The sequence below is a fragment of the Parafannyhessea umbonata genome (genome assembly GCF_900111255.1).
Taxonomy (GTDB): domain Bacteria; phylum Actinomycetota; class Coriobacteriia; order Coriobacteriales; family Atopobiaceae; genus Olsenella_J; species Olsenella_J umbonata_A.
In genome coordinates, this window is record NZ_FOGP01000003.1 from 115343 (window position 1) to 173013 (window position 57671).

44 protein-coding genes and 1 riboswitch (2 of these 45 running past the window's edge) are annotated in these 57671 nt (G+C 64.2%); of the genes, 19 read left to right on the forward strand and 25 right to left on the reverse strand.

The genetic code is table 11. The features are described 5' to 3' along the window. Positions 1 to 240, reverse strand: the beginning of a protein-coding gene (locus BMY31_RS04870) for a LacI family DNA-binding transcriptional regulator (RefSeq protein WP_091008856.1). The gene continues 798 nt to the left of window position 1, outside the view; the window shows 240 of its 1038 coding nt (coding positions 1-240); it begins with the start codon at positions 238 to 240; its stop codon lies off the left edge, out of view. 242 nt (positions 241 to 482) lie between these two features. Here BMY31_RS04870 and BMY31_RS04875 point away from each other — a divergent pair, with 242 nt between their 5' ends. Next, positions 483 to 1691: an NADP-dependent isocitrate dehydrogenase gene (locus tag BMY31_RS04875; RefSeq protein ID WP_091008858.1), complete on the forward strand. Its 1209-nt coding sequence runs from the start codon at positions 483 to 485 to the stop codon at positions 1689 to 1691. A 24-nt stretch (positions 1692 to 1715) separates the two neighbouring features. Here BMY31_RS04875 and BMY31_RS04880 read toward each other — a convergent pair whose 3' ends face one another. Further along, positions 1716 to 2627: a glycerophosphodiester phosphodiesterase family protein gene (locus tag BMY31_RS04880; RefSeq protein WP_091008861.1), complete on the reverse strand. Its 912-nt coding sequence runs from the start codon at positions 2625 to 2627 to the stop codon at positions 1716 to 1718. 352 nt (positions 2628 to 2979) lie between these two features. On the opposite strand from BMY31_RS04880, the gene BMY31_RS04885 reads away from it, so the two are divergent. The 5 genes from BMY31_RS04885 to nrdG all read left to right on the forward strand — a co-directional run bounded on the left by BMY31_RS04885 (position 2980) and on the right by nrdG (position 8765). Continuing rightward, the gene (locus BMY31_RS04885; RefSeq protein WP_091008864.1) at positions 2980 to 3666 is read left to right on the forward strand and encodes a MarR family winged helix-turn-helix transcriptional regulator; all 687 of its coding nucleotides are present in this window, start codon (positions 2980 to 2982) and stop codon (positions 3664 to 3666) included. Between the two features lie 3 nt (positions 3667 to 3669). Further along, positions 3670 to 4239, forward strand: a complete 570-nt coding sequence (locus BMY31_RS04890; protein WP_091008868.1) for an HD domain-containing protein — start codon at positions 3670 to 3672, stop codon at positions 4237 to 4239. After that, positions 4229 to 5248, forward strand: coding sequence for a putative ABC transporter permease (locus BMY31_RS04895; protein ID WP_180371362.1), 1020 nt, complete (start codon positions 4229 to 4231; stop codon positions 5246 to 5248). Before BMY31_RS04890 ends, BMY31_RS04895 begins: the two co-directional genes overlap by 11 nt. 517 nt (positions 5249 to 5765) lie before the next feature. Next, the gene (nrdD, locus tag BMY31_RS04900) at positions 5766 to 7988 is read left to right on the forward strand and encodes an anaerobic ribonucleoside-triphosphate reductase (RefSeq protein ID WP_091008873.1); all 2223 of its coding nucleotides are present in this window, start codon (positions 5766 to 5768) and stop codon (positions 7986 to 7988) included. A gap of 210 nt (positions 7989 to 8198) precedes the next feature. After that, the gene (gene nrdG / locus BMY31_RS04905) at positions 8199 to 8765 is read left to right on the forward strand and encodes an anaerobic ribonucleoside-triphosphate reductase activating protein (protein WP_091008876.1); all 567 of its coding nucleotides are present in this window, start codon (positions 8199 to 8201) and stop codon (positions 8763 to 8765) included. A 107-nt stretch (positions 8766 to 8872) separates the two neighbouring features. Here the strand turns inward: nrdG and BMY31_RS04910 are convergent, their stop codons facing one another. After that, on the reverse strand, positions 8873 to 10075 hold the full coding sequence (locus BMY31_RS04910) for a pyridoxal phosphate-dependent aminotransferase (RefSeq protein ID WP_180371363.1): 1203 nt from the start codon (positions 10073 to 10075) through the stop codon (positions 8873 to 8875). A 219-nt stretch (positions 10076 to 10294) separates the two neighbouring features. Between BMY31_RS04910 and BMY31_RS04915 the strand changes: the two genes are divergently transcribed. Next, on the forward strand, positions 10295 to 11011 hold the full coding sequence (locus BMY31_RS04915; protein ID WP_078687532.1) for a nitroreductase family protein: 717 nt from the start codon (positions 10295 to 10297) through the stop codon (positions 11009 to 11011). Between the two features lie 44 nt (positions 11012 to 11055). Here the strand turns inward: BMY31_RS04915 and BMY31_RS04920 are convergent, their stop codons facing one another. From BMY31_RS04920 to BMY31_RS04930, 3 genes are read right to left on the reverse strand one after another with little or no spacing between them, the layout of a single operon-like run. Next, positions 11056 to 11580, reverse strand: a complete 525-nt coding sequence (locus tag BMY31_RS04920; protein ID WP_078687531.1) for a prolyl-tRNA synthetase associated domain-containing protein — start codon at positions 11578 to 11580, stop codon at positions 11056 to 11058. Between the two features lie 51 nt (positions 11581 to 11631). Continuing rightward, positions 11632 to 12429: a Cof-type HAD-IIB family hydrolase gene (locus BMY31_RS04925; RefSeq protein WP_078687530.1), complete on the reverse strand. Its 798-nt coding sequence runs from the start codon at positions 12427 to 12429 to the stop codon at positions 11632 to 11634. Between the two features lie 54 nt (positions 12430 to 12483). After that, positions 12484 to 13326 (reverse strand): type III pantothenate kinase, encoded by an 843-nt coding sequence (locus tag BMY31_RS04930; RefSeq protein ID WP_091008882.1) that lies wholly within the window; start codon positions 13324 to 13326, stop codon positions 12484 to 12486. A gap of 171 nt (positions 13327 to 13497) precedes the next feature. Between BMY31_RS04930 and BMY31_RS04935 the strand changes: the two genes are divergently transcribed. Then, positions 13498 to 15198 (forward strand): OPT/YSL family transporter, encoded by a 1701-nt coding sequence (locus BMY31_RS04935; RefSeq protein ID WP_091008885.1) that lies wholly within the window; start codon positions 13498 to 13500, stop codon positions 15196 to 15198. Positions 15199 to 15307: 109 nt separating this feature from the next. Here BMY31_RS04935 and BMY31_RS04940 read toward each other — a convergent pair whose 3' ends face one another. Further along, positions 15308 to 16171 (reverse strand): Cof-type HAD-IIB family hydrolase, encoded by an 864-nt coding sequence (locus BMY31_RS04940; RefSeq protein WP_091008887.1) that lies wholly within the window; start codon positions 16169 to 16171, stop codon positions 15308 to 15310. Positions 16172 to 16181: 10 nt separating this feature from the next. After that, the gene (locus BMY31_RS04945) at positions 16182 to 17648 is read right to left on the reverse strand and encodes an MBL fold metallo-hydrolase (protein WP_091008890.1); all 1467 of its coding nucleotides are present in this window, start codon (positions 17646 to 17648) and stop codon (positions 16182 to 16184) included. Between the two features lie 173 nt (positions 17649 to 17821). On the opposite strand from BMY31_RS04945, the gene BMY31_RS04950 reads away from it, so the two are divergent. Further along, positions 17822 to 18685, forward strand: coding sequence for a DegV family protein (locus BMY31_RS04950; RefSeq protein WP_091008893.1), 864 nt, complete (start codon positions 17822 to 17824; stop codon positions 18683 to 18685). Positions 18686 to 18706: 21 nt separating this feature from the next. Here the strand turns inward: BMY31_RS04950 and BMY31_RS04955 are convergent, their stop codons facing one another. From BMY31_RS04955 to xylB, 4 genes are read right to left on the reverse strand one after another with little or no spacing between them, the layout of a single operon-like run. Next, positions 18707 to 20236, reverse strand: coding sequence for a 2-isopropylmalate synthase (locus BMY31_RS04955; protein WP_091008896.1), 1530 nt, complete (start codon positions 20234 to 20236; stop codon positions 18707 to 18709). A 4-nt stretch (positions 20237 to 20240) separates the two neighbouring features. Beyond that, positions 20241 to 20912 (reverse strand): phosphoribosylanthranilate isomerase, encoded by a 672-nt coding sequence (locus tag BMY31_RS04960; RefSeq protein WP_078687523.1) that lies wholly within the window; start codon positions 20910 to 20912, stop codon positions 20241 to 20243. Between the two features lie 19 nt (positions 20913 to 20931). Next, the gene (nudC, locus tag BMY31_RS04965) at positions 20932 to 21858 is read right to left on the reverse strand and encodes an NAD(+) diphosphatase (RefSeq protein ID WP_091008899.1); all 927 of its coding nucleotides are present in this window, start codon (positions 21856 to 21858) and stop codon (positions 20932 to 20934) included. 12 nt (positions 21859 to 21870) lie between these two features. Beyond that, the gene (xylB, locus tag BMY31_RS04970; protein WP_091008902.1) at positions 21871 to 23349 is read right to left on the reverse strand and encodes a xylulokinase; all 1479 of its coding nucleotides are present in this window, start codon (positions 23347 to 23349) and stop codon (positions 21871 to 21873) included. Between the two features lie 260 nt (positions 23350 to 23609). Between xylB and BMY31_RS04975 the strand changes: the two genes are divergently transcribed. Beyond that, entirely contained in the window at positions 23610 to 24611 is a 1002-nt protein-coding gene (locus BMY31_RS04975) for a LacI family DNA-binding transcriptional regulator (protein ID WP_078687520.1), read from the forward strand. 209 nt (positions 24612 to 24820) lie between these two features. On the opposite strand, the gene BMY31_RS04980 is transcribed toward BMY31_RS04975, so the two are convergent. Further along, positions 24821 to 27328: a phosphoketolase family protein gene (locus BMY31_RS04980; RefSeq protein ID WP_078687519.1), complete on the reverse strand. Its 2508-nt coding sequence runs from the start codon at positions 27326 to 27328 to the stop codon at positions 24821 to 24823. A 430-nt stretch (positions 27329 to 27758) separates the two neighbouring features. On the opposite strand from BMY31_RS04980, the gene BMY31_RS04985 reads away from it, so the two are divergent. After that, on the forward strand, positions 27759 to 28781 hold the full coding sequence (locus tag BMY31_RS04985; RefSeq protein ID WP_091008905.1) for an aldose epimerase family protein: 1023 nt from the start codon (positions 27759 to 27761) through the stop codon (positions 28779 to 28781). Between the two features lie 128 nt (positions 28782 to 28909). On the opposite strand, the gene BMY31_RS04990 is transcribed toward BMY31_RS04985, so the two are convergent. The 7 genes from BMY31_RS04990 to BMY31_RS05020 all read right to left on the reverse strand — a co-directional run bounded on the left by BMY31_RS04990 (position 28910) and on the right by BMY31_RS05020 (position 37665). Further along, on the reverse strand, positions 28910 to 29623 hold the full coding sequence (locus tag BMY31_RS04990) for an L-ribulose-5-phosphate 4-epimerase (RefSeq protein WP_200802622.1): 714 nt from the start codon (positions 29621 to 29623) through the stop codon (positions 28910 to 28912). 4 nt (positions 29624 to 29627) lie between these two features. Further along, positions 29628 to 31238, reverse strand: coding sequence for a xylulokinase (locus tag BMY31_RS04995; protein WP_091008908.1), 1611 nt, complete (start codon positions 31236 to 31238; stop codon positions 29628 to 29630). A gap of 80 nt (positions 31239 to 31318) precedes the next feature. Further along, positions 31319 to 32815, reverse strand: a complete 1497-nt coding sequence (araA, locus tag BMY31_RS05000; RefSeq protein WP_078687516.1) for an L-arabinose isomerase — start codon at positions 32813 to 32815, stop codon at positions 31319 to 31321. Positions 32816 to 32897: 82 nt separating this feature from the next. Continuing rightward, positions 32898 to 33887 carry an ABC transporter permease gene (locus BMY31_RS05005; protein WP_091008913.1) on the reverse strand — a complete coding sequence of 330 codons (990 nt, stop codon included), beginning with the start codon at positions 33885 to 33887 and terminating at the stop codon, positions 32898 to 32900. A gap of 15 nt (positions 33888 to 33902) precedes the next feature. After that, positions 33903 to 35396 carry a sugar ABC transporter ATP-binding protein gene (locus tag BMY31_RS05010; protein WP_078687514.1) on the reverse strand — a complete coding sequence of 498 codons (1494 nt, stop codon included), beginning with the start codon at positions 35394 to 35396 and terminating at the stop codon, positions 33903 to 33905. 15 nt (positions 35397 to 35411) lie between these two features. Further along, positions 35412 to 36362 carry an ABC transporter permease gene (locus tag BMY31_RS05015; RefSeq protein ID WP_078687513.1) on the reverse strand — a complete coding sequence of 317 codons (951 nt, stop codon included), beginning with the start codon at positions 36360 to 36362 and terminating at the stop codon, positions 35412 to 35414. 109 nt (positions 36363 to 36471) lie between these two features. Then, entirely contained in the window at positions 36472 to 37665 is a 1194-nt protein-coding gene (locus BMY31_RS05020) for a sugar ABC transporter substrate-binding protein (protein WP_078687512.1), read from the reverse strand. A gap of 644 nt (positions 37666 to 38309) precedes the next feature. Between BMY31_RS05020 and BMY31_RS05025 the strand changes: the two genes are divergently transcribed. Beyond that, on the forward strand, positions 38310 to 39674 hold the full coding sequence (locus BMY31_RS05025; RefSeq protein WP_091008915.1) for a PFL family protein: 1365 nt from the start codon (positions 38310 to 38312) through the stop codon (positions 39672 to 39674). Positions 39675 to 39822: 148 nt separating this feature from the next. Here the strand turns inward: BMY31_RS05025 and murB are convergent, their stop codons facing one another. Continuing rightward, positions 39823 to 40749, reverse strand: coding sequence for a UDP-N-acetylmuramate dehydrogenase (gene murB, locus BMY31_RS05030; RefSeq protein ID WP_078687510.1), 927 nt, complete (start codon positions 40747 to 40749; stop codon positions 39823 to 39825). A gap of 200 nt (positions 40750 to 40949) precedes the next feature. Next, positions 40950 to 41097, forward strand: a riboswitch (FMN riboswitch). Positions 41098 to 41102: 5 nt separating this feature from the next. On the opposite strand from murB, the gene BMY31_RS05035 reads away from it, so the two are divergent. From BMY31_RS05035 to BMY31_RS05045, 3 genes are read left to right on the forward strand one after another with little or no spacing between them, the layout of a single operon-like run. Further along, the gene (locus tag BMY31_RS05035; RefSeq protein ID WP_078687509.1) at positions 41103 to 41684 is read left to right on the forward strand and encodes an ECF transporter S component; all 582 of its coding nucleotides are present in this window, start codon (positions 41103 to 41105) and stop codon (positions 41682 to 41684) included. A 10-nt stretch (positions 41685 to 41694) separates the two neighbouring features. Continuing rightward, positions 41695 to 43512: an ABC transporter ATP-binding protein gene (locus BMY31_RS05040; protein WP_257612376.1), complete on the forward strand. Its 1818-nt coding sequence runs from the start codon at positions 41695 to 41697 to the stop codon at positions 43510 to 43512. A gap of 1 nt (position 43513) precedes the next feature. Then, positions 43514 to 44314, forward strand: a complete 801-nt coding sequence (locus BMY31_RS05045; protein WP_091008918.1) for an energy-coupling factor transporter transmembrane component T family protein — start codon at positions 43514 to 43516, stop codon at positions 44312 to 44314. 32 nt (positions 44315 to 44346) lie between these two features. Here the strand turns inward: BMY31_RS05045 and BMY31_RS05050 are convergent, their stop codons facing one another. Next, entirely contained in the window at positions 44347 to 47622 is a 3276-nt protein-coding gene (locus BMY31_RS05050; RefSeq protein ID WP_091008921.1) for an AAA family ATPase, read from the reverse strand. A 1-nt stretch (position 47623) separates the two neighbouring features. Continuing rightward, positions 47624 to 48784 (reverse strand): exonuclease SbcCD subunit D, encoded by a 1161-nt coding sequence (locus tag BMY31_RS05055; protein ID WP_091008923.1) that lies wholly within the window; start codon positions 48782 to 48784, stop codon positions 47624 to 47626. A gap of 276 nt (positions 48785 to 49060) precedes the next feature. Here BMY31_RS05055 and BMY31_RS05060 point away from each other — a divergent pair, with 276 nt between their 5' ends. Beyond that, positions 49061 to 52792 carry a phosphoribosylformylglycinamidine synthase gene (locus BMY31_RS05060; RefSeq protein WP_091008926.1) on the forward strand — a complete coding sequence of 1244 codons (3732 nt, stop codon included), beginning with the start codon at positions 49061 to 49063 and terminating at the stop codon, positions 52790 to 52792. 103 nt (positions 52793 to 52895) lie between these two features. On the opposite strand, the gene BMY31_RS05065 is transcribed toward BMY31_RS05060, so the two are convergent. Beyond that, on the reverse strand, positions 52896 to 53564 hold the full coding sequence (locus BMY31_RS05065) for a TIGR00266 family protein (RefSeq protein WP_091008929.1): 669 nt from the start codon (positions 53562 to 53564) through the stop codon (positions 52896 to 52898). A gap of 226 nt (positions 53565 to 53790) precedes the next feature. On the opposite strand from BMY31_RS05065, the gene BMY31_RS05070 reads away from it, so the two are divergent. Together BMY31_RS05070 and BMY31_RS05075 are read left to right on the forward strand one after the other, a co-directional pair. Further along, complete coding sequence (locus BMY31_RS05070) at positions 53791 to 54870, forward strand: DMT family transporter (RefSeq protein WP_091008932.1); 1080 nt, start codon at positions 53791 to 53793, stop codon at positions 54868 to 54870. A gap of 53 nt (positions 54871 to 54923) precedes the next feature. Then, positions 54924 to 55169 (forward strand): hypothetical protein, encoded by a 246-nt coding sequence (locus tag BMY31_RS05075; protein ID WP_078687502.1) that lies wholly within the window; start codon positions 54924 to 54926, stop codon positions 55167 to 55169. Between the two features lie 33 nt (positions 55170 to 55202). Here BMY31_RS05075 and BMY31_RS05080 read toward each other — a convergent pair whose 3' ends face one another. Further along, positions 55203 to 56456 carry a U32 family peptidase gene (locus tag BMY31_RS05080; RefSeq protein WP_219334857.1) on the reverse strand — a complete coding sequence of 418 codons (1254 nt, stop codon included), beginning with the start codon at positions 56454 to 56456 and terminating at the stop codon, positions 55203 to 55205. A gap of 207 nt (positions 56457 to 56663) precedes the next feature. Between BMY31_RS05080 and BMY31_RS05085 the strand changes: the two genes are divergently transcribed. After that, positions 56664 to 57671, forward strand: the 5' portion of a protein-coding gene (locus tag BMY31_RS05085) for a serine hydrolase (protein ID WP_143802940.1). 120 nt of this gene lie beyond the right edge of the window; the window shows 1008 of its 1128 coding nt (coding positions 1-1008); its start codon is at positions 56664 to 56666; its stop codon lies off the right edge, out of view.

Here is a 57671-nt window from a genome sequence, read left to right on the forward strand (position 1 = left end):
CGTCGAGAAGAACTCGTTCGAGATGTTGGGAACGACCACGCCGATGGCGCTGGTGCGGTCTTGGCGAAGCCCCTTGGCCATCTGGTTGGGACGGTAGTCGAACTTCTTTATGGCCGCGCGCACACGCTGCTCCGTCGCCTTCGAGAAGCGGCCGTTCTGGTTGATGACGCGCGACACGGTGGCCACCGAGACGCCCGCCTCCCGCGCGATGTCGCGCACCGTCGCCCTCTTGCCAGCCATCGTGCCCCGCCCTTCTCACCCCATGGTCCCACGACCTCGTCCGATGCGGCAGCATGGTCGTGGGTAACGGTTACCCACAGAAGAGAATACCAGCAACGCGGCGCGCAGCTCCTCTCGTTAGCATTGCGCTACGAATTGTCCCAACCGTAGGCAAGTCGCGCCCACCCAGCTAAACTAGGGAACGTTTGGCACAATCGGGCTCGGCTCAGCCGACCGACCCAACGCTTGGGAGTTGATAGCGCATGGCAAAGATCCAGATGAAGACCCCGCTGGTCGAGATGGACGGCGACGAGATGACCCGCATCATCTGGCAGATGATCAAAGACGAGCTCATCTGCCCCTACATCGACCTTAAGAGCGAGTACTACGACCTGGGGCTCGAGAACCGCGAGGCCACCAAGGACCAGGTGACCGCCGACTCCGCCGAGGCCACCAAGAAGTACGGCGTGGCCGTCAAGTGCGCGACCATCACCCCCAACGCGCAGCGCGTCGAGGAGTACAACCTGAGCCAGATGTGGAAGAGCCCCAACGGCACCATCCGCGCCATGCTCGACGGCACCGTCTTCCGCGCGCCCATCGTGGTCAAGGGCATCGACCCCGTCGTCCGCAACTGGACCAAGCCCATCACCATCGCGCGTCACGCCTACGGCGACGTCTACAAGAACGCCGAGATCCGCGTGCCGGGCGCCGGCAAGGCCGAACTTGTCTTCACAGCAGAGGACGGCACCGAAACCCGCGAGCTCATCCACGACTTCACGGGCGCCGGCGTCATCCAGGGAATGCACAACCTGGACGATTCCATCGAGAGCTTCGCGCGCAGCTGCTTCGAGTACGCGCTCGCGACCAAGCAGGACCTGTGGTTCGCCACCAAGGACACCATCAGCAAGAAGTACGACCACCGCTTCAAGGACGTCTTCGCCGAGGTGTTCGAGGCTGACTACAAGGCGCGCTTCGACGAGGCGGGCATCGAGTACTTCTACACGCTGATCGACGACGCCGTCGCGCGCGTCATGAAGTCCTCGGGCGGCTTCATCTGGGCCTGCAAGAACTACGACGGCGACGTGATGAGCGACATGCTCTCGTCCGCCTTCGGCAGCCTGGCAATGATGACCTCCGTGCTCGTCTCGCCCCACGGCTACTACGAGTACGAGGCCGCCCACGGCACCGTCCAGCGCCACTACTACAAGCACCTCAGGGGAGAAGAGACTTCCACCAACTCGGTCGCGACGATCTTCGCGTGGACGGGTGCCCTGCGCAAGCGCGGCGAGCTGGACGGGACTCCCGAGCTCTGCGCGTTTGCGGACCGTCTGGAGAAGGCGACCGTCGCCACGATCGAGTCCGGAAAGATGACCGGAGACCTGGCGCGCATCACCTCGCTGGAGAACCCCACCAAGCTCAACACGCGTGACTTCATTCTTGCCATCCGCGAGACCATGGACCAGCTGGTCTAGCCGCCAGTTGGCGGCGGCAGCTCGCTAGCAAGTCGGGTCGGGGAGGAAGCCCTCGAAGATGGCGACTCCTCCCTCGGCCTCGCACTCACGCAGGTCTGCCTCGGTCCGGATGGTCCAATAGACCGGCTTCGCTCCCATGGGGCCGACGACCATTCGGACAACGGGCAGCTTGCGGTCCTCAAAGCGATACGCGATGAAGTCCGGGCGCGCGGCATGGTTGCCCGTGAGCATGGTCCGGACGAAGCGGACGGGCAGGGCCAGGGCCTTCCCGTGGCGGACGTCGTAGGCAAGGCGCCCGCGAATGACCTCCGGGCGATGCCAGCGCAGGCGCGAGAGCACGTAGAGGTCAAAGCTCTGAATGCAGAACGACACGCAGTGGCGGTCAAGCGTCTCCATCACAAGGTCCGTCAGACGCTTGAAGTTGCCGTTTGCGGTCTTGATCTCGACTATCACCGGAGTGGCAACGCCGCTTCCGTCGACGTCGAGCTCATCCAGCTCGTTCTTGGGCCCCTCGTAGTCGAAGACCGAGATGGCCTCCTCGAAGGTGGGGATGCGCTCGTCGGTCCCACCAAGGCGCAGCGCGCGAACCTGGTCGAGCGTCATGTCCTCGATGGCCCCCGAGACGCCGCACATGCGTGTGGTGTCCGCGTCATGAAAGACCACGAGCCGATCGTCCTTGGTGAGGCGCACGTCCATCTCGGCGCCGAAGCCGTTGTCGCGCGCGCGCTCGAAGGCCGCCAGGGAGTTCTCGGGCACGCCCGTCACGCGGCCGTGAAGGCCCCTGTGCGCATAGCGATAGCGCTTCATCCGCGCCCAGCGGGCATCCACGTGGGAGTCGCCCACGCGCGGCGCGACAGCACCAAGGGTCGACGCCCCCAGCAGGGCGGCTCCGCCGATGACTGCAGCGACCGCAGCCGCGGTCCTCTTCTCGCCCATTATGGTCTCCCTACCCCAATCGAGCGCTCTCACGGTTGAGAGCGAAGGCCCCCTCGGGGGAAACTATCACAGGTATACCCTCTTTCCTCCTTCCCTTCCGACGGCAAGGCACGGGCAAGCCGCTCGTCCCTCTTTACGCATCGCTCGCCAGAGAAGACGCGTCCGTCTACGTGCCATTTGCTTCGTCATTAGTGACATATATCCGCGTAGTATTTATATGCTCCCCCACGTTGGCTCAAATGTAGGCAACTAGCTGGCAGATGATGGTATGATTGCGTTGCAAATCGCACGCGATTAGTACGCCCGCCGAGGCCACAGGCGTCGCGAAACTACACGAGGAGGGGAATCTGCCATGGCAGACTGGAAGGAAGCCCTGAGCCACTACCCCGGCTACAGCCCTGACGACCCGAGGGAGAACGGCGCCACGACGGATGCCGACGAGGCCGCTCCCGCGCCCCTGGACGAGCGCGCCGATGCAGGCCAGACTCCAGCAAGTCCGGCAGAGCCCGCCGGGGACCCGTTCGAGGTCAAGGCGCAAGGCATCTATACCGAGCCCGAGAGTGCCTGGCGTGAGGAGCCGGCAGAGGTCGCGCCGCGCCGCGACCTCTCCGGAGACCCCCTGGCGCTCCAGAACCAGATCTGTTTCCCGCTCTACGCGGCGTCAAAGGAGCTCACCCGCAGGTACAAGCCCTTCCTCGACCCCCTGGGCCTCACCTACACCCAATACGTCACCATGATGGCCCTCTGGGAGCAGGACCGCGTGAGCGTCAGCGCCCTGGGCAGGCAGCTCTTCCTCGACTCCGCAACCCTCACGCCGCTGCTCAAGCGGCTCGAGTCGCACGGCTACCTGACACGCGAGCGCTCCCGCCAGGACGAGCGCTCGGTCATCATCACCCTGACCCAGGCGGGGCGGGCCCTGCGCAACCGGGCGATCGACGTCCCGCGCTGCGTCTGCGACACCATCAACCTGGACCCTGAGGACCTCGCCCAGCTGAAGGCCCTTATCGACAAGCTCCTCATGTCCTTCTCGGAGGAATAATCAATGCACCAAGCCTCACGGCCCGCCGCCCGAAGGGAGGGCGATCGCCCGCTGCCGCGACGACGGATCGACGCGGCAGCGACGCCCAACCAGCTCATCGAGAAATACTGCTCTGACATCCTGACCTCCCCCGGCATGTCCATCGAGAGCCAATGCATCCAGCACGGCGACACCACGGTGCTCGAGCACTCTGCCGCGGTCACGGCCTGCTGCGCGCTCATCGCAAGGGCCCTGCGCGTCCCCGTGGACGAGCGGGCCCTGATGCGCGGCGCTCTTCTCCACGACTACTTCCTCTACGACTGGCACGTCTACGACCCCAGCCACAGGCTCCATGGCTTCACGCACCCCGGCCGCGCCTGCAAGAACGCGATCCGCGACTTCGGCGTGGGACGGCGCGAGCAGTCGATGATCAGGCATCACATGTTCCCCCTCACGCCCACGCCGCCCACCTGTCGCGAGGGTGCCATCCTGTGCGTCGCCGACAAGATCGTCGCCACCAGGGAGACCGTCCACGGCTTTGCCCTCAAGCTGCGCGCACGCCAAAGGCCGAGGGAGGAGAGAAGTGCCCGATAGCATTACGTCCGGAGCCATCGTCGTACGAGAGCTCCCGTTTGGCCCCGACGGGCTCGCCACGCTGTGGCTGCTCTTCTTCGGCTACTGCTTCCTGGGCTGGTGCGCGGAGTCGGCCTACTGCTCCGTCCTAGAGCGCAAGCTGGTCAACCGCGGCTTCCTCAATGGTCCCTACCTGCCCATCTATGGATCGGGCGCGCTCCTGGGACTCCTTCTTATGCAAGATGTCCAGAGCGTCGCCGTACTGTTCCTGGTCGGAGGCGCCCTTTCCTGCGCGCTCGAGTTCGCCACTTCGTGGGTCATGGAGAAGGCCTACCACGCCAGGTGGTGGGACTACTCGCATCTGCCGCTCAACCTCGACGGGCGCGTATGGGTCGGCGGCTTCTTCGAGTTTGGCGTCGGGGTCGTGCTGGTGGCCAAAGTCGCGCAGCCGCTGCTCTCGGTCCCCCTTCTGCTCATGTCGCAGCCCGCACGCGCCACGGTCGCGGCGCTCACCGCGCTCACGTTCTTCGCGGACCTAGCCGTCACGCACGTCGGCCTGAGCGGCTTCCGTTCCAAGATGGACGACCTGGTTGGCTCCATGCGCAGCCGCGCCTTCGCCCTTGGCCAGTGGGCGCCCGCCATACCGCACGTGCCCTCTCCCTCCGACGCGATGGACGCGTTGAGCGGCTACATCCCCTCGCGCTCCGACATCGCCTCACTGGTCGGCTGGGAGCACATCCGCGAGCTTTCGCTGGGCCGCCGACTGGGAGCCGCCCGTCGCAGCCTGAGCAGGCACATGCCCGACGTGTCGCTGCCGCAGATCAACATGCCCGTCCCCAAGATCGAGCTGTCCGCCCTCATCGACGCGGCCCGCAACGCCCAGGGCGAAGTGGCCGAGCACTTCTCGTCCGCCCTCAACGCGCAGGAGAAGCGCATCCTCGGCGCCTTTCCCAGTCTGAGGCCCTCTGAGTACCAGAGCATGATCGACGACCTCTACGACGCCTACAGGAAGCATGCCGGGCGCCAGTAGGACGCGTCGCCGAGCGGCCATGCGCGGCGTCTAATTTGAGGGTGATTTGTGCGCACGAATTTGGCGATGTGTCAGCGCGCATCGCATCTACCAGCGGCTTTGAAATGCCTGTTCAAAGGCACAATTCAACTACCTGCGCGTATGTCCAGAATATGGAATGGAACACATCTCTCCGGCGCTTGGCTATGGTCTACTAGGCGTTTTTCCGCTCACGGAAATGCCACCCAAATTTGTCAGATTATTTTTTCTGTCAGATTGCGCGACAGATATGCCACGTGTCGTTCTTGCTACCTGCGCCAATGCATGTGACAAATTCGCTTTTATGTAAAGATTTGAGAATGTCAAACAATATCTAGGGGTTTTCTCACAAGCAGACCACAAGAGATTGTGTCATATTCATATCGCACACTAAACGCAGCCAATCAGGAGCTAGGTCCCTGGCGTGCCATGCGGTGCGTCTTTTTTTGGCCAAACCCCGCCTGCGGCTGTAGGCAACAACCAACTGGAGGATCAGATCATGAAGATCATTAAGCGAAACGGCTCAGAGGCAACATTCGACCTGAACAAGATCGAGAACGCCATCAAGGCCGCCAATGCCGAGGTCCCCACCGAAGAGAAGCTGACCGACCGCGAGGTAACCTTCGCATCGCTCAACGTCGAGGATGCCTGCAAGGCCTCCGGCCACACGGTCACCGTCGAGGAGATCCAGGACCTCGTCGAGGATCAGCTGATGGCGCTCGATCGCTTCGAGGTTGCACGCAAGTACATCATCTACCGCTACGTCCAGAACCAGAAGCGCCAGAAGAACACCACCGACGACAAGATCCTCTCGCTCATCGAGTCCAACAACGAAGAGGTCAAGCAGGAGAACTCCAACAAGAACCCCACCGTCGTCTCGGTCCAGCGCGACTACATGGCCGGCGAGGTCTCCAAGGACCTCGCGATGCGCGAGCTGCTGCCTGCCGAGGTCGTCGACGCCCACAACGAGGGCATCATCCACTTCCACGACGCTGACTACTTCGCGCAGCACATGCACAACTGCGACCTCGTGAATCTCGAGGACATGCTGCAGAACGGCACAGTCATCTCGGGCACCATGATCGAGAAGCCCCACTCCTTCTCGACCGCGTGCAACATCGCCACACAGATCATCGCCCAGGTCGCGTCCTGCCAGTACGGCGGACAGTCCATCTCGCTCGCCCACCTCGCTCCCTTCGTAGACATCTCGCGCAAGAAGATCCGTCGCCAGGTCTTCGCAGAGATGGAGGAGATCGACGCCCACCCCGGCACCGAGAAGATCGACCAGATCGTCGAGAAGCGTCTGCGCGACGAGGTCTCCCGCGGCGTCCAGACCATCCAGTACCAGGTCGTCACTCTCATGACCACCAACGGTCAGGCGCCCTTCATCACCGTCTTCATGTACCTCAACGAGGCCAAGAACGAGCAGGAGAAGAAGGACCTCGCCCTCGTAATCGAGGAGATGCTCAAGCAGCGCTACCAGGGCGTCAAGAACGAGGCCGGCGTCTGGATCACGCCCGCCTTCCCGAAGCTCATCTACGTGCTCGAGGAGGACAACGTCAGCGCCGACTCCCCGTATTTCTACCTCACCAAGCTCGCCGCCAAGTGCACCGCCAAGCGCATGGTCCCGGACTACATCTCTGAGAAGAAGATGAAGGAGTACAAGCTCTCGAAGGGCGAGACCGAGGGCGCGGGCGACGTCTACACCTGCATGGGATGCCGCTCCTTCCTGACCCCCGACCGTTCCGGCAACGGCTTCGACAACGTCGCCAACGCAAAGAACTGGGAGCCAGGCAAGCCCAAGTACTACGGTCGCTTCAACCAGGGCGTCGTCACCATCAACCTGCCCGACGTCGCGCTGTCCGCCGACGGCAACTTCGACAAGTTTTGGCAGATCTTCGACGAGCGCCTCGAGCTCTGCCACAAGGCCCTGCGCTGCCGCCACGAGCGCCTTCTGGGCACCACCTCTGACGCTGCCCCGATTCTCTGGCAGTACGGCGCCCTCGCACGCCTCGAGAAGGGCGAGAAGATCGACAAGCTCCTCTACGGCGGCTACTCCACCATCAGCTTGGGCTACGCGGGCCTCTACGAGTGCGTCAAGGCCATGACCGGCCACAGCCACACCGACCCCGAGGCAACCGACTTCGCGCTCTCCGTCATGCAGCACATGAACGACATGTGCGCCAAGTGGAAGGAGGCCGAGAACATCGACTACTCCCTCTACGGCACGCCGCTGGAGTCCACCACCTACAAGTTCGCCAAGGCCCTCCAGCGCCGTTTCGGCATCATCAAGGGCATCACGGACAAGGGCTACATCACCAACAGCTACCACGTCCACGTGACCGAGAAGATCGACGCCTTCACCAAGCTGCAGTTCGAGAGCAAGTTCCAGCGTCTCTCCCCCGGCGGCGCAATCTCCTACGTCGAGGTCCCCAACATGCAGGACAACCTCGAGGCCGTCATCAAGGTCATGCAGTTCATCTACGACAACATCATGTACGCCGAGCTCAACACCAAGAGCGACTACTGCCAGGTGTGCGGCTACGACGGCGAAATCAGGATCGTCGAGGATGACGGCAAGCTGGTCTGGGAGTGTCCCAACTGCCACAACCGCGACCAGTCCAAGATGAACGTCGCACGACGCACCTGCGGCTACATCGGCACCCAGTTCTGGAACCAGGGCCGTACGCAGGAGATCAAGGACCGCGTCCTTCACCTGTAAGAGCCAACGCAGAGAGAGCCGAGCCCTTCCGTGCTAGGATTACTTGCACCGCAAGAACCCATGCGCGGGAGGGCTCGGCTTTTTTGCGACCGTTACGACCGTTGCGCACAATCCGGCGCCGGCAAGGCACCGAGACCGAGCGCAACGCCCTTCTCGCAGGCCAGCGTCTTGGCGGAGCGCCGTCGCGCAGGGGACCCAGGGAGGCAAGCCATGAACTACGCAACCATCAAGTACTGCGACATCGCAAACGGCACGGGTGTGCGCACCTCGCTCTTCGTCAGCGGCTGCCGCCTGCACTGCCCCGGCTGCTTCAACTACGAGGCCTGGGACTTCGACGCGGGCGAGGAGTTCACGCCCGCAGTCGAGGATCAGATCGTCGAGAGTCTGCGCCCCGTCTATATCGACGGCCTCACCATCCTGGGCGGCGAACCCTTCGAGCCCGAGAACCAGGCGGGCCTGGTCGACTTCGTCGAGCGCGTGCGCACGGAGTTTCCCGAGAAGAGCATCTGGATGTTCTCGGGACACACCTGGGATCAGCTGACCCAGGGCAAGTGGCACACGGACGTCACCGACCGCATCCTGTCATGCGTCGACGTGCTCGTTGACGGACCGTGGCAGCAGCAGAACTACGACATCACCCTGCGGTTCCGTGGATCCTCCAACCAGCGCCTGATAGACATCCCCAGCACCCTCGAGGCGCACGCGGCAGGCGAGCTTGGGGGCAACGAGGTGATCCTCTGGGAGGACGACCCCGTCTTCAGCACCCACACGATGTAGGCGGCGAGGCCCTGCGGCCACGGAGTCGGTGAATCCGCCAAGGTCTTCAGAGCCCACACAACGTAGGCAACGAGGCCCCACGGAGCGTCCGCGGGCCTCGACCCTTATTACCACTGGTAGCCACCATATGAGTCGTACAGACGCTTGAATGCGGGCAGGCTCGTGCGAATGCACTCGTCAGACACGCAGTAGCTCAGGCGGAAGTAGCCCTTTGCGGCGAAGTCGTCGGAGCCGACCACGTAGAGCCGCTCCTCGTTCGCCGCACGCTCCTGAAAGGCGTCGTCATCCGGTTCGAGCGCACGCACCCACAGGTAGAACGCACCGTCGGGATGTACCACCTCGTAGCCGATCTTGGTCAGTCCGTCGAAGAGCAGAGCTCTCTTGCGCGCGTACTCCTCTACGGGGGCCGGCAGGTCGACGCAGCGCTCGATCACGCGGCAGAACAGGCTGTTGCAGATGGAGTTGACCACGCGCTGCGCACCCAGGATGGCATCGTAGACGCGCCCCGCGTGCCTCACCGTGCTTGGCACCCAAACGTAGCCCACGCGCTCGCCGGCAAGCGAGAGCGACTTGGACCAGCTGTAGCACACGATGGTGTTCTCGTAGTACTGCGCCACCCACGGACACTGCTTGCCGTCATACACGACCTCGCGATAGGGCTCGTCGGAAAGCAGGTAGATGGTCTGCCCCAGCTCCTTCGACTTGCGACGCAGGAGCTCGCCCAACTTCTTGAGGGACTCCTCCGTGTAGATGGCGCCCGTCGGGTTGTTGGGCGTGTTGATGATTACCATGCGCGTGGTGGGAACGATGGCGCGCTCGATGGCGTCCAGGTCCAGCTGAAAGGTCTCAGGCAGCGTCGGCACCTCGACGCAGCGGCAGTTCCACGCCTGGATGTACATGCGGTACTCGGCAAAGTAGGGAACGGGGACGATGACGTCCTCGCCGGCCGTGGTGACCGCCGCGATGGTCGAGGTGATGGCCCCCGCGCAGCCGCCGGTCATAGCGATCTCGCTGGCGCGGGCATGCGCGTTGAAGCGACGGTTGAGGTTTGCGGCAACGGCCTGGCGCGTGGTCAGCCAGCCGTTGTTGGGCGGATAGCCATGCACGTCAATCGGGTCATACTCCTCAAGCACCTCGCGGATGGCCTCGTTCACCTCGGGCGGCGCCGAGACGTAGGGATTGCCGATGGAGTAGTCCCAGAAGTCGGTCACTCCCTGTTGGCGCAGTTCGGTCGTCTGCTCGTAGACCGTCCTGATCGCAGACTTGCCCGCACCGTAGTCATACATCCTCGAGTCGACACCGTCAGCCATCCTGTCCCCTTCCGTCGGTCCCATCGGTTCCCTCTTCCGGTAGACAGTGTGGCAATCCGGCGTTACGCGCCGAAATATAAGTTGTTTCCTCTACGGTGACGAAGCGTTTCTCGTCTGCGTCATCTGTCGCGACCCAGCGAGAGACGCGATTCCCGCAGCCCATACCAAATGGAAGGCGTAGACTCATCAAAAAGGTGTCTACGAGAAGGACGTGCCAACATGCCCCACAGCAGCATCCTGGACGAAAGCCGAATCGACGAGGCCATCGCCGCTCGCCACTCGGTAAGGCAGTTCACGAGCAAGCCCATCGAGGGCGCGGTGCGCGAGCGACTCGAGGGGGCCGTGGCGTCCGTCAACGAGCAGGGCGGCCTGAACATCCAGCTAGCCTGCGACGAAGCCGAGGCCTTCTCGTCCTTCCTGAGCCACTACGGCAAGTTCGACAACGTCCGGAACTACCTCGCGCTCGTGGCCCCCAAGGACGGCGACGGGGCCGAGCTCTGCGGCTACTACGGCGAGCAGCTGGTCCTCCTGGCACAGCAGCTCGGGCTCAACAGCTGCTGGGTGGGCGGCACCTTCAGCAAGCGCAAGACGCGGTGCGCGGTAGCCAAGGGCCAGAGGCTGCTAGGCACCATCGCGCTAGGCTACGGCATCTCGCAGGGCACCCCCAGCAAGTCTAAGGGCATATCGGAGCTGTGCGCCACCCACGGGTTCGCGATGCCCGACTGGTTCCAGCGCGGCATGGAGGCCGCACGCCTGGCGCCGACCGCCTTCAACCGGCAGAGGTTCGTGTTCACCCTAAGCAAGGACCAGACCGAGGTAACGGCCAGCTCCGCCGGCGCCATGGCCGCGGTCAACCTGGGAATCGCGGAGTGCCACTTCGAGCTCGCCTCGGGCCACAGCGTCTCGGGCTCGGCGATGGAGCGCCGCAAGGCCTAGTCGGCACTGGCGGCCGACCCATATGCCGGCGCTGGCCGTCGGCGTTACCTGCCGGCGCGGGGGCCGGCTTCCTCCGCGTCGTCGGGCCCTAGGTCAAGAAAGAGCACGCGCGTCCCGTGTTCTCTCTGAAGCGTCACGAGGTCGTCCATCTGGACGAACATCGTCGCGGTGTTGACAAGTGGGTGCGCATCGATGCGCCGCCCCTTCAGGTTTCTGTCGTAAATCATGGTAACGGTGCGACCCTCGTCGTTCAGCACGCCCCAGGGAGTCACGCTTCCCGCGACGAGGCCCAGCATGGATACGAGGTCCTTCTCGCTGGCAAACGAGAGGCGCCTGCTGGGAATGCGAGCGGCGAGCGCCTTGAGGTCGACCCTCTGGTCCTCGTGGGCCGTAACCAGGTAGTAGTTGCGCTTCTTGTCGTCGCGCAGGAAGAGGTTCTTGGTGTGGGTCCCCAGCTCGGGGATGCCCACGGCGTCACCCTCGGCGACCGTGAATATCGCCTTGTGATGATAGACCTCATAGGGCACGCCCCGCTCGTCAAGCATCTGGTAGAGATCGTCCTCGGTCATGCTTCCTCCTTGTTCGGGGCAGGCGGGCGCGATCGGACCCGGACGTCCGTCCTAGGCGTCGATCAGCCCCAGACGGACGCAGGCGTTATAGATGCCGTCGTGGTCGACGTCGTCCGTTACGAAGCTCGCCATCTCCTTCACCTCGGGGTTGGCGTTGCCCAGCGCGACGGAGGTGCCCACGGCGTCGAGCATGCCGATGTCGTTGCCGCCGTCGCCAAAGGCCACGGCCTCCTCGGGAGAAATGCCGTACATCTCGAGCACGCGGCGCACCGCGCGGGCCTTGCCGCCGGCACGCGGGAAGACGTCCACGAAGTCGGGGTTCCAGCGCGTAAGCTTCACGTTCCTGCAGGCGCTGGTGAGCACCTCGGTCTCGCCCGTCGCCAGGTAGGCGTTGAGCTGGAAGATGTCGTTGTGCAGGGCCTCGTTGACGTCGCCCTCGGCAAAGCGCAGTCCGACCTGCCGCTCGACGCGCAGGACGCGCTCGGAGTGGCGGTTTACGTAGCAGCGGCCAGCCTCCATGAAGAGGCAGTCATAGAGCCCCCGGTTGACCTGCTCGACGACAGCCGCGATGTCGCCGGGGTCCATGGCCTCACGATAGAGAACCTCGTCGCGATTCAGGATGAACTGGCCGTTGAACAGGATGAAGGCCTCGAGGCTCTCGATGGGGATCTCGTCCACCTGATAGGGAGGTCGGCCCGTGGCCAAGAAGCACTTGACGCCCCTGCGCTTGAGCTCGTTCAGGGCGATCTGCGCAGAGTCGGGGATGTGGTGCGTCTTGAACGACAGCAGCGTACCGTCGGCATCAAAGAAGGCCGCCTTGATGGGGCGTTCGACATTCCAAAGTGGCATTAAGCACCCTCACTTCCGTCCAATTGAGACCGCTAGCCACGCTAGGCCACGCGGCTAGCGCGACACGTTGACAAGGTAGATCTGATGGAGCCCGCGCAGGGTCAGGGCGCCATCCAAGGTCGTCCGATGGGCAAGAAGGGCGGCGACCCAGGCCGCGTCGTCTCCCGTCAGGACGACGGGCGCCTCCTGCCCCAGTTCATCAAAGACCCGGTCGAGGAGGCCGTCGATACGGGCGGCCGACCCCAACACCACGCCGGCGCACATGGCGTCGCGCGTGCTCCTCGCAATGACCGACGAGGGCGCCTTGAGCTCGATGGAGGGAAGACGTGCCGCCGTCTGGGCAAGCGTGCGAGCCTCCAAAGGCATGCCCGGCGCGATGATGCCGCCCGCAAAGGCGCCCCTGGCATCGACCACCTCAATGTTGGCCGTCGTTCCCAGGTCGATGACCACGACCGGAGCGCCGTAGCGCCCGCGGGCGGACAGGGCGTCCGCGATTCGGTCCGGGCCGACCTCGGAGGGGTCGTTGTAGCACAGCCTGAGCCCCGTCTTGAGGCCCGGCCCCACGACCAGGGGCCGCGTCTTGCAGGAGCTGGCGAGCGCCTGGGTCCACGGGGCGACGAGCGTCGGGACCACGCAAGAGAGGATGGCGCCCAGGGGAGGCCGCGCGAAGCCTCGCGACTCGTGCCCTGCGTCGCGGGCTGCCTCGAGGTCCTGGGCCAGAACGGAGAGCACCTGCATGACCTGCATGCGAGCCTCGTCGGAGGTCAGCGCCTTTGGCGTCGTGAGCTCCCAGGTCCCCAGGGGCTCCGCCTCCTTATCTCCGTCGGAAGAGAACAGCCCGAAGCGCGTCGTCGTGTTGCCCACGTCGACGGTCAGGCAGCATAGCGGTCTCGTCATAAGTGCCAGCTCCGTTTCCTTACGCACTTCTCCCCCCATTGGTCAAAGGAGAGGTAGCTATACTGTAGCAAGTCTGACGCTCGTCCAGCGCCAGACGCAGGTAACCCGACTTCTCGGCCGCGGCATGAGCCGCCGCGCCAGGGGGAAGCGGATATACGCAAAGGAGACCATATGGACAACAGGAACGGCCGCGCCTCCTGGCGCGGGCAGCTGACGTTGCGCGGATCGATCGTCGGCGTACTTGGCTGCATCATCATCACGGCATCTTCCGCCTATACGGCGCTCAAGCTTGGGGCCCTGCCGTGGCCCATCGTGTTTGCGGCCGTAGTGTCGCTGTTCTTCCTCAAGCTGATGGGCAACGCCTCGCTCAACGAGGCCAACGTCACCCACACCATCATGTCGGCGGGAGCCATGGTCGCAGGCGGCCTTGCGTTCACCATCCCCGGCGCCTGGATGCTGGGACTCGCCGACGAGTTCGGCTGGCAGCAGATCTTCCTCGTAGCGCTCTGCGGAACCGTCTTGGGCCTGCTCAGCACCGCGCTCATCCATCGCCACTTCATCGTCGACGCCAAGCTTGAGTTCCCCACCGGAACCGCGGCCGCCGAGACCCTTCGCGCGACCGAGGCGGGCGGCAAGACCGGCACCCAGCTGTTCGCGTCGATGGGCATCGCAGGGCTCTACAGCCTGCTTCGCGACGGCCTGGGCATCATACCGACCATGCTGTGCACGCTGCCCATCCCCGGCGTGGCCTTTGGCATCTACAACTCGCCCATGATGCTCTCCATCGGCTTCCTGGTCGGCACCGGTGCCATGCTCTTCTGGATTGGCGGCGCGGTGTGCGCCAACTTCGGACTGATCGTCGGTGGCAGCGCCGCGGGCCTGTGGGACGTCGCAACCGCCCAGGGCATCGTGGCCAGCCTGGGCATGGGGCTCATGATGGGCTCCGGCGTCGCAACCGTCCTGAAGGACATCCTGCCCCAGGTCGCCGGCATCGTCCGCGGCCTGAGGAGCAGCTCCTCCGAGCAGGGTGAGGACGCACGCTCGCTCATGAGCGGCAGCGTCAGGACCGATGCGGGAATCCTGGGCGTGGGCGTCGCCGCCTGTGCGCTGCTGGCCTGCTTCGGGCTGGGCCTCTCCCCCGTCGCCTCCGTCGTGGTCGTCGCGCTCAGCTTCGTCACCACCATCATGAGCGCGCAGTCCTGCGGCCAGACCGGCATCGACCCCATGGAGATCTTCGGCCTGATCGTTCTTCTGGCCATCGCCGCCCTGGGCGAGTCCTCCCAGGTGAAGCTGTTCTTCGTAGCCGGCGTCGTCGCCGTCGCCTGCGGCCTTGCCGGTGACGTCATGAACGACTTCCGCGCCGGTCACCTGCTGGGCACCGACCCGCGCGCGCAGTGGCTTGGCCAGGCCCTGGGCGGCCTGGTGGGCGCCGCCGTCGCCGCGGCCGTCATGGTCGCCCTCGTGAGCGCCTACGGTCCGGACGCCTTCGGTCCGGGCAAGGACTTCGTGGCAGCCCAGTCCTCGGTCGTCGCCACGATGATATCGGGCATCCCCAGCATCCCCTGGTTCGTCGGCGGACTCGTCGCAGGCATCGCCCTGTACTGGGCCAAGATTCCGTCCATGATGATTGGCCTCGGCGTCTACCTGCCCTTCTACATGTCGTTCTCGAGCTTCCTGGGCGTCATCGTCAAGCTTGTCTTCGACAAGGTCGTCGCCGCACGTCGCAGCAGCATGACCGAAGAGCAGAAGGCGGCGGCAGCCGAGAGGGACAACGAGGCCGGGCTGGTCGTGGCCTCCGGCACCCTGGGCGGAGAGTCCATCGTCGGCGTCATCATAGCGTTCGTGGCCGTGTTCGCGAGCCTGGCCGGCTAACATCGGCGCCATGCGCAAACGAGAGGACCGCCCCGGCGAGCCGGGGCGGTCCTTTTGTCGCTCGCTATGATGCGGCGGAAGTCGGGAATCGACCGAACGGCAGGCCTCGCTATGCGCCGAAGCGCTCCAGCCCGGGAATGTGGCGCGAGAGGGAGAGCGCGATGCCGTCCTCGTTGTTGGAGAGCGTCACCTCGTTGGCAACAGCCTTGGTCTGCTCGACCGCGTTGCCCATGGCAACGCCGCAGCCAACGAGCTCGAGCATGGAGGTGTCGTTCTGCGCGTCGCCGAAGGCCATGGCGTCGCGCAGGCCGATGCCCAGCCTCTCGAACGCGCACATGATGGCATTGGCCTTGTCTATGCCACGTGCCGTGAACTCGAAGAAGAACGGGGCCGTGAACATGGAGCTGAGCTTGCCCGAGAAGGGCGCGGCCATCTGCTCGTGATGGGCCTGGAGGTAGGTGGGCTCGCCGGCCACGAGAATCTTGCTGGTCTCAAAGTCCGCGAACGCGGCAAGGTCGCCCTTCTCGCAAAGCAGGTAGTTGTTGGAGCGGGCCTCGTACTCGATGATGTTGTAGTAGGGGTCGGGAACGAAGTCCCTTCCAAGCGCGCAGCCAAAGACGTCAGTGGTGTAGATGTAGTCGCCGTGATAGAGCACGGGCCACACGTCGAAGCCCTTCATGTGGTCGAGCACCGCCCTCACGTCCGCGGCACCCATCGGACGCGAGAAGTAGGTCTCGCCCGTGGCGCAGTCCATCACCTGGGCGCCGTTGTAGCAGATGAAGACTCCGTGGTTGCGATACATGTCGAGCTCCTCGGCATAGCGACGCAGGCCACCGGCCGGGCGGCCGCTTGCCAGCATGAGGCGGACGCCCTGCTCTTGGGCGGCCAGGAGCGCCTCGCGGGTCTTGGGCGTAATCTCCTTGCGGTCGTTCGTGAGGGTTCCGTCGATGTCCAGAAGTATTGCCTTGATCATATGGTGTGTCCTACTCCTTCTTTTCGTACTCGAGCAGCCCGCCGTGGCCGCCCATGACCTGCCAGGAACCCGGTCCCAACAGTGCGAAAAGGTACTTTCGCTCGGTTCGCTCGAGCTCGGGGGCCGAGTCGACCGAGGTCATCAGGAAGGGCGACAGCAGGTTGAAGGCCCGCTGCGGCTTGGTCTGGCCATGAATGTTGATGAAGACGTCCCCCGAGACGCAGATGCGCTGGCCGCGCTCGATCAGCACGGTCTCGCCCCTCACGTGGCCTCCAGCGCCCTCCCACACCTCGAAGTGGAGCGGCCCGACATCCAGCCAGGCAGGGTCTCCCGTCGTCGAGCTGATCACGCGCGCGATGGGCTCCTCGGCGTCCTTGGGACGACGTCCCAGGCAGTGGAAGCCGCTCATCCAGGGGGACTCGTACCCCGTGATCATGTTGGTGATGGCCACGTAGGGCGCGTGGCTCGGGTTGCGCTCGCGCCAGTCCGGCTCGCCAGCGTGCTGGAAGCGGAAGTTGTCCATCACGTCGCCGACCGCGTGGACGCGGTCGAACAGGTCACAGCAACCTGCGTGGTCCACGTCCCCATGGGTCAGGAAGAGCTCGCGGCGTCGCTCGTCCCAGTCGGGAAAGAGCTCGCGCAGGGTCGCCTCGAACTCCGCGCGGAAGCACGAGTAGCCCGAGTCGATCGCGAAGATGGTATCCCCGCAGTCGAAGAGCCAGGTATTGCTGCCGCAGGGAGGCTCGATGAGCACGGAGGGCACGCCGCCGGCAGTCGAGAAGTGCGTGACGCGCCCGTTCTTGCGATACGCCTCCCCATGGCTGCCGCAGATGGCGTCGGCGAACTCCCTGAGGTAGGCGAAGGGCTTGTAGGGGTTGTTGGTGGTTCGCTCGAGGTTCTGGACGATGCGGTTGCTGTTGATCATGATGCTGCGGCACTGCTCTGAGTCCAGATCGAACATGGAGCCGATCTCGAGGGCGAAGTCGACGTAGAAAAGGTTGTTGTCCAGCACGTCGACCGTCTTGTCGTACCTGCGAAGGACGGTGGGGCAGATGGCGTTGGCCTCGTCCATAAAGGCGACGAAGTCCTTCTCGCCCTCGACGTAGAGACCCATGAGAACCGACTGCTCGCCGCCGTGGTCGACGCGCGCGTTGATGTAGCTGATGTTGTAGCCGTAGCGGTCAACGAGCTCGAGCATGGGGACCATCGACCCGGGATGCGAGTCCATGCGCGACTCGATCAGCCTGACGTCACCAACCGAGGCCCGCTCGGGATGCAGGCCACGACGGCTGAGCTCGGCCTCTGCGGCCTCTATCGCGGCCTCGGTGCCCTCCGCCTCGAGAAAGAAGGTGTGGACGTCAACCACCTTGTTGTAGTTGACGCGCAAGATGTCGAGATCAAGATCGCGGAACACGCGCGAGACCCCGAGAAACGACCCCGCCTTGTCGGGCAGTACGATGGCAAAGTTCTTCTTCATGTGGCGCTCCTCGTGGCACGCAAGAGTCATCCTTGCCACTTTAGCAAGACACGACACGCGCTACGCGCACGGTGGTCCCAACCATGTCAAGTACATGGGACGACAACATCTGATAGCCTGTACGAGCTGGTAATGAATTGGCGCGCGGACGCCCTTTTTTGCTGGGAGCACACATGGTACGCTTCATCCTTGTCGCAGAGACCGGTTCGGACATCACCCCCGAGGTCGCGAAAGACTTGGGCATCGAGATCGTCCCCATGCACGTCAACTTTGGCGGCCACGACCTCGATGACGGCAGCTTCCCGCCCGAGGACCTCTACGAGAACTACCGTCGCACCAAGGAGCTCCCGCACACCAGCGGTTCCACCCCACAGGACTTCACGCGCGCCTTCAACCGCATCCACGCCGAGCATCCCGAGGCCCAGGTGGTATACCTTGCCTACTCCTCCGTCACGACGGTGAGCTATGCCTCGGCGCTGGCCGCCGCAGAGGGGCGCGACTACGTCACCGCCATCGACACCAAGAGCGTCAGCGCCGGTCAGGGCATGGTCGTCACCAACACGGCACGCTGGCTCAAGGCAAACCCCGAGGCGACCCTCGACGAGCTCAAGGCCTTCGTGGATGACCAGGTGGCGCGCATCCGCATGTCGTTCATCCCCGGCGACCTCGAGTACCTGCGCGCCGGAGGCCGCCTGTCAAACATCGCCTTCCTAGGTGCCACGCTGCTGCGCATCAAGCCCACGGTGGAGATCCAGGATGGCAGGCTAGTCGCCACCGACAAGCGTCGCGGGTCGCGCCTCAAGTGCATCGTCGCCCTGACGCGCCACTTCCTCGAGGCCGAGCCCCTGGACGCCGGACGCATCAGCTTCATCTACTCCGTGGGCGACGCACCCGACCCCACCGAGCGCGAGGCCGTCGAGCAGCTGGCCCACGAGCACGGCTTCGAGAGGATCGAGTGGGTCAAGACCGGCTGCGTCATCGCGTCGCACTCCGGCCCTGGCGCCTTCGGCATCGTCGCCATGGCAAAGGGCGCGTAGGCAGCGGGCGGCCGGGCAACGCTAGGCGTCTCCGCGCTCCGTCCTGATCAGGCGGTTGAGCGCATTCACATAGGCCTTGGCGGACGAGACCACGATGTCGGTGTCGGAGCCACGACCCGAATAGACCGCGCCGCCGCTCGCCACGATGCGCACGGTCACCTCTCCGATGGCGTCGATGCCGCGCGTGACAGCCTTGACTACGAACTCATGAAGGTCACCGTGAACGGCGACGACCTGGTCGATGGCCTTGTATGCCGCATCAACGGGACCGGCCCCGGTCGCCGCAGCGACATGCTCTTCTCCGTTTTCATCGGTGATGCGCACGGTCGCCGTGGGCGTCGCCACGTCTCCGCAGACCACCTGAACGGAAGAGAGCGTATAGACCGCGCTAACGTCTCGCTCGCGCTCCTGCGCAAGCGAGTCGAGGTCCTCGTCGAACACTTCCTTCTTCTGGTCGGCCACCTCGAGGAAGCGACGGTAGACGCCCTCGAACTCCGTCTGGGGAAAGCTGTAGCCGAGCTCTGCCAGGCGATGCCTGAGAGCAGCGCGGCCGCTGCGAGCCGACAGAATGAGCTCCGAGCCCTGAGCGCCGACCTCGTCGGGGTCGATGACCTCGTAGGTGTCGCGGGCCTTCAGCACACCGTCCTGGTGGATGCCCGACGAGTGCGCGAAGGCATTCGCGCCCACGATGGCCTTGTTCGCCTGGACCTGCATGCCCGTGACGCGGCTCACGAGTCGCGATGCCTTCGTGAGCTCGGACGCGACGACGTCGGTGTGGGCGTCGAGCGCGTCCTCGTGCATCCGGAGCGCCATGACCACCTCTTCGAGGGCGGCATTGCCCGCGCGCTCTCCCAGTCCATTGATGGTGCACTCAACCTGCGTGGCGCCCTCCCTCACGCCGGCAAGCGCCAGCGAGGTCGCCATGCCGAGGTCGTTGTGCGTGTGCACGGCGATGATCACGTCCTCGATGCCGCGAACGTGCTCGCGAAGCCCCCTGATGCGTGCGGCAAACTCCTCGGGCAGCTGGCAGCCCGTCGTGTCGGGAATGTTCACCACGGTCGCGCCCGCCTCGACGGCCGCCTGAACGACCCGCTCAAGGAAGGACTGGTCCGCACGACCGGCGTCCTCTGCGTAGAACTGGACGTCCTCGACGTAGCGCTTGGCATAGGCGACGCTGCGCCGTGCGCGCTCCACGCACTCGTCCTCGCTGATGCGCAGCTTCTCGCGCAGGTGCTGGGGAGAAACGCCCAGTCCCGTGTGGATGCGCGGGCGGCTTGCGCCCCGCAGCGCCTCGGCGGCGCAGTCGATGTCCTTCTCGACCGCACGGGCCAGGGCGACCACGGCGGCGTCGTCTCCCGCGAGCTGACCGATTTTCTGAACCGAGCGGAAGTCGCCCGGCGACGAGATGGGAAAGCCAGCCTCGATCGCGTCGACGTGCAGGCGCAGCAGCTGTCGCGCGATGATGAGCTTGTCGTCGGTGTTCATCGACGCGCCGGGCGACTGCTCGCCGTCGCGCAGGGTGGTATCGAAAATGTAGACCTTACGACTCATGCAGCTAACCCCTTTGCTCGGCCCCGCGCGCGGCTGCAAGCGCGGCCGACACGAGCTCCAAAGACTTCGTTCCGCCCACATCCAGGCGAGACCCCATACTCACGCCCCAGGGGCGCAGGTCCTCGACAGCCGCAGCGACGTTGTCCGCGCCAAGGCCGCCCGACAGCATGAACGGGCGGCGCAGTCCCTCGATGAGCGACCAGTCGAACGCCTCGTCGCGCCTCCAGTCGCCGTCCAGCAGGACGAAGTCGGCCTTGCTCTCGTTCGCCTTGCGGATGTCGTCCGGCCCCGCCACCAAAAACGCCTGGACGATGGGCACGTCCACCAGCTCTCGCAGGAAAGTGATGTAGGGGTTCTCCTCGCTCCCGTGAAGCTCGACGACGTCGAGGACCTCGTCGGCAAGCTCGGCCACCAGCCCCAACGGCTGGTCGACGAAGACGCCGACGGCGGGGATGGTGGACTCCAGGTGTGAGACGAGGTTCCACAGCTGGTCGCGATCGACGCTCCATGGCACGCTGGGATAGTCGACCAGAAAGCCGCATAGGTCGGGCGCGGCCTCGTTGACCACATGGACCTCCTCCTCGCGCGACACGCCGCGCACCTCGGTGCGCAAATAGCCGCTCGACCCGTACAGGATGTCGTGCGTGACAATTGTGGTGATGCGTCGTCCCAGCATGCGACCCCTTTCTGCCTTCCTACACTTCTCCCCTTGCAAACGCCTCGATCATTCTGTTCGTCAGGCTGGACGTGTCCTCGTGCGTCTTTGGCAGGTCGTCGCGCGACCACCACTCGCCCAGGCGCAGTTCCTCCCCATCGACGTGAATCGAGGGGTCTCCCGCGACGTCGCAGAAGAACCCCGCGAGCAGCGAGTCCGTGAACGGCCAGGGCTGTGAGGCGTAGTAGCGTAGGTTACAGACGTCCAGGTCGACCTCCTCGCGCACCTCGCGCGCGACGGTCTGCTCGAGCGTCTCGCCCACCTCGCAGAAGCCCGCGACGAGCGCGTAGCGGTCATACCCGTGAGCGTACTTGGTCAGCAGCAGCTTGTCGCCGTTGGTGATGCCCACGATGACCGCGGGGTTCAGACGGGGATAGACGACGTTCTGGCAGGAGGGGCACGCGAGCTCGCGCGAGGTGGTCACGTGTCCCAGCTCTGCCCCGCAACGCCCGCAGTAGTGATTGAGCTCGTACCACCGGGCCAGCTGACGTGCCGTGATGGCGGCAAAGGCCAGGTGACGCGGCCGAAGGTAGCGCATGAGGTTCATCTGGGTGGGGACGAAGCCGGCACGGGAAAGCGCTGCCACGGCCGCTCCGAGCGGCTCGGTCCCCAGGCTGCCCTCGACCAGATAGAAACGCGTCCGGTCGATCGAGAAGAGCATGCGCGGAGCAAGCGTGCGTAGTGCCTGGACCGAAGTCCCTCTTGACCCGTCGTCCTTTGACGTATCGTCCAGCGCGCGCTCCCAGTCGCGCAGGGTCGGAAGGACGAGCCCCGCCTCGCCCTGGGAGGCGATCACCTGCCCGCGAGTCTCGCGGTCGCGGGAGAACGCCAGAAGGACGTCGTCCTCGCGAGGGGAATCCGGGATGTAGCCGTTGTCAAAGAGATGAGCTCCGATGTCTTGGATCATGTGCCCCCCACGTTACAGAATCTGTTGATAGACAGACTGTAGCGCGGGATACAGGCTGTGCCACACATCGTAATGACCTTGATAGAGAGAGCGGATCTTTAGGTTCGGCATGACCATGCGCGGACTCACCTTGACCAGGGCGTGGGCGCACTCCCCCACGTCCGGGTACAACCCGGCCGAGACCGCCGCCAGCATGGCCGCACCGAAGGCCGGCGCCTGCTCGGTCTGGGGAATCTGGAGCGGAATGCCCAGCACGTCTGCCACGATGGCGCGCCACAGCGGGCTCTTTGCGCCTCCGCCGCAGATGGTCGAGGCCAGCACCTCAACCTCCTCCTCGCGCGCCGCCCCCAGGCAGTCGCACAGCGCGTACGCCACGCCCTCGAGCACCGCCTGCGTCATGTCGGCCCTGGACGTGTCCATGCGCATCCCCACGAATGCCGCACGTGCCCGCGGGTCGTTATGAGGGGTCCGCTCGCCCATGAGGTAGGGCAGGAAGTAGACGTCGTTCTGCCCCAAGCGTCCACCCTGCACCAGCGCCTGCTCGGCCTCGTAGTCCGAGGCCTGAAGAATCTCGTCCATCCACCAGGCGTTGCAGCCGGCGCCCGTCAGGATGCAGCCCATCAGGTTGAAGCCGCCATCGGCCGAGCAGAAGCTGTGCAGCCGATTCCTCCCGTCGGTCAGGAAGCCCTCCGTCGTCATAAATATCGTACCTGCCGTGCCCATGACGATGTTGCAGCGGCCGGGCCCCACGGCACCCGTGCCCACGGCGGCGCTCGCGTTGTCGCCCGCACCCGCGCACACCCTCACGCCCTCGGGAAGCCCCAACTGACGCGCGATCTCGGGCAGGACCTCGCCGACAGTCTCCCAGCTCTCGAACAGCTGCGGCAGCTGGCACTCGCGCAGTCCGCAGACGCTCATCATCGGGCGGCTCCAACTGCGATTCCGCACGTCCAGAAGGAGCGTTCCGGAGGCATCGGTGCAGTCGGTCGAGGCGACGCCCGTCAGGCGTAAGTTGACGTAGTCCTTGGGCAGCATCACCTTTGCGATGCGCGAGAAGTTCACGGGCTCCTCCTCGCGAAGCCACAGCAGCTTGGGAGCGGTGAAGCCGGTGTAGGCGACGTTTCCGGTGTAGGACGCGACGGTCTTCACGCCGACCTCGCGATTCAGATAGTCGACCTGATAGCGCGTGCGGCTGTCGTTCCACAGGATGGCCGGGCGGATGACCTCGCCCTTCTCGTCCAGAACGACGAGACCGTGCATTTGGCCGCACGACCCAAGGGCAACGACCTGCGAGGCATCAAAACCCTCCAGCAGGCGCGGGATGCAGTCGCATACGGCATTCCACCAGAGTTCGGGGTCCTGCTCGCTCCATCCTGGCTCGGGAAAGGACGTGGGATACGAGGCGCGCTCTATGTTCAAAACCGCCCCGGCCTCGTTCATGAGCAAGCACTTGGTGGCGGACGTCCCGATGTCCAAGCCAATAAAGAGCATGAGCCCCTCCCGTCGCCCGGATCGTCAGACCTTTCCCATCGTAGCCCCACGCAGGCGGTACGCGACGAGGCTGCCTGCGAACGGCAGGAAATAGAGCGACCTAAAATGATTCATAAACATGTCGCCAGCATTTTGCCTCCGCTTCCCGAACTCACATTACCGCTGGAAAAATAAACAAAAGTCCTCAATCAGAACCACTTCGGAAAGAGTACTTTAGTTATAAACACGTTTGCTAATCGTTTTGTTCCAGGGAGTCCATCGTGAAGGTCGGAGTACGAGACATCAGTCGCAAGACGGGCTACTCGCCCGCCACCGTCTCCAACGCGCTCAACCGCAAGCGAGGCGTCAGCAAGGAGACGGCCGAGGCCATCCTTCAGGCAGCCCAGGAGCTTGGCTACCAAAGGCCCAGCAGGATAGACAGGATCCAGTTCATAGTCGCCCGCAAGAGCGGAAAGATTCTGGACGAGAGCGACTTCCACCCCGCCGTGGTCGACGGGGTCGAGCGCGAGGCCAAGGCAAACGGCCTGCCCACCAACTACATCACGGTCGACCTGAACGACCCGTCGGGGACCCAGCGCATGCGCCAGATGTGCCAGGACCCCTCCGGCGGCATCGTACTTCTGGGAACCGAGATGGACGAGGAGGACTACGCCCCGTTCTACGATTCGGTCGCGCCCCTCGTGGTGGTCGACGGCTGGTGTCAGCACAGCTTCATGGAGGCCATAGTCATCTCGAACGAGAGCTCGGCCTACCACGCCGTCCACTACCTCATCTCGAAGGGCCACAAGAAGATCGGCTACATCCAGGGAACCACGAGCATCCGCAACTTCCCGCTGCGCGAGCGCGGCTGCAAGCGCGCCCTCGAGGAGGCCGGTCTGAGCTTCGACGAGAAGTACCGCGTCAAGGTCGGCACGTCGCTGCGCACCGCCTACCAGGATGCCAAGTCGTGGATCGACACGAACCCCGAGCTGCCCACGGCGTTCTTCGCCGAGAACGACGTGCTGGCCTGCGGCGTCGAGCGCGCGCTCATCGAGGCGGGCTACCAGGTGCCCGAGGAGGTCTCGCTCGTCGGCTTCGACGACCTGCCGGCCGCCACCATCATGCTGCCCGCTCTCACGACCATCCACGTCCCCAAGCACGACATTGGCAAGATGGCCGTCCAGAAGCTCATCGAGCAGGTAAAGAACCCGCACGAGTTCACCTGCACCACGCACATCTCCACGACCTTCGTGGAGCGCGACAGCGTCTGCGAGAGGCACTAGCGGAGACGTCGGCAATGACGGCAGTGCCAAGGCGCGGAGACGGAAGGCGAGAAGGACTTCGCCGACCGACTCCGCGCCTTTTTTGATGCGTGGTCACATGAAAAGGGGAGCCCCCTCGGACCCCCCTCTCTTAGTCCCCCTCAATCGACCGGACGCCCACGGGCGAGCCGGCAGCGGCGTGTCGGGTGCGGTGTTCCTGTCAAGAGGCGCTACTCCTCGTTGTCGCCACCCGTCGAGGACATGGCCGCCGCGGAGTTGTCCTGCCCCACGACGTCGCGCCAGCACCACTCGGTGAAGCGGGGGTGGTCGTAGCCATTGGCGCAGGCGAACTCAAAGGCCTCCTGGCGGAAGGCGCGGTACTCGGCAATCTTGTCGGCGAACTCCTTTGCGTCGACCAGCTCGAGCGCATGGGCGGTCAGGGCGTAGCGGTCCATCTCGTTCAGGCGAAGCATGTCGAAGGGCGTCGTGGTGGAACCCTCCTCCATGTAGCCGTGAACGTGGAAGTTGTCATGGCCGGGGCGCTCGTAGATGAGGCCGTGAATCGTGTGGGCGTATGCGTGGAACGCGAAGAGTACGGGCACCTTGGTGCCGAAGAGCTCCGAGAACTCCTTGTCGGAAAGAGCCTCGTCGTTCTGACCCGCATTCTGGATCGAGAGCAGCTTGACGACGTTGACGAACTTCACCTTGAGGCCAAGGTCCTGAAGGGCGTCAGAGGTCGCGAGCATCTCGAGCGTGGGCACGTCGCCGCAGCAAGCGAGCACGATGTCGGGCTCTTCTCCCTTGGCCACATTGCCAGCCCAGTCCCAGGCCGCCGCGCCCTTCTGGAGCTCCTTCTGGGCGTCGTCAATTGTCTGGAAGGTTGGCGCGGGCTGCTTGCCGGCGAAGATGGCGTTGATCCTGTTGGTGGAGCGGTATGCCTCCTGGCCCACGCAGAGCAGCATGTTGGCATCGGCCGGATAGTAAATCTGGACGACGTGGTCGTTGTGGAAGTTCTTGTTGAGCAGCAGGTCCACGAAGCCGGGGTCCTGGTGGCTGAAGCCGTTGTGGTCCTGGCGCCAGACATGGCTGGAAAGCAGGATGTTGAGCGACGCAATGGGCTTGCGCCAGGGGATGTGCCGCACGGTTGCCTCAAGCCACTTGGCATGCTGGTTGACCATGGAGTCGACCACGTGGATGAACGACTCGTAGGAGCTCCAGACGCCATGGCGACCGGTCAGCAGGAAGCCCTCAAGAAGGCCCTCGCACTGGTGCTCGGAGAGTTGCTCGATGACCGAGCCGGTCGAGCTGAGGTAGGAGTCGTTCTCGGGATCGGCGTTGAAGCCGGCATCCCATTGCTTGTCGGTCAGGCGATAGGCCTCCTGCAGACGGTTGGACGCGGTCTCGTCAGGACCGAACACGCGGAAGTTGGTGAAGTTGAGCCTCATCACGTCCGCCGTGTACTGGCCGAAGACGCGCGACGCCTCGGTCATGCCGTAGCCGTGCCCCTTGCTGGCCACGTCGATCTCGTAGTCGTGGACATCGGGCAGCCTGAGGTCGTGGCGGAGCAGGCCGCCGTTGGCGTTGGGGTTGGCACCCAGGCGCAGGTCGCCCTCGGGCATGAACTCGGTAACCTCGGGGCGTAGGGAGCCGTCCCTATTCCAGAGCTCCTCGGGTTTATAGGAGCGGAGCCAGCCGCGCAGCACGCGGAAATGCTCGTGGGTGTCACGGGCGGACGCCAGGGGCACCTGGTGGGCACGCCAGGAGCCCTCGGTCTTCTTGCCGTCGATGTACTTGGGACAGGTCCAGCCCTTGGGCGTCTTGAAGACGATCATGGGGTAGGCGGGGCGCGCGGTCTCGCCGGCGAGGGCGCGCCACTTGATGTCACAGATCTCGTTGAAGACCTGCTCGAGCAGGGCCGCGAAGCGACGGTGGATCGAGATGGCGGGCTCGTCGTCGAAGCCGGCCACGAAGGTGTAGGGGTGGTAGCCCATGCCGCGGAAGAACTCGTTGCGCTCCTCATCGGAGATGCGGGCGAGGATGGTGGGGTTGGCAATCTTGTAGCCGTTGAGGTGCAGGACGGGCAGGACGATGCCGTCAGTCAGCGGGTTGACCAGCTTGTTGGTCTGCCACGACGTGGCAAGCGGTCCGGTCTCGGCCTCACCGTCGCCCACGACGGCGAAGGCGAGCAGGCTGGGGTTGTTGAGGACGGCGCCATAGGCGTGAGAGAGCGTGTAGCCAAGCTCGCCACCCTCGTGGATGGAGCCCGGAGTCTCGGGCGCGAAGTGGCTGGGGATGCCTCCGGGATAGGAGAACTGGCGGAAGAACTTCTGCAGGCCCGCCTCGTCGTCAGTGATGTCAGGGCGGATCTCGGCGTAGGTGCCATCCAGCTTGGACTGCGCGGTACCCGCGGGTCCGCCGTGGCCCGGCCCCATGAAGAAGACGACGCTCTGGCCATGGTCGTGGATGAAGCGGTTGACGTGGCCCATCAGGAAGTTCAGTCCCGGCGTCGTCCCCCAGTGCCCGACCAGGCGGTGCTTGACGTCCGCTCGGCCGAAGTCGCGCGTCTGACCCGTCTGCTCATCGACGAAGTCGCTTCGCATGAGCGGGTTGCTCCTCAGGTAGATCTGTCCGACGGACATGTAGTTGGCGGCACGCCAGTACTTGTCGACCCAAGCGATCTCCTCCTCGGGAACAGGCGCGTCGAGCTTCTTCCAGGGGGTACCCAGATCTTCAGCCATAACAGTCTCCCTCGACAAAACGTTTAGCAACTATTTTGGCACCATGTGCCACGTTCCAACAGCCCCTACGATAGGAAGTTACAAGAGGTCAATCAAGACAATTCGCCCAACGGTAGGTGTTTATCTGGTCGTTTACTAAACCAAATTAACCATTCGTGAATTACGTCAACAAATGACCTCTCTAAGATAGACAATGTGCAGATAAAATGCATTGTTTAGTAGCGTGCGAGCTTAACGAGAAGGGTTTCAGCCCCGCTTCTGTCCCACTCCTGAAGGACAAGGCGTTTTCACCCGTTTGCTAGGCACTTCTCCCCTCCATGCCTTGCGCCTATCCTTCAAGCGGCCCCACCGAAACGTCAGGCGAAATCGAGCCGGGGCGCCTATGGTGGAGGCAGCGACATTACGCGAAACGAATCGACGGGAGAAGCACATGTCACTTAGGACGAGCGTCTTTGGCGTGACCGAGAGCGGTCACGAAGCGCACCTGTTCACCCTCGAGAACTCCCACGGCATGCGGGTCGAGCTGACCGACCTGGGCGCATGCGTGGTCAGCGTTCGCGTACCCGACGCGCACGGGGGCCGTCCCGACGTCTGTCTGGGCTACGACGGCGTGCGTGGCTACGAGCACAACTCCGCGGACTTCGGCGCAATCGTGGGACGCTGTGCCAATCGCATTGCGGGTGCCTCGTTCGAGCTCTCGGGAACCACCTACCGCCTTGCGGCGAACGAGGGGCCCAACAGCCTCCACTCGGGCCCACACCTGTACTTCGAGCGCCTGTGGAAGGCAACCGGGACGACGGACGACTCGGTAGCCTTCAACCTCCTGAGCCGTCGCGGCGACCAGGGATTCCCCGGCGCCGTCGACGTCAACGTCACCTACACGCTCACCGAGGAGAACCAGCTGGGCATCCGCTACGAGGCGACACCCGACGACACGACGATCATCAACCTGACCTGCCATGCGTACTGGAACCTGAACGGGCACGCCTCGGGAAGCGTCCTTGGCCACGAGCTCCAGATCGAGTCGACCCACTACACGCCCGTCGATGAGCACCACATTCCCACGGGAGACGTCCTGCCCGTCGCCAGCACGCCCTACGACTTCATGACCCCCAAGGACCTGGGGGACGACATCGCGCTCGTTCCCGGGGGCTACGACACCAACTTCGTGCTCCAGAACGAGGAGCGGCTCGAGCGCGCGTGCACCCTGGTGGGAGAGCGTTCCGGCATCGCAATGGACGTCATCACCGACTCGCCAGCCCTGCAGGTCTACACCGCAGGCGGCCTTGACTGCATGGGAAAGGACGGCTGCCACTACGGGGACCACTGTGGCGTGGCGCTCGAGACGCAGTTCTACCCCGACGCGATCCACCACAAGGCCTGGCCGCAGCCCGTCTACGACGCCGGCCACGCCTTCCGCTTCACGACCGTCTTCGCTTTCAGGACCGCCTAGCCCAAGCGCGGGGCGCGACGCCCCCTGAGCGCAGCCACGGCACGCACGAGCACAAAGAGCCCGCCCGGCAACACCGGGACGGGCTCTTTCGCAGGACACGCGGACGGGGCGCGTTGGAAGCGAAGTCGCTACTTGCCCTGGCCGTAGTAGGCGTTGGGGCCATGCTTGCGCATGTAGTGCTTGTCAAGCAGGTACTGGGGGGCAAGGCAGTCGTCGATGGCGCGACCCGAGGCATGGGCGAGCTGCTCTGTGTGCAGCGCCATCTTCGCGACCTCCTCGATCACGACAGCATGGTACACGGCGGCCGCCGCGTCCTTCCCCCACGAGAACGGGCCGTGGTTGCGAACCAGGCAGCCGGGGTGAGCAATGTGGTCGACGCCCTCGAAGCCCTCGAGGATGACCTTTCCAGTGTTGAGCTCGTAGGCCTCGCGAATCTCGCCGGCGGTCAGCCCGCGCATGCAGGGAACGTCACCATAGAAGTAGTCCGCGTGCGTGGTGCCGTAGCACGGGATGGAACGGCCAGCCTGTGCCCACGACACGGCGTTGCTGGAGTGCGTGTGGACGACGCCTCCGATGTCCTCCCACGTCTTGTACAGGACCGCATGGGTCGCCGTGTCCGACGAGGGATTGAGCTCGCCCTCGACCTTGTTGCCGTCAAAGTCGACCACAACGAGGTTCTGCGGGGTGAGCTCGTCGTAGCTCACGCCCGAGGGCTTGATCACGAACAGACCCCTCTCGCGATCGACTCCCGAGGCATTGCCCCAGGTGAACACCACGAGGCCGTGCTTGGGCAGGTCCATGTTCGCCTCGTAGACCTCGTCTCTCAGCTCTTTGAGCATCATCCTTCTACGCCTCCCGTGAGAAGTGCTTCTCGGCGGCCTTCTCGGCCTCGTTCGCACGCTTGAACGCCTCGAGGAACGAGCGATAGCCCGCCACGTCGTCGGCATCGGGCTCGAGCGTGACGCCCTCCATGTCGGCGAAGACCTTGTTGTTGAGGAAGTCGGCCAGCGACTCGCCGTCGGCCTTTCTGAGCATGTAGGATGCGGCGACGGCCTGGCCCCAGGCACCGCCCTCGCCCGCCGTCGCCATGACGGTCACGGGAGCGTCGAGCGCGGCCGCGAGCAGGCTCTGCGCGACCTTGGGCGTCTTGAAGATGCCGCCGTGGCCGTAGAGCTTGTCGATCTTGACGCCCTGCGCCTTGAGGGCGTCATTGCCCGCGGCAAGCGCGCCGAAGGCCGCCATGATGTTCATGCGCATGAAGTTCGCGATGGTGAAGCGCGCGTTCTGCCCGCGCAGGAACAGCGGGTAGCCGGTCTGGACGCCCATGACCGTCTCGCCGCTGATGAACGGCAGCGAAACCAGGCCGCCCGCGTCCTTCTCGCCCGCGAGCGCCTCGTTGAACAGCGTGGTGTAGATGGAACCCTTGTCGACCTGGTGCCCCATGACGCGGCTGTAGTCGGCCAGCAGGTCGACCCAGTCGTTGATGTCCGAAGTGCAGTTGTTGCAGTGGACCATGGCAACGGGATCGCCCACCGGCGTGGTGACCAGGTCGATCTCAGGCGCGGTCGAATCCTTGAGCGCATGCTCGAGCACGACCATCGAGAACACCGAAGTGCCTGCCGAGACGTTGCCCGTGCGCTGGGCGACCGAGTTGGTGGCAATCATGCCGGTACCCGCGTCACCCTCGGGCGGGCAGAGGGGACATCCGCTCTGGAGGTCGCCCGACGGGTCGAGCAGTCTCGCGCCCTCCTCCGTCAGGTGGCCGGCCACCTCGCCGGCGACCATGACCTTGGGGAGAAGGTCCTCAACCTTCCACGCAACGCCCCTCGAGGCGACGAGCTCGTCGAAGGCCGCGATCATCTTCTTGTCGTAGTCCTTGGTGGTCGAGTCGATGGGAAACATGCCCGAGGCGTCTCCCACCGAGAGTGCCTTCTGGCCCGTGAGCTTCCAGTGCGCGTAGCCCGCAAGCGTGGTGAAGTGGGCGATCTTCGAGACGTGCGGCTCCTCGTCGAGCACGGCCTGGTAGATGTGCGAGACGCTCCAGCGCTCCGGAATGTGGAACGAGAAGAGCTGCGAGAGCTCCCTAGCCGCACGGGTCGTGGTGGTGTTTCGCCAGGTGCGGAAGGGAACGAGCAGGTTGCCCTCGGCGTCGAACGGAAGGTAGCCGTGCATCATGGCGGACACGCCCATGGCGCCGACCCTCGAGAGGGTGAGTCCGTACTTCTCGCTCACGTCGGCCTTGAGGCTGGCGTAGGCGGCGGCGATGCCATTCAGGAGCTCGTCCTCCGCATAGGTCCAGAAGCGCCCGTCGAAGCTGTTCTCCCAGTCGAAGGTACCGACGGCGATGGGTGCGTTGTGAGAGTCGTTGAGGACCGCCTTGATGCGGGTCGAGCCATACTCGATGCCCAGGGTGGTGGCGCCGTCCTCAATCTCGCGCTTGATCTGGTCAGTGGTCATGACCCCTCCTTGATAGAAAAGGCCGCGCCCCAGGGCGGGACGCGGCCGGGTGTTTACGAGCCCTTACCGGACGCGTCCTCCTAGCGATAGAAGACCTCGCCGAGCTTGAGGTCGCGCTGGAAGTCACGAAGGTTGGTGTTGGCGTCAATCACGACCGGCTCGATGTCCATGCTCTCGGCCCAGTCGACCATCTGGTCGGCTGACAGGTCGAACGACATCGCGGTGTGGTGCGCGCCGCCCGCATAGATCCAGGCGGTGGTGCCGACCTTGAGGTTGGGGCGCGGCTCCCAGAAGACGGTGCCGGTGGGGAGCATGGGCATGGGCTTCTCGACGGGCTTGCAGTCGATGTCCTGGATGATCAGGCGGAATCGGTTGCCCAGGTCGACCAGGGAGGTTGCGATGGCCGGGCCGGTCTTGCCGGTAAAGATCAGGCGCGCGGGGTCCTCGCGCTCGCCCATCGACAGCGGCGTCGCGCGGATGGCGATGCGGCCCTCGGCGACGGAGGGGTCAACCTCGGACATGTGGGACTCGAGGATGCCCTCCTTGCCCTTGACGAGGTTGTAGGTGTAGTCCTCCATCAGGGCAGAGCCCTTGGCGTCCTTCATGCCGGCGGTCATTATCTTCATCAGGCGCACCATCGCGGGAGTCTTCCAGTCACCCTCGGGGCCAAAGCCGTAGCCCTTGGCCATGAGGCGCTGGATGGCCAGCGACGGGAGCTGCTTGAGGCCGCCGAGGTCGCCGAAGTGATCCGAGAAGGCGTTGTAGCCATGCTCGACGAGGAAGCGCTCGATGCCGATCTCCTGGGCGGCCTGAACTTCGACGTGGCGACGGAACTCCTCGGGGTCACGCCCGTCGAGAACGAGCTCGTAGGTGTCGTAGTACTCGTCGGTGAGCTCCTTGACCTCGGCGTCGGTGACGGCGTCGACATAGGGGACGAGGTCGTTCACAGGCCAGGCGTCGACGGTCCAGCCAAGCTTGACCTCGGCTTCGACCTTGTCGCCATCGGTGACCGCGACGTTACGCATGGTATCGGCGAAGCGGCAGACGCGGATGTTGCGGCTCTCGTTGATGCCCACCGCGACGCGCATCCACTGTCCGAGCTCGGCCTGCGCCTCGGGGTCCTTCCAGAAGCCGAAGACGACCTTGTGGTTGATGCGCATGCGCGCGAAGATGTGGCCGAACTCGCGCTCACCGTGGGCGGCCTGGTTCTCGTTCATGAAGTCCATGTCGATGGAGTCGTAGGGGATCTCCTCGTTGTACTGCGTCGCGAATTGGCACAGGGGCTTGCGGAGGTCCTGAAGGCCGTGAATGTAGGACTTGGAGGGCGAGAAGGTGTGGGCCCAGGTGATGATGCCGGCGCACTCGTCGTCCATGTCGGCAGCGCGGAACGTGCTCTGGATGACGTCGTTGGTCAGCAGGTTGGGCTTGACGACCACCTCGTAGGGGACGAGGTCGGACGCGTTGAGGGCGGCTGCCACCTCGACGGCGTGCTCGTGGACATGAGCGAGGACCTCGTCGCCATAGAGGTCCTGGGTGCAGGGGCAGAACCAGAACTTGTACTTCTTGATCTCGAGCATTGAATGCCTCCTTGAGACTGTGGGGCACAGGGCCCCCGGGGGGGCCGGGCGCACGGGGCGCCCGGCCGAAGGAAAGGGGAGTCTACTTGATGACCTGGTTGGAGTCGCGGTCGGAGAAGAGTGCGAGGAACACCAGGAAGACGACGCCCATGATGAGCTGCTTGGGAGCGGCCTCGAAGCCCATCATCGACAGGCCGCGGTCGAGGATGCAGTAGGTGAGAACGCCGACGACGATGTTGGAGAAGCGCACCTTTGCGCCGCCGGAGATGGGGAGTCCGCCCAGGACGAGGGCGAGCATGATCTGGGTCTCCATCATGTTGCCGCCAGTCGCGGTCACCGAGCCGTTGCGGATAGCGAGGATGAACGCCGCGAAGCCCGTGATCGCACCGGCCGCGATGTAAACGAGCGTCTTGGTCTTCTGGACCTTGATGCCGGCGAAGCGAGCGGCAGTCTGGCTTGCGCCGATGGCCTTGAGGTTGCTTCCCAGCGGCGTGAAGTTGAACACCACGTAGAACACTGCGAGGCACACGACGGTGATGGTCAGCAGGAGCGTCGGATTGTTGAGGCTCCCCTGCAGGTAGCCGGCGCCCTGTGCGGGGGCGTTGGTGGTCAGGAACGCGACGATGCCGCGCAGCAGGAACATCATGCAAATCGTGACGATGAACGAGGCTATCTGCCTGCGCACGTGGAAGTACGCGTTGACCGCGCCGATGACCGCGCCGGTAAGGATGCCGCCGACCACGGAGAGCACGGGACTGACGTGCGAAAGCGTGCACACGACGATGCAGCACACGCCGATCATCGAGCCTTGCGAGAAGTCCAGCGACCCCATGGACATGATCATGAAGACGCCGATGGCGGAGATCATGAGCACGTAGGTCGAGTTGAGAATCAGGCGCAGGTTCTTCATCTGGACGATCTTGCCCTGCGTCGCGACGGCGAAGAACAGAAGAATCAGAGCGAAGCCAATAAGAGGAAGGATCGAGCGGAAGTTGACCTTCGTAAGAAGGCCGCCTTTGCCCTTCTCCCCCATGGCGTTGGCCATGACTGCGGAGTTGTTGGTGTCAGACATTTGGTTCGCCTCCCACTAAACCATCAGAGCGATGAGGTCTTGCTCGGTCAGCTCCCTGGAGCGCTCGAGCTCGCCGTTGATCTTGTGGTCCTTCATGACCAGGATGCGGTCGCACATGCCGATGAGCTCCATGATCTCCTCGGAGATGACGAGGATCGCCTTGCCCTGCTTGCGCATCTCGTCGAGAAGGGCATAGATGTCTGCCTTGACCTTGATGTCAATGCCGCGCGTAGGCGAGTCGAGGAGCAGGATGTCGGACTCGGCGCCCAGCCAGCGGGCGAGGACGACCTTCTGCTTGTTGCCACCCGAGAGCGCCGAGACGAACTGGTCGGTGTTAACCATCTTCACGGACATCTCCTTGGCGTACTTGTTCGCAAACTGTTTCTGCCTGCGCTTGGAGAGGGGAAGACCCATCTTGCGCAGCGAGGGCAGCGTGATGTTGTCCTGAATCGTGTCGGCAGTGAGCAGCGACTCGTTGTCGCGGTCCTTGGACGCGTAGGCGATGGAGTGGTTGATGGCGGTGTTGATGTCCTTCACGGACGTGCCGTCAGCCAGGGTGACTTCTCCGCTCCTCTCGAACGACGCGCCAAAGAGCGCCTTGCCAACCTCGTGCATGCCGCACTCGGACAGGCCGCCGATGCCGAGGATCTCGCCCTTGTGCAGGTCGAGGGAGACGTCCTCGAGCTGGTTGGGGACGGAGACGTCCTTCATCGAGATGGCCACGTCACCTGCCATCGACCCCTCGTAGTCCTCGCGGTAGTAGTGCTCGGACATCTGGCGACCAACCATCAGGGTCTTGAGCTCATCTTCCGTCACGTCCTTCGCGCTCACCGTCTTAATGAACTCGCCGTCTCGCAGGATGGAGATGGTGTCGCTCATGGCAAGGACCTCGGCCATGTCGTGACTGATGAAGATGACGGTGCGGTTGTCCTCGCGGACCTTGTTCATGACGGTAAACAGCTCGGCGCGGCCGTTCTGCGAGAGCGCCGTCGTGGTCTCGTCGACGACGAGGACCTTGGGACCGAACCATGTCGACTTGACGATCTCGACGAGCTTTCGGTCCTCGAAGTTGTAGTTCTCGATGGGGTCGACGGCCTTGATGTAGTCGAGGCCGTAGCTGTCAAGAAGCTCCTGGGCCTTCTTGATCATGGCTCCGGTGTTCTTGATGCCGCCGGAGATGAACTGGTCTTCGTCTCCCAGGAACATGTTCTCGGCGACGGTGAGGCCATCGAGCGTTCCCTGCTCCTGGACGATGACGGCAGCCCCGTGGTGGTTGGCGTCGACCTGGTTCTTGGGCTCGATGCGCTCGCCATCGAGCTCGAACGTGCCCTCGCCGATGCTGATGATGCCCGTCAGCATGTTGGTAAAGGTCGACTTGCCCGAGCCGTTCTCGCCGATGAGCGCGTGAATCTCGCCCTTGTTGAAGTCGAGGGAGACGTGATCTACGGCATGCGTGGGCCCGAACTGCTTGTCGATTCCCACGGCGTGGAGCATTACTTCCTTGGCCATGTTCTTCTCCCTCCCTTACTTGACTACCGCGCCGTTGCGACGCTTAGTGGTCAGCGTGACGATGGCAAGCAGCGTGACGCCGGTGACGATGTTGTTGACGGTGGTGGGCATGCCGAGGGCGACGAAGCCCGCGAAGATCATGGCGACGATGTACTCGCCCATGAGGATCGAGAGGACCGGATGTCCGTACTTCTTGAAAGCAAGCCCGAAGAACGTGCCCATCAGGGGCTGGAAGTTGAGGGCCTGGGAGAGCATGCCGGTCTGCGGGGTCTGGGCGGTGCCGTAACCCAGGTAGAGAATGGACATGACACCCATGAACGTTCCGCAGAGGGTGAATGCGATCGCCTTGTACTTGTCGACGTCGACGCCCATGTTCTTTGCGACGAGCTCGTTGGCGCCAATGGCGTTGGTGTACGTGCCGATCTTGGTGTAGTTCAGGATGAACCAGCAGAGGAGGAACGCGAGAAGGGCGACGATGAGGTTCCAGGGATAGGACCCGAAGAGCTTGTAGGCGTCGTCGAGACGCGTGCCGTTGACGTCGGCAATCCAAACCGAGAAGCTCTCGTAGATGAGGGAGAGTCCGGTCGTGACGATGATCGACGGAATATGCATCTTGATGTAGGCAATGCCGTTGGTGAGGCCGAGAATGACGCCCACGACAACGGGAACCACGATGACGGAGAACCAGCCGAGTGTCGGGATGAGCGCGATTGCGGCAAGCTCGGCGGCAATCAGAATCGAGCCGATTGAGAAGTCGAACAGACCCATGACGCAGATGAAGTACATGCCACAGCCGCCGATGGCGTAGATGAGGGCGGACTGCAAGTAGGACATGAGCTTGTCGGGGGCACCGAACGTTGCGGGGGCCCCGACCTTGAAGACCGCCCAGATTGCAAGGGCAATTAGTGCGAGAAGGCCGACGCCATACCACTGGCTCTGCTTTGCCTTCTTAAGAAACGATTGCATGCATCGCTCCTTCCCTTTCCAGGTCAGCAAAAATCGGAGGGGCCCGAAAGTCCCAGGCGCCCCTCCGATTCAGTTGATCGCTTACAACGGCGAAACCAGCAAGAGGAACTTATGCGTGACGCTTCTTCACGTCCTCGATCGAGAGAGACTCGGCGGCCTTGCAGAGGGCGTCGAAGTCGTCCTCCGCCAGCGCCTTGATCTCGTCCTCGTTGTAGGGAGCGTCGTCGACGAAGTACTTCGCATAGTCCTTGTACTCGTCGGAACTCGAGACGTAGACGTAGGGGAACTTGATCTCCTTGCCGAACTCGCCGTCCTTCACCTCGAGCTTGCCGGTGCAGGCCTGGTAGGTGAGGATGAACGCGTACAGCGGATCGCAGAAGTGACCGCCGGACTCGGCGAAGATGCCGCCGGACTCAAGCTGGTCGGCGAGGTCCTCGAGGAAGTCGGTGGAGACGACGGAAATCTGGCCCGTCTTGCCCATGTTGGCAAGCTGGCCGATGGAACCGACCAGCGGGTCTCCGCCGCCACCGGCGACAATCAGGGCGTCCATGTTGGGGTTGGTGTTGACGAACTGCTCGGTAACCTTTGCACCCTCAGCGGAGGAGGTGTTGGCGTAGACGGGCTCGGTCATGGTCGCCTGGTCGTCGGGGTGGGCCTGGTTCCACTCGTCGAGACCCTCCTTATAGCCCTGCCAGCGCAGCTGGAAGGTGGCGTCGCCGACGGTCCAACCCTCGAGACAGATGTTGCGGGCGCCCGTCTTGTTGGGGCCACCCTTCTCTAGAAGCAGTCCCATGAGGGTCTTGCCGTTGAGGACCTCGTCCTCGTGGACGGCACCGACGTAGAACTTGGAGTTCTTCGCGACCTCGTAGACGTCGGGGGAAGCCTCCTCGGAGATGATACGGTAGAACTGGGTGACATACATCTCGTTCTCGTTACAGGTGTTGATGACGGAGGTCATCTCGGAGTCTGCGGAGTTGCAGATGATCATGCCGTTGCAGCCGGCAGCGGCGAGGGTCTCAGCAGATGCGGTGACCTGCTCGGAGACGTGACCCTGGTCGACGGTCTGGACCTCGCAGCCCAGGATGTCTGCGGCCTTCTTGCAGATTGCGACGGAAAGAGAACCAAGCGCGTCAGTGGAACTCCAGATCGAGATGCCGATCTTCTTGCCCTCGCCGGACGCACCGTCACCACCGTCGTCCGAGCCACCGCCACCGTTGCAGGCGGCCAGCAGCGCGGAAGCACCGAGGCCGGCACCGGTGACGCCCGAAAGCTTGAGGAAATCGCGCCTAGAAAGATTGCCCATTCCAAAAACTCCCTTCAAACCCCTCTATCTTGTTTACCGAGTGCGCGTCTAGCCCAGATAAGCAGTAGAAACTTTTGGCCCCTGCCTACCGGAATCAAGCGATGATTGTTTTGCAGATTGTTTTGTGCCTTCTGCTCCCACGCTGTCGTTCCGGAAACACATCGACCGAATGGATCGCCTTGCCAAAACCGAACTAAAACAACGCTGTGGGATGGTCGTTTTTTCCTATGCCATCCCTCGCACAACTGAAGTTTTACTCCTGTTAACACCCGTTGTACTAGCCTTTGACTGTGAACGGTTGCGAAACAGTATTAAACGGCTAAACAGCTGTTAGATGCAGGTAAAACGTTCCTTTTGCAGGTATAAGTGGATGTAAACACATACCATTCTGTTTAGTTAACACGCAAGCGAATCGCGAACCCGTAGATGCCGACGGCGACAACAGGCGCCCCTTCTCGGCCATAACGTTTATCGAGCGCACGGCGACAGGTGCGTCACGCACACGCCCCACGGGCGACACGCGTACGTAAAATGAATGTCACGCGCGCATGCGCCTCTCGCGCATCGGCGCTGACGCATGCATAATGCTGTCTGAACGACCGTGATGCGGAGACAATGCCGTAAGGCAGAAGAAGGATGTGGATATGGCAATCACCCCAGACGAGGTAGCCGAGACCCTCAGCATGGTCACGGAGCAGAACCTTGACCTCAGGACCATCACCATGGGCATCTCGCTGCTTGGCTGCGCAGACGAGGACATGGACCGCATGTGCACCAAGATCTACGACCGCATCACCAAGACCGCCGAGAAGCTCGTGCCCACGGCCGAGAACCTCGAGCGCGAGTACGGCATCCCCATTGCCAACAAGCGCGTCTCGGTGACGCCCATCGCACAGGTCGCCGCAGGCTGCCCCGACGAGGACCTCACCCCCATCGCGCACGCCATGAACCGCGCGGCGGAGTCCCTGGGCATCGACTTCATGGGCGGCTTCTCCGCACTTCTCCAGAAGGGCATGGGCGCCACGGACCGCAGGCTCATCAACTCCATTCCGCACGCCATGGCCACCACGGACCGCGTCTGCTCTTCCCTCAACATCGCAAGCACACGCGCGGGCATCAACATGGACGCCGTCCTCCTGTCCGCGCAGACCATGATCGACTGCGCCAGGGCCACGACCGACATCGACTGCTACGGCGCGGCCAAGTTTGTTGTGTTCGCCAACATGGTCGAAGACTCCCCGTTCATGGCAGGCGCGACGCACGGCTCGGGCGAGGCGGACGCCGTCATCAACGTGGGCGTCTCCGGCCCCGGCGTCATGGCCGCCGCCCTGCAGCAGCTTCCCGAGAGCGCCTCTCTGATGGAGGTCGCGGAGCGCATCAAGCAGACCGCGTTCAAGATCACGCGTGCAGGCGAGCTCATGAGCCGCGAGGCGGCCCGTCGCCTGGGTGCCGAGAAGGGCATCGTCGACCTAAGCCTGGCACCCACCCCCGCCGCAGGCGACTCGGTTGCGAAGATCCTCGAGACCATTGGCGTCGGCGAGTGCGGCGGCCCCGGCACCACCTGCGCCCTCGCACTCCTGAACGATTGCGTCAAGAAGGGCGGCGTCATGGCGAGCTCCAGCGTCGGAGGCCTTTCCGGCGCGTTCATCCCCGTGTCCGAGGACGCCGGCATGATCCAAGCAGCCAAGGACGGTGCCCTGTCCATCGAGAAGCTCGAGGCCATGACCTGCGTCTGCTCCGTCGGCCTCGACATGATAGCCATCCCCGGTGACACGCCCGTCGAGGCCATCGCCGGCATCATCGCGGACGAGATGGCCATCGGCGTCATCAACACCAAGACGACGGCCGTCCGCCTGATTCCCGCCATCGGCAAGAAGGAGGGCGACGTCCTCGAGTTCGGCGGCCTGTTCGGCAGCGCCCCCGTCCAGCGTGTCAACCCGTTCGCGGGCACCGTCTTCGCGTATCGCGGCGGCCGCTTCCCCGCGCCACTCAACTCGCTCAAGAACTAGGCGAAAGGGATCACGGGACGGCATCCCGGCAACAACCGCAGTGCATACGAGCAGGCGGGCATCGTGGTCTTCCACGATGCCCGCCCTTTTTCAAGCAGATGCTGTAAGCCCTTCTCGCCGGCGCAAGACGATGGGGATGAGCCGGTCGCTACTCGCCCAGGAAGAGGACCTCGGTCTCGAGTTTGACGCCAAACTGGCGCGCAACCTCCTTTTGTACGTGCTCGATGACGGAATGGACGTCCGCCGAGGTGGCATGGTCCACGTTAACGACGAAGCCCGCGTGCTTGGTGGACACCTCAGCGCCGCCCGCTCGGTAACCCCGAAGGCCCGCGTCGGAGATAAGCTTGCCGGCAAAGTAGCCCTCGGGACGCTTGAACGTGGAGCCCGCGCTCGGAAGCTCGAGCGGCTGCTTGGACTCGCGGCGCTGGGTGAAGTCATCCATCTTCTCTCGGATGGACTCCGGGTTCGCCTCGCGCAGGGAGAACGTCGCGGAGAGCACAACGAGCCCCTCGGTGCGGATGCGGCTGGTTCGGTAGCCGAGCTCGAGCTGGTCGGCGGGGATGGTCTCGAGAGAGCCGTCGCCCATGAGCACGCGCACGCTCTGGAGCACGTCGGCCATGCAGCCGTCGTAGGCACCGGCGTTCATGAAGCAGGCGCCGCCGATTGAGCCGGGGATGCCACAGGCGAACTCGAGGCCAGAAAGGCCAAGCTCACAGGCCATCTCCGAGGCCTCGCGAAGGTTGACGCCCGCCTGGCAGGTCATCTCTTCGCCCTCGACGCTCACGTTCAGCAGCCCCTCGGTCAGCGAGATGATGACGCCGCGATAGCCCTCGTCGGAGACGAGCAGGTCGCTTCCACGCCCCAAGATAAAGAACGGCACGCCCCTCTCCCTGCAGAGGGAGACGACATCGTGCACCTCCTCGGGATCGTCCGGGATGACGAAGAGGTCAGCGGGGCCACCAATCTCGAAGGTGGTGTGGGCGCTCATGGGCTCATTCGCGAGGACGTTGTCCTCCCCCACTACCTGACGAAGCTTCCAAGACAAAGACTGCAAGTGGTCGGCACTGTCGGACATGCCTTCTTCACGCTCCTTGAAACGGCCGTTTGGCAAATCGTCCCCATAGTATAGCAAGTGTGACAGCAGGACCCTCAAAGCGCATGGGCACCGCACGGCTCGTAACACGTCCGTCGCACCCCCCCGCCATACCTGGCCGCAACGCCATCTCAATTGCCCGCCGCCCTTTGACAGTTCACGAAGAAGTGATACCGTTACCTAGTCAGTTTCAGGGCGGGGCGAAATTCCCCACTGGCGGTAACGAAGGCGAGAAGCGTCGAAGAAGTCCGCGAGCCACCATCACAATGCGTGGTTGACCTGGTGTGAGTCCAGGACCAACGGTTACAGTCCGGATGGAAGAAACGGAGGGCCTCATGGCCGCATCAACCACCAGCAGGCACGATACCCACTCGACCACCGCCCAGGGATCTGGCTGGTCCACAAAGCGCATCGCGATTACCGCGCTGTTCTGCGCCGTCTCCGCGATTTGCACGCTCGTGCTGGAGTTCCCGATCATCCCCGGCATCACCTGGCTCAAGTACGACCCCTCGGGAATCGTCGCGCTGATCGCCGGCTTCGCCTATGGCCCGGCAACCGCAGTCGTCGTGTCGATCATCCCGTACCTCGTGCACCTTGCGACGCAGAGCGGGATCTACGGCGTCATCATGGCCGTTCTCGCCACGCTGAGCCTTTCGGTGCCCGCCGCACTCGTCTACAGGCGTTTAATGTCCCTCAGAGGAGCCGTCGCGGGAATGATCGTCGGAGCCGTCTGCTGCCTTGCGGCCTGCATCCTTGGCAACGTCCTCATCACGCCCCTCTATTCGGGCATGGCGACGGAGGCTGTCGTCGCGTTGATAGTCCCCGCCCTTCTCCCCTTCAACGTTCTTAAGATTGCCATCAACTGCGTCGCGACCACCCTGGCATACAAGCCCGTCTCCAAGGCACTCGCGGACTAGAGCACGCAACATGGAACCGGATAACGCCATCCTCGTCGACCTCGACCACGTCACGCTCAGATTCGAGAGGGGCGTGGTCGCCTTGAATGACGTGAGCCTTCGCATCCACGAGGGCGAACGCATCTGCATCCTCGGCGCAAACGGATCGGGAAAGTCGACCCTGGCGTCCGTCCTGTGCGGCCTGCTAGCGCCCGACCAGGGAGGGGTATCCCTTCTGGGTCGCAAGGTCGCCCAGGACGGTGACGTCAACTATGACGCCTACGAGGCCGTGCGCAGGGAGCTTGGCCTTGTGTTCCAAAACCCGGACGACCAGATTGTCACCACCGTGGTCGAGGACGACGTGGCCTTCGGTCCCGAGAACCTTGGGATGGCGCCCGAGCAGATAGAAACGCGCGTCAGGCGCGAGCTCAAGCGCGTGGCCATGCAGAGCTTTGCCAAGGCAGACCCCACCAGACTGTCCGGAGGCCAGAAACAGCGCGTCGCCATCGCGGGCGCGCTTGCCATGGGGCCGCGCGTCCTGGTGCTCGACGAGCCCGGCTCCTCGCTTGACGTGCGCGGAAGGCGATCGATAATGCGCGTGATGAACCGACTCCACGCAGCCGGGACAACCATCGTGCACGTCACCCACTTTATGGAAGAGGCCCTCTGCGCCGACCGAGTCATCGTGATGGACCACGGTCGCATCATCCTCGAGGGTGAGCCGCAGCGAGTCTTCTCGCAGGGGGACACCATTCGCAATCTCGGTCTCGAAGAGCCCTTCTCCGCAAGGCTCGCCAGCAGGCTCGCACAGCTTGGCGTGCCCGTAAGATGGACCTGCAGCGCAGACGACCTCAAGGACCAGCTAGTCAACCTGGGGAAAGAGCTCGTGGTGGACGACCTGGCCCCAGCCGGGACAAGGTCCCGTCTAGGCGCCCGCGACGAAGTCCCCGCCTCGCAGTCGCCACATGCGACAGAGGGCCGCATCAGCGCATCGGGCGTCTCGTATTCCTATGCGGGAACGAACGGCAGGCAGGCGGTTGGGGGAGCGTCGTTTGAGATTGCGCCAGGAACGAGCTGCGCCCTGATTGGCCAGACCGGCTCAGGCAAGTCCACGCTCCTGCGCCTGATCTGCGCGCTCGAGAAGCCGGATGCGGGCCGCCTTGAGGTCAACGGCTTCGACGTGAGCAAGAGGCGTGAGCGCCGCATGCTGCACGGGCAGGTCGGCTACGTCATGCAGCATCCCGAGCGCCAGCTGTTTGCAGAAACCGTTTGGGAGGACGTCGCCTTCGGCCCAACCAACCTTGGGCTTTCCGTCGAAGAGGTCGGGCACCGCTGCGTCAGCGCCCTCGATCTTGTGGGACTTGCCGACCAAGAGAGCGCCTCTCCGTTCGATCTGTCCGGAGGCCAGCAGCGCCTCTGCGCAATTGCGGGCGTGCTCGCCATGCGCCCCCGCCTCCTGATTCTGGACGAGCCGATGGCGGGGCTCGACCCACGCGGCCGACAGGCGATTCGATCGATCCTCGGGAAAATACACTCCCTGGGCGTGACGGTGGTGCAGGTCACCCACTCGATGGAAGACGCCGCGCTCCAGCAGCAGGTCATCGTTCTCGACCAGGGATCCGTAGTCGCACAAGGCACGCCTCACGAGGTCTTCAACGCCCGGACCGGTCAGACGCTTCACGAGCGCGGGCTCGGCCTGCCCCAATCCCTTGCCTGGGCGCAGGAGCTCGCCGCGTCGGGACTGGACCTGGGGCAAGACCCCCTGAACCTCAACGACCTCGCGCGGGCGATTGCCCATCAGCTCGACCCCGCGGCCTCTTCATCCCCACGCGACAGAGGAAAGGAGTGAGATGGCACTTCGGCTGAGCATCGGACAATACTATCCGGCAGAGTCTCCCATTCACAGGCTTGACCCGCGTGCGAAGGTTGGCTGCGCCCTTGTGGCGATGGCGTCAACGTTCCTCATCCGCACGCCGCTTCAGCTGGCGCTTGGGGTCGCCCTCGCCCTCGCACTCGTCGCCGCGACGCGCATCCCCGTGACAAAGGTTCTGGAGTCGATTCGCCCGCTCGTCACCATTCTTGTGCTGTTGGGTCTCTTCAACCTGTTTCTCGTCAGGGACGGAGAGACCCTGTTCGCTTGCGGCCCGCTCCTCATAGGCGCCGAAGGCGCCTGGTCTGCCGTACTCTACTCGCTGCGTTTGGCGATTGCCATCCTCATGGGCGCGCTCATGATGCTCACGACCACGCCCACCCAGCTGACCGACGCCTTCGACGCGGCCCTCTCGCCCCTCGCGCGACTGGGATTGCCCGCCCATGAGATTGCCATGGTCTTCTCGCTCATGCTCCGCTTTATACCGACCATCGCAGACGAAGCGCAAGCCATCGCCGATGCCCAGAGGACCCGCGGCGGAGCTCTGGGAGAGGGATCGCCCCTCCACCGTTGCCATGCCATAGCCGCCATCCTGGTCGCGCTTTTCGCAAGCTCCGTCCGTCACGCCAACGACCTTGCGAGAGCGCTTGACGCACGGTGCTACGCCGGCGGAGAGGGGCGCAGTCACTGGCACCCCGCGCACATGCGTCCACGCGACTGGGCCGCCGTCGCAACGTGCGTGGCTTGCATTGCGGCGATTCTGTTCGCCGGGACGCTCTAGCCACAAGAAGGAGCACTCTGCGCGCACCGAACTCAGCCAGCGACGCCCTCAATGCGGACCTTCGACCCCTCGCGACCCGCCTCGACGACGATCTTGCGATCAATCGACGAACGAAGCTCCTCGACGTGGCTGATGATTCCGACCAATTTGTCAGGGCCAGACAGCTCCGTCAGCGTCCTGACGGCGAGGGCCAGGGACTCCTCGTCCAACGTGCCGAAGCCCTCGTCCACGAACATGGCGTCCAGCTGGATTCCGCCCGCAGCCGCCTGCACCACGTCAGACAGTCCAAGTGCCAGCGCCAGGGACGCCTTGAACGATTCTCCGCCCGAAAGCGAGGAAGCCGGGCGGGGTTTGCCCGTAAACGTATCACGCACGTCCAGGCCGAGACCTGATTGGGCCGAGCCGCTCCGCTGCCCCTTCTGACGTTCCAGCTCGAAACGACCGTTGGTCATAACCGAGAAGCGCCCGTTGGCTGCCGCTATGACGCGATCGAACCAGCGTGCCTGAAGATACGTCTCGAAGCTCAGGCGCTCCTTGCCGCTCAGTTGCCCCGTCGCAGTCTTGGCGAGCGTTTCTATCTCGCCATATTGGTCGGCAATCTTTCGCGCTCGCTCCCTCAGCGCCTCCAGTGCCTCTTTTGCGCTGGCGTTTGCCGCAGCCCGCGCGGTCAGGCTCGTTATGGCATCCTCAACCTCACTATGCCGGGCGCCGACTTCATCCAGCTTCGAAGTGACCTCTTCAACGGATTGACCATCCGATTTGCGCAGTTCATCTATCTGTCCGGACAGAGTCTTCGCCCTCTCCAAAAGTTTGTCCCTACCGGACTCGGCATCCACAAGAGCCTTGCGCGCTGCCTCAATGCCTTCCGTGATGCGGAGTCCCCGCCCCTCGAGGCGGTCCGCCTCGGCCTTGGCGGCGACGCCACTCTCAAACTCAAGGCCATCGGCAAGGGTCTTGACCTTGGCCGAGGACGCGCTCAACGCTTCGCGCGCCCCCGCCTGCTCCGATGCGGCCCTCTTATGTCTGCCCTCAAGCTGAGCTTTCCGGGACTCCAAATCCGCCATCTTCTTGGACAGGTCGTCGAGCTCGTTGACGCGGGCGCGGGCGGAGTCGACATCCCTCCCGGCTTGCTCCAGCTCCCATTTCGCGGTGTCCGCCTGCTCGCGAGCACGGCTGACGTCCGGAAGGTTGAGACTCGCCCTGAACTCCTCGCAAGAGGCGGACGCGGCCGCCAGCTCATTGGACGCCGCGGCACTCGCCTTGCGCAACTCCTCCAGGCAGGCGGCCGCCGCGTCTGAAGCGTCTCGCGCAGAGGACAGGTCGCGTTCCGCCTGCGCAAGTTCCTTGGCACGCTCCTCGGAACCGCTCAAGTCCCTCTTGGCCTTTTCGAGGTCTTTGCTCAGCTGCTCCAAGCGGCTTTCCACGACGTCGAGAGTTCCTACGCGCTCGACCAGCGCCTTGAGCTCGTTCTCTGCGGACTCACGCCTTGCCTTCGCCTCTCCCGAGCGCCTGGAGGCCTCATCCATCCTGTCGCGGCTCTCGCTCGAGGCCTCCCGTGCAGACCGCACGTCGGCCTCCGTTGGAGCAAACTCCCCAAGTTGGGCGGGGTGAGGATGCGACGTTGAGCCACAGACCGGACAGGGGCTTCCCTCGCTCAGGTCGCGGGCAAGGATGCCTGCCCGTGCATCGAGAAGCGCCCCCTCGAGGTCAGCCACCCTCGAGCTTGCCTCATGGTACTCACGCACGGCAACGACGTAGGCCCCCTTGGCCAGCTCAGCCGACTTCCCCGCTTCCACTGCCATGACGGCACGGCGTCTGAGCTCGTCGCGATCTTCCTCCACGGCAACCTTCCGCTTTTCGAGGTCGTCGACGGTCGCTTTGCACTTGGCGGCCAAGGCCGGCGCATCCGAAAGCTCCTTGCGACGCACCTCGAGCGCCTCAACCGCCTTGGCGGCCTCGCCCAGGGCGACCTCGCCAGTGAGCAGCTCGTCAGCGGCATTTTTCGCCTTGTCTCCAAGCTGTTCAAGCTCGCCCTCGCGACGCGCAAGCTCGTTGCAGGACTCGAGGACCTTCTGGGCATCGCTCATCTTGCGTTGGGCGTTGCCGCGAACGGCCTCCGCCCTAACCAGGTTCTGCGGGGCCTCCTCGAGGTCCCCTCTGCGCGCCTTCATCTTCTCGAGGTCCCGGCAAACCAAGTCGAGATCCTTCTGCACGCCCCCAAGGACGGCGTCAGCGGTCTCGAGGCCCTTGCGCAGTTCTGCCTCCTTCGCGCGTTCGCGATCGAGCTCGTCATAGCGGACGAGCTGGTCGCGCAGCCGCGCGGCGGCTTCCGTAAACTCCCTGGCCTTTCCCGAGCACTCCTGCCAGGCAGCAAGCTCCCTCGTGCGGTTCTCCACCGCCTCGCCGGCGGGGCCGAGCTGCCCCCTTATCTCCTCGACCTTCCTCTCCAGCCCCTCCGCGCGACGGGCGCGATCAAGCAGGGTTGACAAGGCGGAGCGCTGGCCGTCGAGCTCTTTCCCCTCCGCGCGAAGGCGCTCCAGCACGGGAGCGTCGGCTTTCGTCTGTTCCTCGATAAGGCCCAGGAGGGCCTCCGCATTGGGCGCGGCAGACTCGCTCAGCGCCTCGAGCCTCTGGGCCCGGTCCTCGGAGCCACCGACCCTGACGGCCGAGCATGCCCCCTTGATTTGGTTGTTCACCTCGCCGTTTTCCCCACGAAGCCTCTTGCGCCGGTCGTCTAGGGCGTATGCGAAGCGCTGGTAGGGCTCGGTTCCGAACAGCTTGCGCAGGATTTCTCCGCGCTCCGAGGTACCCGCCGCCAGCAGCTTGCGGAAGTCCCCCTGGGCGATCATGACGATCTGGGAGAACTGCGCGCGGTCGATTCCCAGCAGCTCACCGACCTTGTTGTTGACGTCGGTCACGCGCGTCAGGACCTTTGCCTCGGGATTGTCGAGCTCCTCGAGCTCCGCGTTCGCGTGCTCGGTGGCAATTCCGCTCCCCCGCTTGGCCGGACGCTCGTACTGCGGGTTGCGACGAACCCGGTAGCGCTTCCCCCGATGAAAGAACTCGAGCTCAACGTAGGTGGGCGTTGCACCATCCGCAAAGTCGCTTCGGAGTGAGTCGGTCTTCCGGTACGAGCCCGTGGCCTCTCCGTACAGGGCAAAGGCAATGGCGTCGAAGATCGTAGTCTTGCCGGCGCCGGTGTCGCCGCAGATGAGGTACAGACCATCGCTGCCAAGACTCGCGAAGTCGATTGCGGTCTTCTTTGCATAGGGGCCGAAGGCGCTCATGGTCAGCAGGGTGGGACGCATGCTACATCACCCCCGCAGACTGAAGCTCATCTGTCACGACCTTGCGCTGGAGCTCCGAGAGCCCCTCACCGTTCTGAGACTTGTAGAAGTCGCAAAAGAGCTCGAACGGATCGAGGTTGTCATCCGGGGCGGCAGCATCTGCGGCCACGCCAGCGGCGCGTGTGCGGGCATTGTCGTATTCGATGTTCATGACGTTGGGATAGGCCTCGCGCAGGCGGGCCATGGCGTTGGCGACAGGATGCTCGTCGGTAAGAACGACGTGCAGGTAGTCCTGCGAATCGGCCGCGGTGACCACCCGGTCGGACACGAGCTCATTCAAGGGGCCCTTTATGCGTCGGAGGTCATGCAGGGGCTTCAGGGGCACAAGCTCGATGCCAGGCTCTTCTCCCTTGGCGCCCATGGTCACCAAGACGGCCGACTTGTCGTAGTCCGCCTCGGAGAGCGAGTACTTGAGCAGCGAGCCGGCATAGCGCGCGGCCTCGCGGCCTATGCGCTGGGGACGATGCACGTGCCCAACCGCAACGTAGTCGAACGCGTCGAACACGTCGACGTCAACGTTGTCGAGTCCGCCCACGGACACCTCTGAGTCGCTCCTGTCTACGGCGGACCCCGTTGCCGTCACGAACTGATGGGTCACGGCGACGTTGCGCCGCGAGGGGTCCACGGGAAGCGACTCCACAAGCGCACGGAGTGCGTCGTCGTAGCTCTCGATCTTGGCCTCCGGCAGGACCGCGCGCACGTCGGCCGGGCGGACGAAGGGGATGGGCCAGATGCTGACGGGGCCGAACTCGTCATTCAGCACGACGGGCTCAACGTTCCCGCGATACGCTCCCGATACGTAGACGTTCTGCTGCGCGAGGAAGTCCCCCGCATAGGACACGCGTTCCGCAGAGTCATGGTTCCCGGGAATGACGATGGCCGGCACCCCGGCCGACGCAACGCCCGAGAGGAACTCGCTCATCAGCTGGACCGCCTCGGCGCTGGGCTGGGCCTTGTCATACAGATCACCCGCAACGAGGAGGGCGTCAATCCCTCGCCCCACCGACTCCTCCCGCTTAAGCAGGTCGAGCAGTCCCCGCAGAACGTAGCGCTGGTCCTCGAGCATCGAATACTCGCAGACGCGCTTGCCTATGTGAAGGTCCGCAATGTGCAGCAGCCGCACGGACGTCACCTCCCTCGCCGCGCGCGAAGCGCAGCCTCATGTGTCCAGACGATTCTATCAAGCACGCCGGACATTAACCCCCCCTCCAAAGCGCCCCGTCCCAAGAGGGTCGCAATCGTGAAGATAATGAATGAGATTTATTTCAGTCTGTAAGTGAATTGCACAGCAAAAGCACCGATAGCCAGAGGTTCGCCGTATCATAAAAAACGGCGTGCGCCGACGCGCACGACGCCACAAGTACGACCACCGAGCTCTCATGGGAAAGGGTAGTGAACAATGGTCTCACGCGTGTACGTCGAGAAGAAGCCGGGGTTTGACGTCGAGGCGCAGCAGCTGCGCCACGAGCTGCGCCACACACTGGGCATCAAGGGCCTCGAGGGACTTCGCGTCGTCAACCGCTACGACGTGGAAGGCATCACCAAGAAGCTCTTCGAGCAGTGCATCCCCACCGTCTTTAGCGAACCGCAGTCCGACACGGCAACCACCAGCATGCCCAAGGCCGCCAAGGGGGTCGAGGTTTTCGCCGTGGAGTTCCTCCCCGGCCAGTTTGACCAGCGCGCAGACTCCGCAAGCGAGTGCATCCAGCTGATCAGCCAGGGCGAACGCCCCGTGGTTGCCTCCGCAAAGCTCTACTACCTGCAAGGCGAGCTCTCCTCCGCCGACGTCGAGACCATCAAGCGCTACGTCATCAACCCCGTCGAGGCGCGCGAGGCCTCGCTCGAAGTGCGCAAGACCCTCAAGGTCAACTACCCCAAGCCAGGCATGGTCGAAACACTCGACGGCTTCCGAAAGATGACCAAGAAGCAGCTGGCTGCCTTCATAGAAGAACGCGGTCTTGCCATGGACCTGGCAGACATCCAGTTCTGCAAGGACTACTTCAAGAGCGAGAAGCGCGACCCGACCATCACCGAGATCAAGATGATCGACACGTACTGGTCCGACCACTGCCGTCACACCACCTTCGGCACCGAGCTCGAGAACGTCACGATTGACGACGAGGTCGTCAAGCAGGCCTTCGAGCGCTACCTCAAGGTGCGCAAGGCACTGCGTCGCGGCAAGAAGCCCGTCACCCTGATGGACATGGGCACCATCGGCGCCAAGTACCTCAAGAAGGAGGGAATCCTCAAGAACCTCGACGAGTCCGAGGAGATCAACGCCTGCACCGTCAAGGTCAAGGTCGACGTCAACGGCGAGGACCAGGACTGGCTCTTCCTCTTCAAGAACGAGACCCACAACCACCCCACCGAGATCGAACCCTTCGGCGGCGCGGCAACCTGCATCGGCGGCGCAATCCGCGACCCGCTGTCCGGCCGCTCCTACGTCTACCAGGCCATGCGCGTAACCGGTGCCGCCGACCCCACCGTTCCCGTCAGCGAGACGATGGAGGGCAAGCTACCCCAGCGCAAGCTCGTCCGCACCGCAGCCGCGGGCTACTCGAGCTATGGCAACCAGATCGGCCTGGCGACCGGACAGGTGAGTGAGCTCTACCACCCCGGCTACATCGCCAAGCGCATGGAGATCGGCGCCGTCGTGGGCGCCACCCCCGCAAGCCACGTACGTCGCGAGTGCCCCAAGCCCGGCGACCAGATCGTCCTGCTTGGCGGTCGCACCGGCCGTGACGGCATCGGCGGCGCAACCGGCTCCTCCAAGGCACACAACGTCGAATCCCTCGAGAAGGACGGCGCCGAGGTCCAGAAGGGCAACGCCCCGACCGAGCGCAAGCTCCAGCGCCTGTTCCGCCGAGAGGACGCCTGCAAGCTCATCAAGCGCTGCAACGACTTCGGCGCGGGCGGCGTCTCGGTCGCCATCGGTGAGCTGGCCGACGGCCTCTTCATCGACCTGAACAAGGTTCCCAAGAAGTACGAGGGCCTCGACGGCACCGAGCTCGCCATCAGCGAGTCCCAGGAGCGCATGGCCGTCGCCCTCGACCCCAAGGACGTCGCGGAGTTCATGGGCTATGCCAAGGAGGAGAACCTCGAGGCGACCGTCGTCGCAGAGGTCACCAAGGAGCCTCGCCTCAAGATGGTCTGGGAGGGCAAGACCATCTGTGACGTCAGCCGCGAGTTCCTGGACTCCAACGGCGCCTCCAAGCACCAGGACGTCCACATCGCGGCACAGGGCAGCTACGCTCCCGAATGGCCCGGCGACACGCTCGAACAGAAGATGGCCTCCCTCGTCCGCGACCTCAACGTCGCCTCCAACAAGGGCCTCTCCGAGCGCTTCGACTCCACCATCGGCGCCGCGACCGTCCTGATGCCCTTCGGCGGCAGGAAGCAGCTGACCCCCAGCATGGCCATGGTCGCCAAGCTCCCCGTGTTCGGCGAGACCACCACGGTCTCCGGCATGGCCTGGGGCTTCAACCCGTACCTCATGAGCGCCAACCAGTTCACGGGCGCCTACCTCTCCGTCGTCGAGTCCGTCGCCAAGCTCGTCGCGGCCGGCCTCGAGCACAAGAATGCCTACCTGACCTTCCAGGAGTACTTCGAGAAGCTGCGCCAGGAGCCCGAGCGCTGGGGCAAGCCCGCGGCCGCCGTCCTGGGTGCACTCATAGCCCAGCTCGACCTGGGCATCGGCTCCATCGGCGGCAAGGACTCCATGTCCGGCTCGTTCGAGGACCTCGACGTCCCGCCAACCCTGGTCTCCTTCGCGACGGCCGTGGGCAAGCTGGACCGCATCACCTCACCCGAGTTCAAGCACAAGGACAGCAAGCTCTGGCTGGTCAAGCCCCACTACCTTGCCGACGGCATCACCCCTGAGGCAGACTCCTTCCTCAAGGTCCTCGACTTCGTCGAGCAGCGCATTGGCGACCACGACGCACTCGCGGTCTCAACGCCGGGCTATGGCTGCCTCGCCGAGTCGCTGTTCAAGATGTCCGTGGGCAACCAGATCGGCTTCGGCCTGACCAACGAGTTCGACGTCGACGAGCTCTTCAAGCTCGCCTACGGCAGCTTCGTGATCGAGACCACCGACTGCACGTACATGCCTAAGGGGTCTGCCGACTTCGACGTCGTGGACCTGGGTGGCACCTCTGCAGAGTTCAAGATGTGGGCCAAGGGAGAAGTGCTTGACCTCGGCAAGCTGCAGGAGGCCTGGGAGCAGGGCATCGAGGGCGTCTTCCCCTACCGCGGCGCCGGCGAGAAGGTCGAGACCATCGACTTCGACGTTGCCGCCAAGGGAGTCCAGCGCATTTCTCCGCTGGTAAAGATTCCCAAGCCCCGCGTGGTCATTCCGGTCTTCCCCGGCAACAACTGCGAGTACGACTCCGCCGCCGCCTTCGAGCGCGTGGGCGCCGAGGCAAAGACCTTCGTCATCAACAACCTGACGCCCAATGCCGTCGCCGAGAGCACCAAGGCCTTCGTCGAGGAGGTCGCCAAGAGCCAGATCATCATGATCCCCGGCGGCTTCTCGGGTGGCGACGAGCCCGACGGCTCTGCAAAGTTCATCACGGCGTTCTTCCGCTCGCCCGCCGTCACCGAGGCGGTGCGTGACCTCCTGCAGAAGCGCGACGGTTTGATGCTGGGAATCTGCAACGGCTTCCAGGCGCTCGTCAAGCTGGGCCTCGTCCCCTACGGTGACATCCGCCCGATGGACGAGACCTGCCCGACGCTGACCTTCAACACCATCGGCCGTCACCAGAGCCGCCTGGTGCGCACCCGCGTCGCGAGCAACGCCTCCCCCTGGCTTTCGAAGTGCAGCGTGGGAGACGTCCACACCATCGCGATCAGCCATGGCGAGGGTCGCTTCGTGGCATCCGACGAGCTGCTCAAGAAGATGCGCGAGACGGGCCAGATCGCCACGCAGTACGTCGACGAGGGCGGCGTCCCCTCCATGGACCTCAGCGTGAACCCCAACGGTTCCGTGCTCGCCATCGAGGGCATCACCAGCCCCGACGGCCGCGTCTTCGGCAAGATGGGACACACCGAGCGCTCCGGCAACGGCCTCTACAGCAACGTTCCCGGCAACAAGTACCAGGAGCTCTTCGAGGGCGGCGTCTCCTACTTCGCATAGGGTACGCGCAACTCGGTCGATTTAGCTAGATGGCGAGAAGGGCGTCGGCGTACCGGCGCCCTTCTTCCTTTTGCAACGCTCGTGCGCCCTTGGTCGTTGCGCGCTAGCTGGACGGGATGAACGGCCTGATGGCGTTGGCGACGCCGCTGATGGGCATCGTCTGCAGCCAGATGCGGCCAGGACCCGTGAGGACGGTGTTGAAGAAGCCCTCGCCGCCCAGCATCTTGTTCTTGAGGCCGGCCACCTGCTGGATGTCAATCGAGACCGTCGACTCGAAGCCGGCGACGTAGCCGGTGTCGACCACCATCTGCTGGCCCGCCTCGAGCTGGTACTCGATCAGGTCACCGTCGATCTCGGCGAAGGCGATGCCCGTGCCCGAGACCTTCTGCATGATGAATCCCTCGCCGCCAAATATGCCGGCGCCAACCTTCTTGTTGAAGAAGATGTCGAGCTTCACGCCCGGCTCGGCCGCCAGAAACGCGCTCTTCTGCAAGACAAAGGAGTTGCCGCTGAGCTGAATGGGAACGATTCTTCCGGGGAAGCTCGAGCCAAAGGCGATCATGCCGGCACCATGAGCGGTGTAGATGTTCTGGAACATGCTCTCGCCCGAAAAGGCCTTGCCAAACATCTTGCCGATGCCGCCTCCGACGGTTGTCATCTCCATGTTGGGCGTCATCCAGACCATGGAGCCCTTTTCGGTGATCATCTTCTCGCCGTCGGCCAGGTTGCAGAGCACGACGGGAAAGGCCCCGCCCTTGATGTCGTAGTTCATGATGCCCCCTCGGGTTGCTGCAGACTACACCGCCCCGACCCACTGGCGGGCCGGATTCTTTCCATTTTCCCACGCTGCGGCGCGCCCCGAACAAAGACAGCGGCACGCGGGCGTTAAGTTTTCGTGGGCGGAGGGCCAACGGCATCGCCCTCGAAACCCAAGAGTGCAAAGGTAGTCAATCGTAACTAGCAAATCAAAAGGGCAATCGGCCCGAGGGGAGCGGCCAATGGCGTCGAACGACGGCCTCCGCGGCAGCACGAAAACGAACGACAGCGCATTCCTTTCAAGCACGCACGGCGTGCTCCTGTTTGCGCTCTGCAGCTGTTTCCTGTGGGGCTCGGCCTTCCCCTGCACCAAGGTCGGCAATGGCCTGTTCGCGATCGCCCGGCAGGACACGGCATCTCAGCTGCTGTTTGCCGGCGTGCGCTTCGTTCTTGCGGGCACGATGGTGATAGCCGCCATGAGCGTCGCACGCGGACGGGCACTCGTCCCCAAAAAGCGCGACTGGAGCGCAATCGCGCGCCTGTCGCTGTTCCAAACCATCCTTCAGTACGGGCTCTTCTACCCCGGCCTCTCGCACGCGAGCGGCACGTCGAGCTCGATCATAGAGGCCAGCAGCACCTTTTTGGCCATCATCCTCGCAGCGGTCGTCTTCAGGCAGGAGCGCCTGACCCCACGTAAGGTCATCGGCTGCCTGGTGGGCTTCGCGGGAGTCGCCCTGGTCAACGTCAAGGCCGGTGGCACGTTCACGCTCTCGCTCGGAGGAGAGGGGCTCGTGTTCTTCTCGACATTCGCGGCGGCCACCTCGTCCTGCCTGATCCAGGGCCTCTCCAAGGACCACGACCCGGTTCTCCTGAGCGGCTGGCAGTTCCTTGTAGGCGGCCTGGCACTCACGCTCGCGGGGGCCTTCGCGGGCGGAACCCTGAGCCCCTGCGGCCCCGAGGCCATCGCACTTCTGGTCTACATGGGGTTCATCTCGGCGGCGGCCTACTCGCTCTGGTCGATGCTGCTTTCGGCAAACCCCGTCTCGCGCGTCACGGTCTTCGGCTTCATGAACCCGGTCTTCGGCGCCGGACTCTCCGCCCTCATCCTGGGCGAGAGGGCCAGCATCGACCCCGTGCGCGCGGGCCTTGCCCTCGCGCTCGTGTCCGCGGGCATCGTCGCCGTCAACCTGAAACTGCCCGCTCGTTCCGGCGGCACGGGACGGGCCACGCACGCCCGAAATGAGCTCGCGGGCATGCTGCGCAGGGGAATGCTTGAGCAGGAGGCTGCCGTGCGCGCCCTTACCGAGCGCCGCGCGGCATAGCGCCACACCAGGGACACGCGACCCAGCAACCAAAATCGTAGTGAAGGAGAATCATGCACAAGAGCAAGCTCATCAAGGACACCACGCGAGAAGAGCGCATCGCCATCGTGCAGGAGGCCCTCTCGTGGGGCGACGAGTGCGACGGGGCCAGCACGCAGGCCGCTTCCGTCGACAAGTTCTATCTTCCCTACATCGAGGGCGAGTGCGAGCTGCGCGAGCTCAACATGCGCAAGGCCAGCACGAGCTACGTGCTCAGCGGCAACGACCGCGGGCAGAACGGCCCTTCCTGCATGATGTAGCCCCGGGACACCCCGGCACGCAGGCCGAAGCCCCTACTCGGACTTGAGGCAGAGTATGTCCAGCGGCTCGACCGCAAAGGGCAGCTCGACGCGATAGAGGTCCATTGCCCGGTTCATCTGTGACACGGGCTCCCACGAGCCGGTCGCCTCGTCCCAATGGTCAGCGGCCTCCAGGGAGCACTCCCTGATAGGCTCCGTTGCGGAAAGCACCTGCAGGATGGAGCCGAAGGCTGCCCTGTTGCGGCACCTGACCTCACAGGAGTAGCCCCTGCCGCCGCCAAGGGGGGCGCACTTCTCGACCGTGGCAACCATGAGCCTGTCGCGCGCGTACTCCACGCGCCCCGGGTTCTGCGTGGGATTGCCGTAGAAGAAGCCCGTGGAGTACGGACGGTGGCTCACGGCGTCCAGCTCGCCCATCCAGGCGGAGGCGGGCTCGCCATCCAGAACGTGACGGTAGGCGTTGGTTACGCAAGCCGTGTAGTAGGCGCCCTTGGCACGACCCTCGATCTTGATGGCCGAGACGCCGGCTTGGGCAAGGTCGCCCAGGTGGTCGAGCATGCAGAGGTCGTTCGAACTGAGGATGTAGCTCCAAGACCCGTCGTATTCGACGGGCATGCGGCGCACGTCCGGCTGGGACTCCTCGACCAGCGCCCAGCCCCATCGGCAGGGCTGTGTGCAGGCGCCCACGTTCGCGCCGCGCTCGCGCCCCACGAGCTCGCTCGAAAGGAGACAGCGCCCCGAGAGGGCCATGCACATCGAGCCGTGGGCAAACACCTCGATCTCGAGCTCGGGCGAGAGGCGCTCGCGCAGGCGGGCGACGTCCTCGACGCTCATCTCGCGGGCGAGCACCAGGCGACGGGCACCCAGGCGCGCATACTCCTCTGCGGCACGCGCGTTCATGATGGAGGTCTGCGTCGAGGCGTGGATCTCGACGTGGGGGGCGTGCTCGCGCAGGAGCGAGATGGCCCCTAGGTCCGCCGCGATCGCCGCGTCGACACCTATCTCGTCGATAAAGTGCAGGTACTCGGGCAGCGCGTCGATGTCCTCGTCGCCCATAATCGTGTTGAGGGTCAGGTGCACGCTCACGCCCGCCGCATGGGCCTCCCGCACCGCCGCCACCAGTTGGTCGCGGTCGAAGTTCTTGCTGCGCGCGCGCATGCCCCAGCGGCTGCCCGCAAGGTAGACCTCGTCCGCACCAAAGTGAATGGCCTGGCGAAGCTGCTCGGGGCCGCCCGCGGGCGAGAGGAGCTTCATGGGCAGGGCTGATGCGGGGCGCTCATCCATCATTCATATCCGAATCCGGGCGCCTCGGACGGTGGCCGCGCGCCCCTTTGACGTGCGACGGCACCGTCGCGGCTCGTTTTCGTTCCAGCCCAGAGTACCTCACGCAAGGAGGCGCCGCGCGGCGTCGCCCTGCCCCGACAACAAACAAGCAGACCGCAGGGCGGCTATACTCGATTCGGCAGGCGGCCCCATCCAGAGACGAGGACGAAAGTGTCAGGCAAACACGCGCGCAACCAGAAGACCGACCCCGCGAATGCAGGCGAGAGCACGTCTTGCGAACGGCATAACCGTCCGAAGGCGGTGGCGGCAGCGCTTGTCCTGGCTGCCGTCTGCGCGCTCGCGGCGCCGGCAACGCGCGAGGCGCTGTTCTCGCTCCTTTCCCGCCAAAAGACCGCAAGCGCCCAACCCGCCGCAGAGGAGCAGGCGGGCGAGAAGGACGCAGGCGCCGAGGTCGACAAGGGCGCCGCAGACCCCAAGGAGAACCCGGCCGCAGCCGACGGGGAGGACAAGACCCCGCTCGAGACGGGCGCCGCGGCATCGATGGCCACCGTCACCAGCGACGCGGGCATCACGTCCTGCGCGCCCGAGGGATTCGTCGACACACCGACCTATCAGAACCTCGAGTCCGCCGTCGCGACGTTTCGCGCGAGCGGCTACGACATGGGCTTCGCCTTGGTCGACCTTTCGACCGGCAGGTCCATCAGCTACCAGGCAGACAAGCTGTTCTATCCCGCGAGCAGCTGCAAGGCGCTCTACTGCACGGCCGTGCTCGAGACCACCGGGGGCAGCGCCGCAAGCACCAGCGGGGAGACCATACAGAGCTGCATCGTCAACTCTGACAACGACGCCTTCCGCAGCCTGCTGAAGACCTACGGCTACCGTACCTGGGGCAACTGGCTCTCGAGCTACGCCCCCGAGTCCGCGCGCGAGGCCTACACCTACAACTACCCACACATGAGCGCCAACGGAATGCTGGGCTGCTGGAAGGAGATATACCGCTTCGGAACGTCCGGCGAGGCGGGCTCTGACCTTCTGACCTCATGCCTTGCGCAGTCCAACCACTCCGCCTGGGGAGGGCTGCTGCGCGACCGCTACACCGTCTGGTCCAAGCCCGGCTGGTACCCCGCCAACGAGGGGCTTGCCTCCACGGCGACCGCCGACAACGGCATCGTGTTCTCGGATTGCGGCGACTACGCCGTCGCGGTCCTCACCGACGCG

Coding starts and splice junctions, on each gene's coding strand:
- BMY31_RS04935 (WP_091008885.1), top strand. CDS start 13,498: ATGGACAACAGGAACGGCCGCGCCTCCTGGCGCGGGCAGCTGACGTTG.
- BMY31_RS04955 (WP_091008896.1), bottom strand. CDS start 20,236: ATGAGTCGTAAGGTCTACATTTTCGATACCACCCTGCGCGACGGCGAG.
- BMY31_RS04940 (WP_091008887.1), bottom strand. CDS start 16,171: ATGATCAAGGCAATACTTCTGGACATCGACGGAACCCTCACGAACGAC.
- BMY31_RS04875 (WP_091008858.1), top strand. CDS start 483: ATGGCAAAGATCCAGATGAAGACCCCGCTGGTCGAGATGGACGGCGAC.
- BMY31_RS05015 (WP_078687513.1), bottom strand. CDS start 36,362: ATGCAATCGTTTCTTAAGAAGGCAAAGCAGAGCCAGTGGTATGGCGTC.
- BMY31_RS05070 (WP_091008932.1), top strand. CDS start 53,791: ATGGCGTCGAACGACGGCCTCCGCGGCAGCACGAAAACGAACGACAGC.
- BMY31_RS05020 (WP_078687512.1), bottom strand. CDS start 37,665: ATGGGCAATCTTTCTAGGCGCGATTTCCTCAAGCTTTCGGGCGTCACC.
- BMY31_RS04915 (WP_078687532.1), top strand. CDS start 10,295: ATGCCCCACAGCAGCATCCTGGACGAAAGCCGAATCGACGAGGCCATC.
- BMY31_RS05080 (WP_219334857.1), bottom strand. CDS start 56,456: ATGATGGATGAGCGCCCCGCATCAGCCCTGCCCATGAAGCTCCTCTCG.
- BMY31_RS04960 (WP_078687523.1), bottom strand. CDS start 20,912: ATGCTGGGACGACGCATCACCACAATTGTCACGCACGACATCCTGTAC.
- BMY31_RS05065 (WP_091008929.1), bottom strand. CDS start 53,564: ATGAACTACGACATCAAGGGCGGGGCCTTTCCCGTCGTGCTCTGCAAC.
- nrdD (WP_091008873.1), top strand. CDS start 5,766: ATGAAGATCATTAAGCGAAACGGCTCAGAGGCAACATTCGACCTGAAC.
- xylB (WP_091008902.1), bottom strand. CDS start 23,349: ATGCTCTTTATTGGCTTGGACATCGGGACGTCCGCCACCAAGTGCTTG.
- BMY31_RS05010 (WP_078687514.1), bottom strand. CDS start 35,396: ATGGCCAAGGAAGTAATGCTCCACGCCGTGGGAATCGACAAGCAGTTC.
- araA (WP_078687516.1), bottom strand. CDS start 32,815: ATGCTCGAGATCAAGAAGTACAAGTTCTGGTTCTGCCCCTGCACCCAG.
- BMY31_RS05040 (WP_257612376.1), top strand. CDS start 41,695: ATGGAACCGGATAACGCCATCCTCGTCGACCTCGACCACGTCACGCTC.
- BMY31_RS05035 (WP_078687509.1), top strand. CDS start 41,103: ATGGCCGCATCAACCACCAGCAGGCACGATACCCACTCGACCACCGCC.
- BMY31_RS04980 (WP_078687519.1), bottom strand. CDS start 27,328: ATGGCTGAAGATCTGGGTACCCCCTGGAAGAAGCTCGACGCGCCTGTT.
- nrdG (WP_091008876.1), top strand. CDS start 8,199: ATGAACTACGCAACCATCAAGTACTGCGACATCGCAAACGGCACGGGT.
- BMY31_RS04920 (WP_078687531.1), bottom strand. CDS start 11,580: ATGACCGAGGACGATCTCTACCAGATGCTTGACGAGCGGGGCGTGCCC.
- BMY31_RS04990 (WP_200802622.1), bottom strand. CDS start 29,623: ATGATGCTCAAAGAGCTGAGAGACGAGGTCTACGAGGCGAACATGGAC.
- BMY31_RS04925 (WP_078687530.1), bottom strand. CDS start 12,429: ATGCCACTTTGGAATGTCGAACGCCCCATCAAGGCGGCCTTCTTTGAT.
- BMY31_RS04930 (WP_091008882.1), bottom strand. CDS start 13,326: ATGACGAGACCGCTATGCTGCCTGACCGTCGACGTGGGCAACACGACG.
- BMY31_RS05025 (WP_091008915.1), top strand. CDS start 38,310: ATGGCAATCACCCCAGACGAGGTAGCCGAGACCCTCAGCATGGTCACG.
- murB (WP_078687510.1), bottom strand. CDS start 40,749: ATGTCCGACAGTGCCGACCACTTGCAGTCTTTGTCTTGGAAGCTTCGT.
- BMY31_RS05050 (WP_091008921.1), bottom strand. CDS start 47,622: ATGCGTCCCACCCTGCTGACCATGAGCGCCTTCGGCCCCTATGCAAAG.
- BMY31_RS05060 (WP_091008926.1), top strand. CDS start 49,061: ATGGTCTCACGCGTGTACGTCGAGAAGAAGCCGGGGTTTGACGTCGAG.
- BMY31_RS04995 (WP_091008908.1), bottom strand. CDS start 31,238: ATGACCACTGACCAGATCAAGCGCGAGATTGAGGACGGCGCCACCACC.
- BMY31_RS04880 (WP_091008861.1), bottom strand. CDS start 2,627: ATGGGCGAGAAGAGGACCGCGGCTGCGGTCGCTGCAGTCATCGGCGGA.
- BMY31_RS04945 (WP_091008890.1), bottom strand. CDS start 17,648: ATGAAGAAGAACTTTGCCATCGTACTGCCCGACAAGGCGGGGTCGTTT.
- BMY31_RS05045 (WP_091008918.1), top strand. CDS start 43,514: ATGGCACTTCGGCTGAGCATCGGACAATACTATCCGGCAGAGTCTCCC.
- BMY31_RS04890 (WP_091008868.1), top strand. CDS start 3,670: ATGCACCAAGCCTCACGGCCCGCCGCCCGAAGGGAGGGCGATCGCCCG.
- BMY31_RS05005 (WP_091008913.1), bottom strand. CDS start 33,887: ATGTCTGACACCAACAACTCCGCAGTCATGGCCAACGCCATGGGGGAG.
- BMY31_RS04885 (WP_091008864.1), top strand. CDS start 2,980: ATGGCAGACTGGAAGGAAGCCCTGAGCCACTACCCCGGCTACAGCCCT.
- BMY31_RS04910 (WP_180371363.1), bottom strand. CDS start 10,075: ATGGCTGACGGTGTCGACTCGAGGATGTATGACTACGGTGCGGGCAAG.
- nudC (WP_091008899.1), bottom strand. CDS start 21,858: ATGATCCAAGACATCGGAGCTCATCTCTTTGACAACGGCTACATCCCG.
- BMY31_RS04950 (WP_091008893.1), top strand. CDS start 17,822: ATGGTACGCTTCATCCTTGTCGCAGAGACCGGTTCGGACATCACCCCC.
- BMY31_RS05075 (WP_078687502.1), top strand. CDS start 54,924: ATGCACAAGAGCAAGCTCATCAAGGACACCACGCGAGAAGAGCGCATC.
- BMY31_RS04985 (WP_091008905.1), top strand. CDS start 27,759: ATGTCACTTAGGACGAGCGTCTTTGGCGTGACCGAGAGCGGTCACGAA.